This window comes from Spirosoma panaciterrae DSM 21099 (genome assembly GCF_000374025.1).
Lineage (GTDB): Bacteria > Bacteroidota > Bacteroidia > Cytophagales > Spirosomataceae > Spirosoma > Spirosoma panaciterrae.
Genome location: NZ_KB893243.1, coordinates 171420 through 229090, shown reverse-complemented (window position 1 = coordinate 229090; position 57671 = coordinate 171420). Strand labels below are relative to the sequence as shown.

The window sequence follows — 57671 nt, the reverse complement described above, 5'->3', positions numbered from 1 at the left end:
TGGTAAGGCTCCAAGGTTCGCCAGATTCCCTGAAATTTGATTTGAATGACGCGCTGATCCATGATCGCCGATTCAAGTGTAAAGAAGAGGCTTCTCTGAAGCGTAGCGTTGATCATCATAACGTTGTCGTTTGAAATCTGTAGCAAACCATGCCAGTTCTTACATATAACGTGCCAGTTTGGTCGCGAAACCAACGAATAGCCATAGATCACAGCTTTTTTTGGACTGACGAAAAAGTAGTTTTGTAAGCTTCTGATAATGAGGATTGGCTTATCTTGCTGGGCGAACAATTTACAACCTGCACTTCCTCATGAAATACGATCCTCCGGCACTCACCAGTCCGTGCTTATCCCGGTACTTTATCGTTTATTTTGTCTGTGCCGTATGGAGTACGTCTCCAGCCTTGGCGCAGGCAGATACGGATATTTTTCTGGTCGACATTACCTTATCGCCACTCAAAATTGGAACAGCCCAGAACATCACCCAGCGAAAAGGGTACGACAATCAACCATCTTTTTCGCCCGATGGGAAAAGCCTGTTCTATACCTCGATGCAGACCGATGGGCAAACCGACATTTACCAGTATACGCTCGATGCTAAAACGACTACCCAACTAACCCGAACCTCCGAAGGTGAATATTCTCCGACCATAACCCCGGACCGGGCTTATTTTTCTGTCATTCGGGTTGAGGCTGACAAAACGCAGCGGTTATGGAAATTTCCTTTGTCAGGTTCCGGCGAACCTACGCTGATACTTCCCCATGTGAAGCCCGTTGGTTATCATGGCTGGCTGGATTCAGACTGGCTGGCGCTGTTTGTTCTAGGCTCACCCAATTCGCTCCTACTGGCGAAGGTAAGTACCGGCGATACCATTCGGGTAGCTACCCGTATTGGCCGAACCCTATTGAAAATTCCGGGGAAGCAGGTTTTGAGTTACGTTCACAAACAGGATGCTACCCACTGGGAAATTCGGCAGCTTGACCTGAAAACACGAAAATCAACACCGATTACCCAAACCCTGGAAGGCAGTGAAGATTTTATCTGGACGCCCGATGGAACGATTTTAATGGCCCGTGGCGCAGTCTTATATCAGTTCAATCCCAGAACAACTGCTGGCTGGCAATCAGTTGCTGACTTTAGTTCGGCGGGCATCACGCAACTTACTCGATTAGCCATCGATCCAGCGGGCAGGAAACTGGCTTTGGTAGGGCAATAAGCTGCTCTGAATACAATGCACCGTGCGGGTTCTTTTCAGACGAACATTGATCGATCCATAGAACAAACAGGCCAATCGGTAGTTATGGAAGAAGGCAAACACACTGGCTCTAAAAGAACCAGCGTGTTGCACTTTCCAACGGTGTTATCTCAAACACCGTTGGAAGTGATTGCAATTTTTGAGCCGAATGTATTTATTGCTGGGATTGTGGAAATAAAAACGCAGGTGCCTACCTTCGTACTATGAATCCCGATAGCGAATACCAGGACCTGGTCGATTTTTTTTCGGGCCGTGATCTGCCCACTGGCCCTCAACACATTAACGAATTCAGCGTTTTTTTCAACCTATCCAATGCGGTGAGTAACCGACTTACCCAGCTTAATAGCGAGGTAGCCGCCACACGAAAATCAGCGGCTCTCATGCTTGCTGAAGTGAAACAATGGCTGCAGAACCAAGCGTAGCCAGCTTGTTAGCTATGTTCGCTTTTAGGTAGAGCCCGTTCGCCAGGAGGGATCGACAATGGAACACCTACCCGAAATTTCGCTTCATCCTGATAGACCGTTACTGATGGCTGATCGAGTAACTTGTAGGTCGCTATACGATCCTGCAAACCAGTCTGATTCGAAGCCGTAGCATTTTTCCGGGCCTGACGATTATTCTCTACGTATAAATTGGCCTGTTCGGCATAGACGCGAATAGTGAGGGGTTGGTCAATCGAAATAATATTGTGTCTGATTGCGTTTTCGAATAGGATTTGAAGGGTAAGTGGGGCTATCAGATAAGCCATTAATCGCTCATCTACCTCAATTTTCATGAAAATGCCGTCGCCAAAGCGGGTTTTGAGCAGATAAAAATACGATTGAATAAACTGGATTTCTTCAGACAAAGGGCACAGAGACCGCTCATCCTGCCGAAGCAGGTACCGATATACAGACGATAATTCGTCCAGAAATTGCTCGGCCTGCTGTGCATCGCTGGTAATAAGTGATGAGAGCGAATTTAGGTTGTTGAACAGAAAATGCGGGTTAATCTGGGTTTTAAGCGAATCAAGCTGGCTTTGTAGGTTCACCTTTTTTAGCTCTTCGGCTTCTTCATAGGTTATCCGCCACCGCTGGTACAAATAAATACCTTCGTAGACAGCCGCAATCTGAACAGTACCCACAACCGACACCAGCGTATTAAAAAAATATGGCTTGAACTCAAACAGTTCGGTTGAATGCCAAAGACCGATCTGCTGATAAAACCAGGTCTGCGTAATCCGAATAAGACTGGCAAAAACAATGAACCAACTGAGCTGATACAGTACCCGCTGCCAGGTCTGCGTTTGTTCGGGATACCGTCGGCGGGAAAAAATGATGCCCCACCGATTCGTTTCCCAAACAAGTACACTACCCAGCACGAAAAAAAAGGGAATGCGCCAGTCGTCGGGATACGGTACGTTGGTATACCCATACATAGCCCATTGACCCACCAATGCCAGCAGTGGAACCCCCAGTATACGCATCCATTTATCGGTCAGCGGCTGCATTGAGTTTAGCATTCAACCCGTAAAAAAAGGACAGAGTGATGGGTAATTACCATTCCTCTGCCCTCGTTCATTACCCGTCTGGTAGTATATCGCGCTTAAAAAGCGAGTATCGTCTTCTCAATAATATCACAGGCTTCGTGCAACTGCTCTTCGCTGATCACGAGCGGTGGTGCAAATCGAATTTTATCGCCATGGGTTGGCTTGGTCAATAAGCCGTTATCTTTCAGTTTCAAACAGATTTCCCAGGCGGTTTCATCCCCTAACTCCGGGCGCTCGGCAATCACAATGGCGTTGAGTAAGCCTCTCCCCCGAACGGCCTTCACGAGGTCGGTTTTCTGGCTTAGGGCTGTCATACGGGCCCGGAACACCTCCCCCATCGCGGTTGCATTTTCGGCCAGTTTTTCATCCTCCACAACCCGCAATGCCTCCATAGTAACGGCGCAGGCCAATGGGTTTCCACCGTATGTACTCCCGTGTTCGCCCGGTTTAATCGTCAGCATCACCTCATCCGACGTCAAAACGGCCGATACAGGCATTGTTCCGCCCGACAGGGCCTTGCCCAGTACCAGCAAATCAGGTTTTACCCCTTCGTGATCGCAGGCAATCCGCTTACCCGTCCGACCGATGCCCGTCTGCACTTCGTCGGCAATAAACAGCACATTGTACCTGGTACACAGATCGCGTACACCACGCAGGTAACCCTTGTCGGGTACCACCACCCCCGCTTCGCCCTGAATCGGCTCTACCATAAACCCGGCAATATTCGGGTCACTTTTGAAGGTGTCCTCCAGAGCGTTAAGGTCGTTATAGGGAATGACGATATAGCCCGGCAGCAGCGGTCCGAAATCGTTGGTACTACTCGGATCAGTCGACGATGATATAGCCGCCAGGGTTCGCCCCCAGAAGTTTCCGGCAGCATATACGGTTTTGGCCTGGTTCTGCGGAATCCCTTTCACTTTATAGGCCCATTTGCGGGTCAGTTTCAGCGCCGTTTCTCCACCTTCGGCCCCGGAATTCATCATCAGGGCTTTATCGTACCCAAAATAATCACAGAGGAATTTTTCGCAGATACCCGTCTGATCGTTGTAAAAGGCCCGTGAGGTCAGGGTGAGCCGTTGCGCCTGTTTGATCAATGCATTGATAATACGCGGATGGCAGTGGCCCTGACTGACGGCACTGTAGGCCGACAAAAAATCGAAATAACGCTTGTCCTCTACATCCCACACGAAGACTCCTTCGCCCCGCGTCAGTACCGCTGGGATAGGATGATAGTTGTGCGCCCCATAGTGCCATTCGAGTTCCATGGCCTTATCGGCGGGCGATGTCGGGGTGATTGGTTCAATCGTCATAGCTACAAACGGTTAAAATGAAAACGTTGATGAAGGGTTTTTGGGCAGGTTGCAACTAAGCGGCTCTGTTGGCCGTTTCTTTTCAAAAATACGCGGATTTAGGCAGACCCACAACCCCATGCCTCTACAACCTACTAAGAAGAAAGTACCTGACCTGGCCCCCGACGATTATTATTATACGCCAGAGGGCTATCTGGTGTTTACAGCGGTTTACCACCTCAAACGGGGCTATTGTTGCCAGAACGGCTGTCGCCATTGCCCCTATGGTTTCAAAAAAAAGTAGCAATGACTTGCAGATTATGAATTATTTAGCGAATTTTGCGCCCTCATACGGAAAACGAGTACGGTAATGGCCAGAGTTTGTCAAATCACAGGAAAGCGCACCCGCGTCGGAAACAACGTTTCGCACGCTAACAATAAAACCAAGCGTAAATTTTATCCGAACCTGCAAAAGAAGCGGTTCTTTGTTGAATCGACGGGTGAGTGGATCACGCTGAAAGTGGCTACGTCCGCCATCAAGACCATCAATAAAAACGGTCTGGAAGCCACCATTCGCAAAGCAGCTCAGCGCGGTACGCTGACCGCTTAATCTGCAACGATCTTATCTATAAGCCTCTTCCGGTCAGGAGGAGGCTTTTTGTGTTTGGTATTAGTGGCATTCAACAGCCATTGCCGGTCATTTGTTGCCCTTGTTTTTTGTCAGCAACAAGGTCCATAAATGGCCATAAAATGACTAATAATTGACCCGAAAATGAAGCTCAATTTTGAAGACCTCATTGTATTTGAAAATGAGGACTATATACTGATTAATAAACCTCCGCATGTAGCCTCGCTCGATGAACGGACAACCGACCGGACGGGCGTGAGCATTCTGCGGATGGCGAAGGAGTACCATGCTGATGCTCAACTAGGGCACCGTCTGGATAAAGAGACATCGGGGATTCTGGCGATTGCTAAAAATCCGGAAGCCTACCGTCACCTGGCCATGCAATTTGAGCATCGGGAGGTGACCAAGCGCTACCACGCGGTCACGAATGGGGTACACAATTTTGATAATGTATCCGTCTACTTACCCATTTCGCCCATCAAAGACGGTACAGCCGTGCGGATTGACCGGGAGAAGGGGAAGATTGCCGAAACGATTTTCAATACGTTACAGGCATTTCGGACCACAACCCTGGTCGAATGTATGCCCATAACGGGCCGGATGCACCAGATTCGGGTTCACCTGATGTGCCTCAAAGCTCCTATTGTGTATGATGCAACGTATGGCGGAGAACCCGTTTATCTGTCTGATCTAAAACGCAAATTCAATCTGAAACAGGGCACTGAAGAGCTTCCGTTGATTCAACGTGTTGCCCTACACGCTCATTCACTGACCTTCGCCCTATTGAATGGTGACGAGCAAACGTTTGTGGCGCCTTACCCCAAAGATTTCAATGTGCTGGTGAAGCAGTTGGAAAAGTTTGGGTGATCATTACGCACAATTCGTCGTATCAGCCTTACAAGTAAGCCCCGATGCGGTTTACTTGTAAGGCTGATACGCTACCAGCAATATGCCTATAGTTCCGTTCCTTCTTCGATAGGTTCTGGAATAGGATGGCCCGAAGAATCAAGTGAGGTAGGTCGGGGCCGCTTCCGGTTGACGATGTAAAACAGGGGGGGAATAATCAGCGGGGCAAAGAGCAAGGTAGTCGTTAGTCCACCAATAATTACCGTAGCCAGTGGGCGCTGCACATCAGACCCAATGCCGCTCGAAATAGCGGCTGGCACCAGGCCAATAATCGCTACAACCATTATGGCCATAATAGCCCGAAACTGTTCCTGAGCGGTATCAATGGTAATTTCCATCAATGTCTTTGGGTTATTCATCAGATTACGATTCAGTGCCGACACCAGCAGTACCCCAGCCATTACCGAAATTCCAAAAATCGAAACGAAGCCCACACCCGCCGAAACGTTAAAGTTATAGCCACGTAGCAGTAAGGCCCCAATCCCCCCCGCCAGGGCAAACAACAGACAGGTAAGCGTCAGAAGTGTATCCCGAACATTACCGTAAAGCATAAACAAAAACAGGAAAACGACTACAATTGTCAACGGAATCGATATGGCCAGTTGACCACCTGCCCGTTCAAGGTTTTCGTATTGGCCTCCATAAATGACACTGTAGCCTTCCGGAATTTTGACGTGCTCGCGAACCTTCTGACTGATCTCCTTTACAAAACCGCCCTGGTCGCGGCCCCGGATGTTGGTCCGAACCGTCACCATACGTTTCCCATTGATGCGGTAAATGTTGGTCTGTCCCTGAACATAGCGAATATCGGCCAGTTCGTTCATGGGAATTAAGGCTCCCGAAGCGGATGGCACCTGGAGCAGCCGAATGGCATCCATACTACCACGACTTTCGGGCGTAAAGCGAACGACAATATCGTATCGTTTGGCTTCGTCATAAATTGACCCAATGGCTTTGCCGCCGATAGCCGCTTCGATCATGCTCTCAATTTCAGCCACGTTGATACCGTAGCGGGCAGCGGCTGGGCGGTTGATCCGAATGGCTAGCTGGTCCTGTGGCCCCTCCTGCTCAATATTCACAGCGACAGCCCCATTCATTCCCCGTACCAATGCGGCAATACTATCGGCTTTGCTCCGCATAAGCGACAAATCGCTACCGACAACCGAAATGGCCAGATCCGCGGCACTACCCGTCACAATCTCCATAACCTGGTCGATGATGGGCTGACCCGAGGAAAAAAATGCCCCTGGAAAGGCTTCCTGCAACTGGCTCTGCATGGAGCGGACAATCTCTTTTTTCGAAATCGTATCCGACCAGGTGCTGTAATCTTTCAGGCCAATCAGGATTTCGGTACGGTCGGTTGGGAAAGGGTCCGTACCGTCATCGTTACGGCCCGCCTGCGTAATCACAAAACTGACTGGCTTATAGGTGCTGATAATGTCCCGGATTTTGGGTGAGATCTTGGCATTTTCCTGAATTGTGATCCCTGAGGGCATAAATGCTCGCATAAAAATGGAGCCTTCGTCCAGTTCGGGCAGGAATTCGGTACCTAGTTTCAGGCCAAACCCAATCATGACTAGGACAACGGCCATCCCTACGCCCACAACCAGACGCGGCACACGAAACAGGACCGATTTCAACAACCACTGATAGCCGTGTTCCAAGGGCGAAAGCAACAGGTTTTTATGCTCTTTCAACGGTTTGCCACCTGGGGCCAGTGCCTTACGGAACGCAAATGAGATTAAGACCGGGATCAGGGTCAACGCACAGATCAGCGAGCCAATCACGGCAAACGAAAGCGTTAAAGCCATGGGACTGAACAGCTTCCCTTCAACCCGCTGCATGAGCAGAATGGGCATATAAGCCAGAATAATGATCGTAACTGAAAAGAAAATTTCCCGCGCTACTTCGCCTGCCGACCGTGCCGTAACATTTACGATGCCCTGATTTCGCTCCGCCGGACCCGACGATCGGTATTTTCGGATCAGGTGTTCGGCCATGACACTGGCTCCATCCACAATAATCCCAAAGTCGATGGCTCCCAGCGAGAGCAGATTAGCCGGAATCCCAACCAGTTTCATCAGGATAAAGGCAAACAGCAACGAAAACGGAATCGTGACCGTAACGACCAAAGCCGCCCGCAGACTCCCTAAAAACAGGACCAGTAAAATGGCAACAATCGAAATTCCTTCTATCAGCGTATGAGCCACCGTTTCGAGCGAATGGTCGATCAAAAAGCCCCGGTCGTATAATACCCGCAAATGAACCCCGCGCGGAAGTTCGCGGGCTTCCAGATCGGCTATTTTCGCCTTTAGTAGTTCGAGTACTTCACTCGGGTTTTCGCCCCGACGGAGCAACACAATCCCTTCGGTAGCGCCGATCACATCCAGGTTTTCGTCGGGTATCCGATAGCCTAGTATCCCGGAAGGCGATGGTGGATTGATTTCGACACTGGCCACATCGCGCAACAGAACCGGCACCCCTTCGTTCGCTTTCAGCACAATATGCTGAATATCTTCGGGTGTTTTCAGGGCACCAAGTCCCCGAACGGCAAAGCCCTGCCCACCCCGAGCAATGATATTTCCACCCGTATTCTGGTTATTTTTCTGAACGGCATCGATCACATCCTGCAAAGTGAGGCTGTACTTACGGAGTTTTGCCGGATCAGGAATCACCTGAAACTGTTTAATAGGCCCGCCGAAAGTCGTTACATCGGCCAGGCCCGGTACCTGGAGCAACTGAGGAATAATGACCCAATCCTGCAAATCGCGCAGTTGCATGGGGGTCATGCTCGGTGGTGCTTCGATCACGTACCGATAGATTTCACCTACAGCTGTAGTCAGTGGAGCCAGTTCGGGCGATACACCATCCGGCAGTTCGGCCCCCGACAGTCGTTCAATAACCTGCTGACGAGCAAAATAGTCGGTAACGGTTTCATCGAAGTTCAACTGTACGACCGATAAACCAAAGATAGTCCGTGAGCGTCGGTCGGTTACGTGCGGAACGCTATTGAGCACTCGCTCAATGGGGATGGTTACCTGCTGCTCAACCTCCTCGGCGGCCCGTCCGTCATATTTGGCAATAACGATGACGTTGGTATCGGCAATATCCGGGTAGGCTTCAATCTTAAGCAGTTTGAAGCACCATAATCCCAGACCCATCAACGCTACGGCGCATCCGACAATGACCCAGCGGTTCCTGAGCGAAAATGTTATTAAATTCTGAATCATGTTGAAAGGGAGGAAAGAAGGAAGGGAAGTCGAGGGAGGAAAGAATGGTTACCCAGACATTTTCCTTTCTCCCGTTCGTCCCTTTCCGCCCCCTCCTTCTTGTTTATTTAATACCCAAAACTTAAGCCTTTCAACTGCAACACATTGGCCGATACAACAGCCTCTCCTTCTTTGAGGCCGCTCTGCACCACAACGCGATCGGCCCGTTGCTGGCCTAGCTGTACGGCTCGTCGTTCAATTGCCTGTGGCCCGGTTTTTACAAACACATAATCGCGGCCCTGTACCGTCACGACGGCATCGCGCGAAACGGTCATAAAATTGCCATCGACAACCCCAAACTGAACCGTGGCAAACATACCCGCTTTTAATCGACCATCGGGGTTGGCCACCGAAATACGAAGTTTGATCTGGCGGGTGGTGTTGTCGACGTAATCATTGACATTGTCGATCACCCCCTGAAACCGCTCGTTGGGGAAGGCCGTAAAATTGAGCGTGCATTTCAGTCCACTCCGAATACTACCAAATTGGTTTTCAGGGATTTCACAAACTACCAGAATGGTATTCGGGCGAGCCTGACGCAGGGCTTTCGGGTCGAAACCGGCCAGTTTGAGCGTGGCTTCGTCCGAAATAATGGCCGCTTCTTCATTGGCCAATTGGGTTTGTGCTTCAATCACCTCTTTGCCCGATGCAGCCCCATGCGCCTGCAAATCCTTAATGCGTTCGAGATTACCTTTCTGCGTCTGGATATTGATCCGGTGTTGTAGAATAGCCGTGTAATTATCCGCTAGCCCAGGATCATCGAACAACACCAGATGTTCGGATGGATTTTCGACCGAACGAACAACCATAGCCGCGATATGGCCAGGAGCCGAAAAATCGGTGCGAACGGCTGAGGAATGAGCAGTCTGGGTTTCGAAGGCCCGCATCATCACCGCATCCGGGAACGTGATCTGGCTCCCGTCGGTGCTAATGGTTGGGCGAGGGATGGATTTGACCACCGCCTTGGGTTTTTCTTTACAGGCCGTTGTCAAAAGTAGGAAAGCAACAAGTATATGGCGGAAGGTCATGGCTAGTATAAGTTGATTTGCCCAGTAACGTACAACAACCGGACGTAATTCTGACGGTAGGTATAAAGGCTTTGATAATAAGCCGTTTGGGTATCGAACCACGAACTTTCGGCCTGAAGCAGATCGATCAGGGTTGTCGCACCCCGCAGATACGCATACCGGACCGAAGCCAGTACCCGATCGGCATCGAGCCGGATACCGACATACCGATCAATGTTCTGCCGGCTAGTCATAAACGACTGATAAGCCGTTTGCACTTCCGACCGAATGCGCGCCTGCACCAGCGTAGCGGCCTGGCTTGCCTGCTCCTGCAATACTCTCGATTTCTGAATTTCCCCCTGATTGCGGCTATAAACAGGCAGCTCAATAGTCAGAAATACGCCCGCGTAGGGAATGGCATTCTGCGGGTTCCAGATAAAACCGGCTTCGTTGCGTGGTTTGGCCAATACCTGCTGCAAGTCGACATTCCGTTTGGCCGATTCGATAGTTGCTTGGGCCGCCAGTACGTCCGTCCGATTGGTGGCAGCCAGGCGTAGTAAACTATCGGCCGTCGCATTGATGGTCGGGTAAAGTCGGAGTGGGTTCGTAAAGGCCGGATGGATAATCGAGTCATTCATCGCTACATTCACGCTGTCGGGAATCCCCAGCACAAGTTGCAGTTCGTTCAGGCGATTTCGCAGCTCCTGCTGGGCGGTACGGGTTTGCAGATCATACTGGTCCGAGATAAGCTGTGTCCGGGTCAGATCGGTGGTGGTAATGACCAGATTTTTCAGCCGTACTTTATTCAACTGAACCAGCGTATCTACATTGGCTTTGGCGCGTTGCAATAAGGCCAGTTGAATGCGTGCGTACCAGGCATCGAGATACCGATTGGCCGCATCGAACAATAAGTTTCGCTCGGTTTCGGCTACACTCCGAATAGCCAGATTCGTATTGGCTTCGGCCGCCCGGTTCCGATAGGTTCGTTTATTGTAAATATCAAACTCCTTGGTAGCCTGAATCCAGAACTGCCGCCGTTGCCGACTCAATAATCCAACGGCTTCAGCACCCGGTGTAGGGGTTAGCTGAAAGAGTGTCTGGTTATTCAGGACCGGATTTGGCCGAAGATTTGCAGTCACCTGATCGGCCTGGGCCACATTGATATTGAGCCGTTCGACTCGGAGCGCCGGGCTATTGGTACGTACTTGCTGAAGCGTCTGTCGTAAGTTTAGTGTAATCTGAGCCTGAGCGGACCAGCAGAACAAGCCAACAAACAACAAAGAATAGAATGCGATATTTACCCTCATCCACTTAGAAATGCCTAACAAAATAACGCTTCATCAATTCGATTACCGAAGAATCAGAATTAAAAGGTAGTTAAATGTACTTATGGCTATTTTTACAAACGATTAATACCCGAACAAATAGCCCAGGTTTTTAGAAAGGAATTTACTTAGAAAAAATACCTATTCCCCTGTTAGGCATCAACTTTGTAGCAGATAGCTGATGTTTACACACAACACATTACCTACTTATTCGCAGTCCCACCGCTTTCCTGAAAAATGAAATCTCTGATTTTTCTCTGTATCAGTCTAGTCTTCTTCACCTCCTGTACAAAACGATCTCTACAAATCATTGACAAACCCATTGTCTTTGATGAAGAGCGTCGGCAACTGTCGCTCGACTATCTGGCCAAACGGCACGGTCTCGAACAGACAGAACCGTATATCAAGCCCAAAATGATTGTGCTGCACTGGACGGCTGTTCCCACACTGGAGGCTACCTTCAATGTCTTTAATCCATCGGTATTATCAGGGCGTCCTGACCTTCAGGCTAGCAGTCGTTTAAATACGTCGGTCCCCTTCCTGGTCGACCGGGACGGCACGATCTTTCGCTTACTCCCCGACACAACCTTCGCCCGCCACTGCATTGGCCTGAACTACTGCGCTATTGGGATTGAAAATGTTGGCAACAACGACCTGACCCGAGCGCAGATGAAAGCCAATGTGCAACTGGTAAGGTACTTGAAACGTCGTTACCAGGGAATCGACTACCTGATAGGCCATTATGAGTATACAGACTTTATTGGCACCTCGCTCTGGCGGGAAACGGACCCCAATTACCTGACGGGCAAAACGGATCCGGGCAAGTCGTTTATGCGCAAAGTCAGACACCGGGTCAGGGATTTACAGTTGAAAGGCAGTCCACACGGAACCCAACCCATTCATTTACAGGCATTGGTGCACTAACAAGCCGGAACGAATTACTTTACAACCTCTCTTTTCCCAAACTTCGTACCGAAGAAATCCCCTTTGTTCCAGGTTGGGCGCTGATCGTCCTGGGCGGTCAGGTAGCCCACTAAAAATTGTAGCTGAGCGTGTTTGGCAGCCGATTTAAAATCGAACGGCTGGTTCATATCGTCCTGGGGCGAATGATAGATAGAGGCCCGCCAGTCGAGGTTGAGTTTGGTACCGTCGAGGGCCGGATTTCCGGTTTGCGAGCCACTCTTGATAAACAAAGCCGGAATTCCCTGCCGGACAAAGCTAAAGTGGTCGCTCCGCATAAATACCGTTTGTTCGGGGATCGGGTCCGGGCTAATTTCTACGCCTAAAAAGCTGGCGGCCTGCTTTACTTCTTTGTTCAAGCTCGAATGTTCAGCTCCATAGGGTACAATATCGAGCAACGGATGAAAAAAGAAAGGCATATCGAGTGTCAGGTTGGCCACGATTTTGTCTTTCGGAACGGTCGGGTTTGAGGCAAAATAATCCGACCCAAGCAATCCCATTTCTTCGCCCGTTACACACACGAAAAGCACCGACCGCCGGGGCGCTTTGGGTAAAGCCGTAAACAACCGGGCCGTTTCGAGATTGATCGCTACGCCCGATGCATTGTCGTGAGCACCGTTATAAATGGAATCACCCTTTACCGAACGGCCTATTCCGAGGTGGTCGAGGTGAGCCACGTACACAACGTATTCATTTTTCAGCACTGGGTCGGTGCCGGGTAATAACGATACCAGATTAAACCCAGCTACATCTTCTACCAGATCGGTTTGGGTTTGCATCCGTACCGACACATTGAGCGGGAATGCCTGTGGCCGGTTTCTGTTGGCCTGTTTTATAGCATCGCTGAACGATGTAGGCGCATTGGCAAAAAGCAGCCGGGCCGTTGAATCACCCAGCGAAGCAGATCCTTTGATGGCCGGGTAGGTGCGCTGGGGTTTCCCCTGCTTATCGACCCAGCGATAGATCCCCTGCCGATTACGCGGGGCAGCCGTTTCGATGCGATTACGGAGGTCGGTAGGCATACTAAAAGCAATGGTTCCCACAGCCCCATGCGCTACGGCATTTTCGGCTTTCGATGAGGAGTAATACGCACGCTGATTAGACGGAAAACTGGCCGGAGCGCCGTTCAGGTAAGCAACGATCTTCCCTTTTACATCAATCCCTGTATAATCGTCGTAATCAAGTTCGGGAGCCGATACCCCATAACCCACAAAAACAACAGGAGCCGATACATCGCTGGTTGCGTGATCGGGATTCGGATTCAGGATAAACTGTTTGCCATAGTGCAACGACTGTTCACGGCCATTGGCTACCAGTGTCATCGCGCTACCTAACTCATTCGTCTGCCAGCGACGCAGCGGTACAGCCTGCCGGAACGATTTATTTTCGCCCGCTGGCTGTAGTCCAAGCGCTTTAAATTGTGAAACAACGTAATCAGCCGCCATTGCGAATCCGCGCGTACCCGGTTTTCGACCTTTCAGTGAGTCGTTGGCCAGAATACGCATATGATTTTCAATGGCTTCGGGTCGAGCGGTTTTCACCACCTGTTGCGCATCAGTAGGGATAGTGCCGGATTGTCCGAATGAAACATGAAGCCCGCAGAGTGTCAGGCAGATGCTGAGAAGTGTTGGCGTAATTGAGTGCATTGGCAAATGAGTGAACCAAACCAGTAGCGAAGATAAGCCACCATTTTAGTAGAATCAATCGGAATTATACCGCGAACGAACGTTCCCCGGTCGGGTATCTGCAAAGGGTGATATATTTGAGGCCCTGATTTTGGGAAAGCCTAAGATGAATGGCTGACAAACACAACGCAAACGACAAACCATGAAGAAACGTCCGATAATCATAGATTGCGATCCCGGCCACGACGATGCCGTGATGCTCATGCTGGCCATTGGCAGCGACTTATTCGATATTAAAGCCATCACTACCTCGGCAGGTAACCAGACTCAGGCCAAGACCCTCAAGAATGCGCTGAAAATTATGGCACTAGTAGGCGCTGATATTCCGGTATATAAAGGTGCCGATAAACCTTTGTTCCGCGAGTTGATCATCGCCGATTATGTGCATGGCGAAATGGGTATGGATGGGCCTAGCTTGCCCGAACCTACGCTTCAGCCTGAGCCCCTGTCGGCCGTTGAAGCCATCGCAGCGATTCTGACCGAAAGCGAGGAAACCATAACACTTGTCCCAACGGGCCCATTGACCAACATCGCTACCTTTCTGCTCGCTTACCCACACCTGAAAGATAAGATTGAGCGTATTTCGATAATGGGCGGGGGAGCGTTCCGAGGCAACATGACCCCCACGGCCGAATTTAACATCTATGTCGACCCGGAAGCCGCAGCGATTGTGTTTGGTTCAGGTGTACCGATCACCATGTGTGGCCTCGATGTAACCCATAAGGCACTGGTGTTTCAGGAAGACATTGAGCGATTCCGGTCTATTGGCAATCAATCGGGAAAAGTGGTGGCCGAGTTGATGGACTTCTTTTCGATCTTTTACCGACAGGAGCGGCCGGAACTAGGCGGTGGAGCCGCCTTACACGACCCCTGCGCCATTGCCTGGCTAATCGATCCGTCGCTGTTTGAGTCTAGGTCCTGCTTCGTGGATGTCGAAACTATCGGGAAACTTACCACGGGCACCACAGTCGTCGACTTTTTTAATGTCCTGAAAAAGGCACCCAATGTCGAATTCGTCTATGATGTTGACCGGGAAGGCTATCTGAACCTGATTTACGATGCGGTGAAGAAGTTACCTTAATTTTTTTGAACCGCAAGGACGCAAAGACGCGAGGAATATAAATTTGGGCTTCGCGTCTTTGCGTCCTTGCGGTTTCATTTATACTAAAACCAGGGTCGTTTTACTTTAAAGGAGCGTTTCAAACCGCTGATCATCAGGAAGGCGCCCAACAGTCCGAAAATAATAGCGAGGGTGGTAATCCCCAGAATAGCAAACACAACAGCCACCAGAATAACGATTACAGACGCTTTCAGCTTCCAGCTAATCCGTTGCCACCAGTTCAATTCTTTACGAAGTGGCATGCCCAGGCTTTGCCGAATCCGGTTGCCCAAGCGTAGTTGTTTTTTAGGTTTTGGCCCAGGCTGTTGGGGCGTCGTTTCGTTGGCCACTGGCATCATACGCTGAACGCGCTGCATCCGCTGTTCAATACGCTGACGATGAGTTGACTCATTTTTCAGACTTGCTACAGGTTCCGATACAAATACAGGCCAATGAGCGGCTGGTTGTTCTACAACGGAATCCATTTCCATAACCACACCCTCAGTCGGACTCGTGCGTTTTTCGGCCGATAATCGGGAGGCTTCAGGATGGGCCGTTCGCTGAAAGTAGGCAACGGGTCGATGGCAGGATGACAGGAAGAGACAAAAAGCGGCTACTAAAAAAAGACTATACTGTTTCATCAGGTCGCGGATTGTACGAATGACTGGCCAAAACCAAAGTCCACTTTACAACGAATCAAAGCGGTCAGTTAATATGGCTCTGGCGAAAAAGCCTACCTTTGCCCCCATGAAACCAGAGAACGATCCCCGGCCCTGGCAGGTCGAAAATTCCGAATATATTCACCAGTTGCCGTGGTTTACGGTTCGAAAAGACGCCATTCGGATGGAAAATGGTGGCTCCATTCCCAACTATTTTATTTTCGAATATCCCGACTGGATCAACGTCGTAGCCGTCACAACGGAAGGGCAACTGGTTCTGATCCGGCAGTATCGGCACGGTATTGGCGATGTTCACTATGAGCTATGCGCGGGTGTGGTCGATCCAGGTGAAGAACCTCTGGTAGCGGCTCAGCGTGAATTGCTGGAAGAAACGGGTTTTGGGGGCGGCACCTGGCAACATCTGATGACTTTATCGGCTAATCCGGGTACGCACGCCAACCTGACGCACTCTTTTCTGGCTACAGGTGTCGAACTGAAGCAGGCCCAACATCTGGAAAAAACGGAAGAAATAACCGTGCACATCGTATCGCGGGAGCGGGCGCATGACATCATCAATTCGGGCGAAATGATGCAGTCGCTGCACCTGGCCCCGTTGCTGAAGTACCTGTCTGAACCGGAACCGGGATTACACTGATTTAGGGATTTATATGATTTTGTTTCTTATTAGCACATTCCTTCAACAAGTATCTTTGCGGTCTTAAATGAATGGATGGATCGATTTTAACAAAATCTGTTTCATCCCAAAATCTGTTAAATCCTGGTTAGAAGTGATTATCCCTCTTGCTCACCGCGCCGATCAGACGCAGGAATACTATTTTTCGGTTAAACTGGCCGAAGTTCGCCGGCTTCAGGCAGCCGGTCACGACATTATCAATCTGGGTATCGGAAACCCCGATCTGATGCCTTCGGCCAATACCATCGATGCGCTGATTCAGTCGGCTCAGCAACCAACGGCGCATGGTTATCAACCCTATAAAGGCACCGTCGGACTTCGTCAGAGCATAGCCGATTTTTATAAGACTACCTACGGGGTTGACTTAAATCCTGAAACGGAACTACTGCCCCTGATTGGGTCGAAAGAAGGCATCACGCACATCTCGCTTACGTTCCTGAATGAGGGCGATGGGGTTCTGGTGCCCGAACTAGGCTATCCGGCTTATCGGGCCGTGAGCCAGATGGTTGGCGCGCGGGTGCGTGAATACCCGCTGCTTGAACATGGCGGCTGGCAACCCGACTGGGCAGCCATGGCCGACCTGGTGCAGTCATCGCCTGAAGGCTCCCGAACGAAGATTCTCTGGCTGAATTATCCCCATATGCCTACGGGTGCCCCGGCAACGTATGAGCTGTTTGAAAAAGCCGTTCGTTTCGCACATGATCATCAGCTATTGGTTTGCCACGACAATCCCTACAGCCTGATTCTCAACAAAAAGAAGCCCATTAGTTTGCTAGCGGTAGACGGTGCGAAAGAGGTAGGTATTGAGCTAAACTCCCTTAGTAAATCGCATAATATGGCGGGTTGGCGTATTGGCTGGCTGGCGAGTAGCAAACCGTATGTCGATGCGGTACTGACCATCAAGAGCAACGTCGATTCGGGACAGTTCAAACCCCTGATGGATGCAGCCGCCGAAGCCCTGACGAATTCGGAAGCCTGGCATCAGGAACGGAACGCCGTTTATCAGGGACGTCTGGACGCCGTTCATGCTTTCCTGGACGCGCTAGGCTGCACCTATACTACCGATCAGGAAGGACTCTTTATCTGGGCCAAGCTCCCCGACAGCGTGGAATCGGCCGAAGCGTTCGTGGATGATCTGTTGCTCAACAAACATATTTTCATCGCACCGGGCTTCATTTTTGGCCCAAAAGGAAATCGGTACGTACGCGTTTCGTTATGTATGCCGAAAGAACGAATCCGAACCGGGATTGAGCGGATTTTAGGATAAAACAGATTTTGCTTTACGACTGCCCTCTTTCTATTCTTCAATGAATCTTGTAATGGAACAGATTTTTTCACAATTGTATATCCACTGTATCGATGCATCAGGATTACAAATATGGGCAGTTAACTCACCGTATTATAGGCTGTTCGATGGAAGTTCATCGCGTATTAGGCAATGGGTTTCAGGAGGTGATTTACCAACGAGCCTTGGGGCACGAACTTGACATTTTTAACATAAGCTTTGCCCGGGAGGTCGATATGCCAATTTATTACAAGGGTGTATTGGTTGGTACGCGACGAGCCGATTTTCTTGTTGAAGACAAGCGATTAGTTGAATTAAAAGCGATTATTAAACTGGAAGAAGTCCATCTGGCTCAAGCTATTAATTATCTGGAAGCGTACAATTTAGAAATCGGACTCTTAATCAATTTTGGCGCATCCAGTTTAGAGTTTAAGCGCGTTTTAAACCCTCATTTCCGTCGTTTTCAAAAAGGCGCGTAGAAATAATCAGAATAGAAACAAAATCTGTTTTATCCAAAAATCTGTTAAATCCTGGTTCAGATGACAGTTTCCATAGTAGGTATTGGTTTATTGGGTGGATCTTTTGCCCTCGCAGTCCGTGAAAAATACCCCAAAATGCACTTTATCGGCGTCGATACGTCGGCAGTAAATGGGCAGTTGGCACTGGCAAAAGGCATTGTCGATGCTGTGTTGCCCCTGCCCGAAGCTATTGCGCAAAGCACACTGGTCGTTCTGGCTACCCCCGTCAACACCATTATCGATTTATTGCCAACCGTACTCGACCTGCTGCCTGCGGGTGCCACCGTTGTTGATCTGGGATCAACCAAAGAGACCATTTGCGCCATTGCCGATGCCCATCCCAAACGTACGCAGTTTGTAGCCGCTCACCCTATGGCAGGTACCGAAAATTCTGGCCCCGGTGCAGCCTTTCGGGAATTATTACCAGGAAAAAACCTCATCATCTGCGACCGCGAAAAAAGTAATCCCGACAGCCTGAACCTCTCCGAGAGCCTATTTCGCGACATCGGTATGAAGCTGTTTTACATGACGCCCCAGGAGCACGACCTGCACCTGGCCTACGTTTCGCATCTGAGCCATATCAGTGCGTTTGCCCTCGGCCTTACCGTGCTGGAAAAAGAAAAAGACGAAAAAGCGATCTTCAATATGGCCAGTACCGGCTTCAGTTCGACGGTACGTCTGGCCAAAAGCTCCCCGCAAATGTGGGCGCCTATTTTCGACCAGAATCGGATCAACGTATCGGATGCACTGGCTGCTTACATTGAATTTTTACAGCAATTCAAGCAGGTTATCGACGAACAGGATATCAACAGTTCCCTCGAATTTATGCAACGCGCCAACGTAATTCGACGCGTACTGGAGGGGATCGAGAAACGGTAAGAAAACAAAAACTTTACCCGGTTGCGGATACAAAATCGATTGTAGATGGTTTATCAGAATAACCTCCACGTCTGGAGTGTATACCCTGAATGATCAATAAAACCTATGCAATCAACTGAGTCTGCTGAATCACAACTGGCCGCACAGGCCGGAACAATTACCATTGGTGGCGATCTGACCGTCAACCGAATGGCATATGGCGCGATGCGCATTACTGGCGACGGGATCTGGGGCCCTCCTAAAGACCATGACGAAGCCATCCGGGTATTGAAACGGGCCCTGGAGCTGGGCATTAATTTTATCGATACCGCCGACAGCTACGGTCCTTATGTATCGGAGGAGTTGATTGCCGAAGCCCTTTATCCCTACCCTGATGGGCTGGTGATTGGCACAAAAGGCGGTTTACTCCGAACAGGCCCAAACCAGTGGCCTGTAGATGGGAGCCGCAAGCATCTGGAAGAAGCTCTACATGGTAGCCTGAAACGGTTGAAACTTGACCGGATCGATCTATATCAACTTCACCGTTTCGATAGCAAAGTGTCGTCCGACGAATACCTTGGTTTTCTGAAGGAAGCCCAACAACAGGGAAAAATCCGGCATATTGGGCTGTCGGAAGTGGGTATCGACCAGATCGAAGAAGCCCGCCAGTATTTCGATGTTGTATCGGTACAGAACAAGTACAATTTTGGCGATCAGACCTGGAACGACGTACTACAGTACTGCGAACAGAACGGCATCGCCTTTATACCCTGGTTTCCACTAAATGCCGGAAACGTGTCGGCCCAGCAAGCCATCCAGAAGGTAGCGGCCCGGCATCAGATCGATGGCAAACCCGCTACCGACTATCAGGTTGCTCTGGCGTGGTTGCTGGCCGCTTCGCCCGTCATGTTACCCATTGCCGGAACATCGTCGGTCAAACACCTGGAGGAGAATGTAAAAGCGGTTACGATCAAGCTGACCGACGAGGATTTGAATGATATGCCTTTGCCAAGATAGACTATAGAATCTGCTTTATTAGCCAAACAAAACAGCCCGATAGTTTGAAACTATCGGGCTGTTTTGTTGAAAGCCGGCTCGTTTTAAGCTGCTTTTTCGAGGGATTTGATCCGGTCCAGAGCACTCTGCAATTCGGTCAGTTGCTTCTGCAAATCCTCTTTGATGTAGGCCGGAATGTGATCTTTCTCGATCGCATCCTGATAGGCTTCAACAGCCGCATTTTCACCAAACTCTACCGAGCTTAAAATAGACTCCCGGTCTTTTCCCGTCAGTGCCGATTTGATGTCGATCCAGGCCCGGTGAATTTTGCTGGTTACATCGGTTGAGGTAGCATCCGACACCGCCAGTCCATCGATTCGAACAATATGATCGGCCAGTTGGCTACGGAAATTTTGGCTTTGTACGACATAGTGTCGGAACAGGTCATCCAGTCCGGCATCTTCGTTATCTTTAATGGCTTTTTCGTATCCCTGAATGCGGTCGTTATTGATCTTGACCAGTTCGTTCAGATCATCAACAATTTCGTCGTTCGTAATCATAACAGTTGATAGTCGATTGGTTATTATTCGAATTTACAACTTCGTGTACGGCCAATTGTTTATGAAATGTGTGTTAAGAGATGGGTTTAGGGCGTTGCCGTAATACTCCGTATCCGAACGGTCGATCCTTTCTCAAAATTGTACTGACTTTCGGGGCTGGTTAAGGATATCTGGTTAATAACACCGTCCCAACCTGCTAACTGGCTTGTATTGATTTCATAGGTTCTGAACTGCCCATCGCCAACAATTGGGAAATCGACATACCGACCGGGTATCTCGATAATCGCAATATCACCCGGTTTTCTCCATACAAACCGGGCCACGGTTCCTTTCGTCTGAAAAGCGGCCTGGATATAAATTTTGGGCACATCCGAAGCCTTCCAGTAAGCCATTGGGCTTATGATCCGGAACTCTCTTGCCGTTGGGTCGGCGCGATACCAGCGCACATTCAGTTCATTCTGAATGGGCCAGCCTTTATCGCGGGTGTTGCCATAATACCAACCCTGCCGATCGGTAACGAACTTGTAATTAGGCGCAGCAGGAGGACGAGGCTGATTATAGGCAAACTGCCGGATATCGGCCAGTGACCCTACCACTAAATCACATTCATATTCATACACCCCATTATAATCGACCAGTAAAGCGGGTTGGCTGCATACATACCCCGACGATACATCAAACTCACCCCCATCTTTGGTCACGCCAAAACCTGCCGAGCTGAAGCGAACCTCCCCTTTAGGTTTGTACAACCCAACGCCCCGCCCTGATGTATTGAGCAAAGCAATCCAGTTTTCTGTACCGTATCGATTGATGTTATCCTGTTCTGTATACTCAGAAACGGCATCGTTCGTAAACGGCTTCAGGCCATCATACGTTATAATTCGGTAGTACGGCCCATTCAGATACATACATGGAAATTCCTGCGTACGCGCTTCGTACTGTGTTGTATCTACCCGGCTGACCGTCATCCGACTGCGCATATGAACGGTATTTTCTTTTAGTTCAATCCAATGCTCGAAGAAGCAGTCGGCCGGTTCGTTGAAGAGTGGCCAGATAAGCGGAATCGTCTTGACATACAGGGTATTCTGCCCCTGCTGGTAGCTGACGACCTGAGCCGGATGGTTGAAATAGTCGCCCGTCTGAACGGGATTCCAACCCAGATTGCGCCACTGCTCAACGGGATTTTTACCATTTACGCTGTAAGGGTAAGGACCCGCATAGAGAGAAGTCTGAATTTGGCGGCCGAGGTCGTTGTTATTGACCATATTCACATTGCTACCCGCTTCGGACAGATAGGTAATGGCTCCCCCCGCATTCAGGTCAATGGCCATACGAATTTTATCATTAGCCAGGTAAAGCCGTTTCTGCGACGATTCCTGCGTTTGAGAAGGCAACCCTCCTCCGGCAGGATTCGTCACCACGGGTGCTTTATGCGGGTCAGTCGAAGGGTAATCCCGAACGCAGGTGACAGCCAGGCAACTAACCAGAACGCAAACAATAAGTAAATAGGGTCGTGTCATAACGTAGGAACGTTTCGAATCCAAATTAGTAAAAAGTGTCAGTATGGTATAGTGCTTCGCGTAGATCTTATCCTGCGTTTGGTTTTCCCTGTAGCATCTTACGCTTCTTGTTGATGCAGTCTTTATCCGGCTAAATCGGGTTTCACCCCAACCCACATCTACCCTAAGGTGATTCCGTCAGTTGCTCAACGGTTGTAATCAGGCCATATCTTCACGTAGTTGAACCGATACGCATGGCCAAAATAGATAAACATTCTTAACAAAAAGGCCGACATCTGATTTTATTCTGAAATTCTCCTTTTCCATTCCCTGCTAAACCCCTAATTTTGCAGGATTTTTGACCGCCCCCTCCAACCAGGGGTCGCCAGATACTGCGCTTAGCTTATTGTTCATTCGGGGCCGCCCGGCCAATCCACTCGTGTGGTGGACGTGCCTCATGCGGTTCATTGCCCTGCTGAAAAATGCCTAAAAATACCAACATTCGCTCAGTACTGATTATCGGCTCAGGCCCTATTGTGATCGGCCAGGCTTGTGAATTCGATTATGCCGGTTCGCAGGCAGCACGTTCCATCCGCGACGAAGGCATCGAAGTAGCCCTGATCAACTCCAATCCGGCTACGATCATGACTGATCCGATCAACGCCGATTATGTTTATCTGTTGCCGCTGGAGAAGAAGTCCATCGTCGAGATCCTGAAAAAACATCAGGAAATGGGTAAACCCATCGATGCCGTTCTGCCAACTATGGGTGGACAGACTGCCCTGAACCTGGCTATCGACTGCGACAAAGCCGGTATCTGGCAGAAATACAATGTTCAGATCATCGGTGTTGACATTAAAGCCATCGAAACTACCGAAGACCGCGAGAAATTCCGGTTGCTGATGCTTCAGCTAGGTGCGGGAGTATGTAAAGGGCGCACAGCCCGCTCGTTTCTGGAAGGGAAAGAAATTGCCCAGGAAATTGGCTTCCCGCTCGTTATTCGGCCTTCGTTTACACTGGGTGGCACAGGTGGCGGCTTTGTGAATACCCCCGACGAATTCGATAAAGCGTTGACGCACGGCTTACATGCATCGCCGGTTCACGAAGTACTGGTGGAGCAAAGCGTTATGGGCTGGAAGGAGTACGAGCTTGAATTATTGCGCGACAATAAGGGCAACTTCATCATCATCTGCTCCATCGAAAATTTCGACCCGATGGGCATCCATACGGGCGACAGCATCACGGTAGCACCGGCTATGACCCTGCCCGATACGCTGTACCAGCAAATGCGCGACCTGTCGATCCGGGTTATGCAGGGCATTGGGCAATTTGCCGGAGGCTGTAATATTCAGTTCTCGGTGAATCCACAAACCGACGAGATTATTGTTATCGAGGTTAATCCGCGGGTGAGCCGCTCATCGGCACTGGCGTCGAAAGCAACGGGGTATCCGATTGCCAAGATTGCCGCTAAAATGGCCATTGGCTATAACCTCGACGAACTGATCAACCCCATTACGGGCACCACATCGGCTTTCTTCGAGCCAGCCATCGACTATGTGATTGTGAAGGTACCGCGCTGGAACTTCGATAAGTTTCCGGGTGCCGACCGCTCGCTGGGGCTGCAAATGAAGTCAGTGGGTGAAGCCATGGGCATTGGCCGGAACTTCCAGGAAGCCCTGCAGAAAGCCTGTCAGTCGCTCGAAATCCGACGCAATGGACTGGGTGCCGATGGCCACGAACTGACCGACCGGGCCGCCCTGACCGAAAGCCTGAAACACCCAAGCTGGAATCGGTTGTTCCACATCTACGATGCCTTCAAAGCGGGGATGTCGTTCCGAACCATTCAACAACTGACCCGTATCGATCCCTGGTTCCTGCACCAGATTGAAGAACTGATCGAACTCGAACGCGAAATTCAACAGTACGATCTGGAAGACCTACCGCCCGAACTGCTCCGCACGGCCAAGCAGAAAGGATACGCTGACCGACAACTGGCGCACCTGCTTCAGGTGAAAGAAAGCAAGGTATATCAGTATCGTCAGGCGCACAACATCCGTCGCGTGTACAAATGCGTAGATACTTGTGCGGCTGAGTTTGAGGCTAAAACGCCTTACTATTACTCAACCTTCAACAACCAGGTACCCATCACGACCGACCACGCCGAGCCGGTTTCAGACTTACCGGGCAATGAGTCGATTCGGAGCAATCGTAAAAAAGTGGTTGTTCTGGGTTCAGGCCCTAACCGGATTGGGCAGGGTATCGAGTTCGACTATTCGTGCGTACACGGGGTGCTGGCGGCTAAGGAAGCGGGTTATGAAACCATCATGATCAACTGCAACCCGGAAACCGTTTCGACCGACCCCGATATTGCCGATAAGCTTTATTTCGAACCTGTTTTCTGGGAGCACGTTCATGCCATTATCATGCACGAGCAGCCCGAAGGGGTTATTGTACAGTTGGGTGGCCAGACCGCGCTGAAAATGGCGGAAAAGCTGACCCGCTACGGCATCAAAATCATCGGTACGAGCTGGGAAGCCCTCGATCTGGCCGAAGACCGGGGCCATTTCTCAGAAATGCTCCGCAAGCTCGAAATTCCGTATCCGAAATTCGGGACGGTGCGTGAGTCCGAAGGGGCCATCGAACTGTCGCGCGAGTTAGGTTTCCCCTTGCTGGTGCGGCCTAGCTACGTATTGGGTGGCCAGAGTATGAAAATCGTGATCAACGAGAACGAACTGGAAGCGCACGTGATGAAGATTCTGGAAACGATTCCCGACAACAACATCCTGCTCGACCACTTCCTCGAAAATGCCATTGAAGCCGAAGCCGACGCCATTTGCGACGGTGAAGATGTGTACATCATCGGCATCATGGAACACATCGAACCAGCGGGTATTCACTCGGGCGACTCCTACGCGCTGCTGCCCCCCTTCGATCTGAGCGAAAACGTAATCAATCAGATTGAAGAATACACGAAGAAAATCGCCGTAGCGCTGAAAACGGTAGGCTTGATCAACATCCAGTTTGCCATCAAAGATGAGCAGGTGTATGTAATCGAAGCCAACCCACGTGCGAGCCGAACGGTGCCTTTTATCTGCAAAGCGTATCAGGAACCGTACGTCAACTACGCAACCAAGGTGATGCTGGGCGACAAGAAAGTGAAAGACTTTACGTTCAAACCCGTCAAGAAAGGCTATGCGATCAAAATTCCGGTGTTCTCGTTCAGCAAATTCCCGAATGTGAACAAGGAGCTTGGCCCGGAAATGAAATCGACGGGTGAAGGCATCTATTTTATCGATGACCTCACCGACGATTACTTCCAGAAGGTCTACTCCGAGCGGAACCTGTACCTGAGCCGGTAGTATCGCTTACTCCATAAAATGCCCCAATTGTCTAACGATTGGGGCATTTTCGTTTCCTTATCGGATAAATAAATGACTGTATCCGTCCGTTATCTCGATGTCATACAATGTCAGTTTGCCCGTTTGAAAAATCATCTGCTGATTCCCATACAGGGTCGGAACATAGTTTTTTATTGGGCCCGGATACAGTTTTTTATTACTGATTGTCAGTACATACTCGTCGTCCTTGGCGGCTTTCTGGACACTGTAGTTACTCGAAAAGAAGACGGTGTCAGCACGGGTAATCGTCAGTTTTCCGGCATCGTCGAGCCGTAGCAGAACCTGTTCGCCCGGCTTAGCCTTATAGGTTATACCAGCAAATCCCCCTACCGATTGCGACCATATCCAGTTACCGACATAGTCTGGTGAGGCCATTTCCTTGTGGCAGCCTACCAACAGAAAAGCCCCCAAAAGCACAACCACTAGTCGTTTCATAGTGCATTCTATCAACTTTCTGATAAGATACGCCCTAAACCCGAAACGTTGGAATGTAACGCTTAAAAATCTGTTTATCAGCCAATTCTCTTAAAAAGAAATTGACCCACCTTACATGCTGTAAAATGGGCCAATCTATAAGATGTACCCGATAGGCTAAAACCCTAAGCCAAGCGTAAAACCCCGCACAGTGGGGTTACCCGCAAGGGTTGCTCCTGCCGTAGCCGCTCCCGTCATCAGATTGATGGTGTACACGCGCGTCGTGCCACCAGCGCGTAACAAAGCATACGCTGTACCACTGGTCCCGCCAATGTCGAATCCGTTAGCACTCTCAACCTCCACGCCCAAAGCCCCTACGCTCACCAGCGTACCGTTGTTCGGTGGATTCTGCTGGAACAGAATAGCCCCACCCGACCGGACATCAATATCGTATAGTACCGTTGAGGTAGCTCCAGCAAAATTATTGGTGTAAGCTGCCGCCGATACAGTTGGCGTACTGCCTGGTGGCGAAAAAGCCAATGCGCCATCGGTAGCCGATAAGGCACCATTTGTAGGATCCAGACGTAGGTTTTGCCCTGTATTGCTTACCACCCGAATGCGATCAACGGTGGGGTTGAAATCGAACCCAAAGTCGGTTCCCGACAGCGTAAACAAACCAGGATTACCAACCGCTGCAACACTCCAGGTCGCTGAAGCCGCTACCGTGATGGTATACAGCCGATTCGAACTGCCTAATGCATACAGTTGACCATTGACCGGGCGCGTATCAAGTCCAAGCAATGTTTCACCCGGTTGTAGCCCGGAGAGGGTTTTCGAGTTAATCGTAGTTGCACTTTGTGGATTGAAGATGAGCAGGTTATTCGAACCATCCAGCGCATAGGCCACGGGCTCGGTCGGGATAGCCAGCCCGATTACATTGTTCTGCAAATCGCCTAATTTCTGCAGCCGCCCCGTCGATAGATTGATTTGCTGTAGCTCAGACTTACCATTGAACGTCACCGCCACCAAGCCCTCGCCCGTAGGGGCAATATCAAATCCGGCGGCCCCGGTTATGTCCAACCCCAACGGCCCCACATCCACCAGCGTCCCGTTATTGGGCGGGTTCTGGATGTACAGACGATCCGTGGCCGGATCAATATCATACAGGGTTGTTGTTGTAGCTCCCGCCCGGTTGTTGGTATAGGCGACTTCTGAAATGGCGGCTCCCGGTACGCCATTGATCGGTGTATCCGTCGCAGCAATCATTCCCGTTTCCGGGTTTAGCCGCAGATCAATACCCGTGTTGGTTACCAGCCGAATCCGGTCGACGGTAGGGTTGAAATCCAGCCCCATAATGGTCCCGATATCGTTCGAGGTAAACGGCATATCGGTCAACGGGCGGGCTACACCCGATGTCGGGTTAATGACAAACAGGCGCTTCATATTGCTCACGCCATAGAGTTGGCCGGTAGCCGGACGAAAATCGATCGATAGGATTCGCTCACCCTGCGGGCCGCCCATTGGAAAGGTGATCGGTACAAAATTCGAAGGAGCCGACGGGGTTCTGACACTGACCCGCCAAAGCTGATTGGCATCGGTCAATACGTAGATATTCACATCGGGCAATAGATTCAGATCGGGCACCATGCGGTGATCCTGACAGGCGTTGAGTGTTACCAGACTGATCACCGCCAGGAAACCTGCGAAACGTCTGAGTAATTTTTTCTGATTCATAATCGTATGGTTAAAATGGCATTAAAACAATCAATGCCTATACGACCAGAGATCGAAAACGGATTTATCGAAATTAAAATTTAATTAAAATTTTTCATACAGATAAACATCCACACCCTGACTCTACCAGAACTTTTTGAGGCTTATGTAACTCGCGAATGAGTCGGGCAACAGCTCTCCCCGGTCTAGTGCCAGCAAGGTGGTCAACACCGTTCGGGATCGTTTTCCCAGAGGCCACTGTGCACCCAGGCTCGTTGAAAACTGGTGTAGCACATCTAAAAAAGGCTGCTTGTAGGAACCGAAATTCCGGCTGTACGACACCCTTGCCGTTAGCAAAGGGCCCTGCCGAAAAGTGCCCATTGCGCCCATGTACCACATCACTACCCGGTTGTTCGGGTAATACCCGTTTCCTGTGTAGGCATTATTGACTTCGGGTTTAAAATCGGTACGGGGGAGGATGAATGGGGTTCCGAGCGTACGTCCTTTATACGACCAGCCCTGAATGTACTGGCTGTGATTGAAGTAGTTATCGGCCCCCTGCCATCGCGCATATGGATCAAAAACAGGGCCGCTCTGATCTGTCGTTGTGAGCCATTCGAGCACAAGCCGCTGGAATCGAAACGTCGGTTTTGTGGGCGAATGGTTCAAAAAGCGTAGTCCGGTCAATCCATCAGGCAGATTTTTTAGGGCTAATCCCGATGCATCGTCGTACATGTGCTGGTGATACAACAGCCAATTATATGTTTTTCCTTTCCATTCTATCGCCACATCGTAGCTACCGACGTGATTACCAAGCCGATTGGTACCGTCGAACTCCGTAAAGCGATCATTTTGCAGAGCATCTGGATACCTTCCGGTCACGAGCGATAGATAATCCTGAAACGAAGTTGATAAACTTCCGTTGACCGCCAACGGCGTACCAATGAGGTAGTCGGCATGGCCACCCCACTGCACCTGGTGATTGAGCCCTGCGTAGAATTGAAAGCGCCAGTGGGGTTTCCCAAGACGTCCATACAGATACTTCTGATGTAGATAACTACCTTGTATATAGGTATTTACCAGCCAGCCGTGCGCATACCCGACCCGAAATGCCAGCAGTTTTTTGGTAAAGCCGATCGGAACGAAATTCGGCGTGTGCAACTGAATTTTTGGAAATGGCTGCGCATTGCCCGACCAGGCCACAAAACCTGACGTCAGGAGCGTATCGCCAAGGCCCGCTACTTCCCGCCGATTGCCGCCAAACAACTCGAATTGACCGAATCGCAATTTTACAAAGGCATCAGGTAACAGAATAGCCGGGTTTTCGGACGTCGGTTGCGGCCCGGCATTCCCTACGGCATACAATCCAAATCCCCAGTCGAAGCGCCGTTTTCGTCTGGCTGTTGAATCGGTCTGCCGTTTGTAATCACGCTGCGCACCGAACCGAAGGGTACCGAATGAGCCCCGAATGGGTATACTATTGTACTGATTCGAACGTAACCAGAACGGATTCTGGGGAGCCGATGTGATGCCTCCTCCCACTTCTACTGAATACCGAATCGTAGTACTATCCTGAGCCGACTGCGCCCAGGTCGACGGTATAGACAATCCCAACAAAACCGCAAGGAAGTAGCCCGTTTGCATAGGTAGTTAAAGTACGCTTAGCGATGGTTGGCAAACATACATTTATCCGTGCTAAATCCTTTATCAATCATCTAATTAAACATAGGGCTGAAACATATTGGTCGGTTTTTAGATTATATAGGGATAACCTGTCAGAGAACATATGAATGAAACCGTTACGTTAAACAATGGTGTTGAAATGCCTCTGCTCGGACTCGGTGTGTATGCGCCAAGTCAGACCAATGAAGTACAGCAGGCTGTTGAGTGGGCTCTTGAAGCCGGTTGTCGCCTGATCGATACGGCAGCCGCCTACGGAAACGAACGCGAAGTAGCGGATGCGATCCGGGCTAGTGGCATTCCGCGAAGCGACATTTTTATCACCACCAAAGTATGGAACGACGATCAGGGTTATAACCGCACCCTACGCGCTTTCAACCGGAGCCTGGAGCGCCTTCGCATCGACTCGGTTGATTTATACCTTATTCACTGGCCCGTCAAAGCTTATCGGCATGATACCTGGCGCGCGCTCGAAAAGATTTACAGTGAAGGTCGCGCCCGCGCCATCGGGATTTCCAATCATTACCCGGCCCACATCGACGAACTGCTGACCGAATCCGTTATTACACCTGCTCTCAATCAAATTGAATTCAGCCCCTACTGCTACGTACCCGAAGTACTGGACTATTGCCAACAGAAGCAGATTCAGGTAGAAGGGTATGCGCCGTTGGTTCGGGGGCAGAAAAAAGACGACTCCCGGCTCGTGGCTTTAGCCGAAAAATATGAAAAAAGCACCTTTCAACTACTGATTCGCTGGTCGTTGCAGCATGGCGCGGTCACCATTCCGAAATCTGTGAAGCGAGAACGCATTCAGGAGAATTTCGATGTCTGGGATTTTACCATTTCCGACGACGATATGGCCCTGATGGACACGTTTTATGACAATACCCGGATTGCCGATGACCCCAGAACAATGCCTTAGGCAACCCGTCTAGCGAATCGGTAATGGTTCTCGAATAATACACTCGATTGGGAAGTGGCTGCTCAAAAGATCGGCTAGTGCCCGTAATCCCCATTCTTCACTGCGACGGTGTCCTACGGCGATTACGGCCATACCCGTTTCGTCGATGGCTTGCTGGCCCGGTTTGCGGTAAGCACCCGTTACGTAAAGGTGAGCCCCTCGTTCGGCCGCTTCCCGAATCAGTGTGCCCGTCATGGCGCCCACTACGGCAACTCGCGAACTCACAGGTTGCCATGTGGCCGCACTGTGTCCGGCTTCGGCCCGGTCGTAGCCGCCAAACAGCTTATGAATGGTAGCGAGCCACTCGTCAAATTCCCGCTCAGCTACATCCATAAGCATACCTAGCGGGCGTTGAGGTAAGCCCTTCCCCGTTTTGGCCGATTCCTGCTTGTAGCCGATTGGCTCCAGATCGCTCGTTGCCCCCAACTGCACTGCCAACTGCTGATTATACCCCATAGAAAGCGATTCATCGAATGGCAGGTGATGCGTCAGAACACCAAAATCGGTAGGAAGAGCCGCCAGATCAAGTTGCCAGGGACGGTGCAGCCAAAGAGCATCCAATTGATTTTCCGCAATCCAGTCGGGCAGCTTCGAAAAGGGCTCCAGGGCCAATCCAATCCGCCGGATAGGCCGCCGGGACGGATAATAAATCCCACCCCGTTCCGTTTCGGGGTATCGGTCAACAGCAAAGCTGGCTTGTAGAAAATGGTCTATATCAGCCAGATAAATGGGCGAACTACTCATTCTTGCTTAACCAATAACGGGATTGAATTGTTGAATCGACGAGCACTTGAATACAGCTACCTGCGACAACCATTCAACCATTCAAGCCGTCGACCATTCAATCATTCCTTCCCCGGATTTGGATTTACCGAAAATAAAGTAGTAGTTTTGCAACCTCAACTGGCGACCTCAATGCCAGTCCATAAAAGCCGATGAAGTTCCTCGCTTAAAAACCCACGTGGTTTTTCTCTCTTCTTCCAAGTACCGCTACTCGCACGAGTAGTCAATTTCATTTCCATTTCACTCATATAGTGCTTGTAGCTCTTCAGCTACGGTATAGTCTTTTTTTCAATGACCAAATACATTCGGTTATTACTGGACGCATTGCGCGGTTCAGAAACCAATTTTACGTCGGGTAGTATCAACCGGGCAATTTTTCTTTTATCGGTTCCGATGATTCTGGAAATGGTGATGGAGTCATTGTTTGCGGTTGTCGATGTGTTTTTTGTGGCAAAGATTGGCACCCAGGCGGTTGCTACGGTGGGCCTGACCGAGTCGGTACTCACTATCGTATATTCGATCGCTATCGGCTTAAGTACAGCGGCTACGGCCATGGTATCCCGTCGGGTCGGCGAAGAGAACCGACAGGGAGCCGCTCAAACTGTAGGCCAGGTCATTCTGGTTTCGCTGGTGATGGCCGTTCTGATGGGTGTGCCGGGCTTCATTTTTGCCGAGGATATTCTGCGGCTGATGGGTGGCGACGAGCAGCTCATTGCCAATGGGGCAGGCTTTACCCGGATGATTTTTGCCAGTTCGCCCGCCATCATGCTCTTGTACACCCTAAGTGGCTGCCTCCGAGGTGCGGGCGATGCCTCCATGGCTATGCGGTCGTTATGGATTGCCAACGGCTTCAACATCATCCTGTGTCCAGTGCTTATTTTCGGTTGGGGGCCCTTCCCGGAGTTGGGCGTTATGGGTTCGGCAGTGGCTACCACAACCGGCCGCACGTTAGGAGTAGTGTATCAGCTATATGCGCTGACACGGCAGAAAGGCGGTATTCAGGTGCTTCGTTCCCATATGACACCCGATCTGGAGGTTATTCGGAACATCATCAGTCTGGCAGTTGGGGGTACAAGTCAGTTTCTGGTTGGTTCGGCTAGCTGGATATTTCTGACCCGCATTTTATCGACGCATGGCAGCGATGTAGTGGCCGGGTATACCATTGCCATACGGATCATCATCTTTACCATTCTGCCATCGTGGGGCATGGCCAACGCTGCCGCTACGCTGGTCGGGCAGAACCTCGGAGCCGGGCAACCCGAGCGAGCCGAAACGTCGGCCTGGCGAGCCGCTTTCTGCAATATGGTGTTCCTGGCAACGGTTGGTATCGGTTTTTTCCTGGCCGCTGCCGATGTGGTGAGTTTGTTTGATAACAAGCCAAAAGTGGTCGATATTGCCGTGCAATGCCTGCGCGTATTTTGTCTGGGCTACCTGTTTATGGCGTATGGGATGGTACTGAGTCAGTCGCTCAACGGCGCTGGCGACACCCGCACACCAACGATTATGAACATTGTGTGCTTCTGGCTGATTGAAATACCGCTGGCCTATACGCTCGACAACGTTTTGGGCTGGGGACCGCCCGGTGTATTCTGGTCAGTAGCGATCAGCGAAACCCTGCTAGCCGTTATTGCCATTCTGGTGTTCCGCCGGGGGCGCTGGAAAACCGTTCAGGTGTAATGAAAATCAAGTCGTTATGCCTGTTTTTACCGAAACTTTTACCCCTAAGGGGTCGTTCTCAATGAAGTGGTCAGGAAGTAGTCAAGGATAGTCAGGTATTGCGAATATGTACTTTCTCAATCACTGACCCTACTTGACCACTTCCTGACAATTTTTGACCATTTTTTTATGATTGAAACACATAAACAACCCGAAACCGCTGTATTGGTCGCGCTGATTACACAAAAACAAACAGCCGATCAAACCAAGGAATATCTGGATGAATTAGCATTTCTGGCCGAAACATCGGGGGTTGAAACGATAAAAGCATTCACCCAGAAGCTCGACCGGCCCGATACCCGTACCTTTGTCGGCAAGGGAAAGCTGGAAGAGATTCAGACGTTTATCATCGATAACCCCGTCGATTCCATCATTTTCGATGACGACCTTACTCCGGCTCAAGTCCGTAACCTGGAAGCTGAGTTTAAGGACATCAAAGTGCTGGACCGGAGTCTGCTGATTCTGAATATCTTCTCGATGCGGGCGCAAACAGCTCAGGCCCGGGTTCAGGTCGAACTGGCTCAATACCAATATCTTTACCCACGTCTGACCCGCATGTGGACCCACTTAAGCCGCCAGAAAGGCGGTACGGGTATGCGTGGTCCGGGGGAAAAAGAGCTGGAAACTGACCGCCGGATCGTTAAAGACCGGATTGCTTTTCTGAAAGACAAACTGGCCAAAATTGATAAGCAAAGCGTAACACGTCGGAAAGAGCGGGACCGCCTGGTGCGGGTTGCCCTGGTCGGCTACACCAACGTAGGCAAATCGACCCTGATGCGGACCATGGCGAAAACCGATGTGTTTGCCGAAAACAAACTATTCGCAACGGTCGATTCGACGGTGCGGAAAGTAACGCTGGGCAACATTCCGTTTTTGCTGACCGATACGGTTGGGTTTATCCGCAAACTACCAACCACGCTGATCGAGTCGTTTAAATCGACGCTTGATGAAGTCCGGGAAGCTGATATTCTCCTGCATGTGGTCGATGTATCGCATCCTAATTTCGAGGAACAGATCGAGGTAGTCAATTCGACATTGGCCGACATCAAAGCCGCCGATAAACCAATGGTACTGGTATTCAATAAAATGGACCAGTTTGTTCCGAAAGATGAGTGGACGGGCCAGTTCGATCAGGACGAAGACGATTCGCACGAAGAAGTAGCGATTCCGGTAGCAGTACGCCGGAAAACAGCCTTGGAATATCTGAAGAAAACCTATCTGACTCAGAAAGCCGATTATGTTGCCTTTATCTCGGCGCAAACGGGTGAGAATGTGGGGGAGTTACGGGAGTTGTTATACAATCTGGTGAAAGAGAAGCACTACCAGATTTATCCAAACTGGCTGCACGTCCCGCTCTCAGAATCAGCCGAATACGGCGACGGTTTGGCAGGTTGATGGTTTTTCGACAACTTTGCGTGATTACACCTCATCCATCCCCTCTTCTACCCGGAGAGGGGCTACTTTTGGCCTTGTAGTTCAACGGATAGAATAAGCGTTTCCTAAACGTTTGATACGGGTTCGATTCCCGTCGAGGCTACGAAAAGCCCGTTTCTGACCTGGAAACGGGCTTTTTTGCGAAAGCAGGGTTAAAAACAGAGTCAAACAGACATTCGCCTGAATCTTTACGTATACACATCCCCTGACTCAGAGTCTATGCCTGATGAGTCAATCACCTACAAAAGCCCGCCGTTTCGTAAAGAAACCCATATTCCAGGGCGAACGAAGGTATTTCAATCGGGAGGTTCTTAAGTAATCTTCCCTAAAATTCTTCTTGATAAAACCTGCGTATGCCATCCCTTGTCGAAACAGAAACAGCCAGTCCATTGATCAATCCCTGGCGATCGATTTATTTATATAGAAAAAAATCCATTAATAATCAGAAACTTAACAAATGAACAGATAAAAATTTAACCGTTTGCTCAATATCTACACACTGGCTAAAACCTTTTAAAAATGGGCGAGTTAACAAATTGTTCAGCCTGTAAAATTAGTCAGTTGTACTAACCTCCGCACGTCACATCGTAGTTCTCACTAGTCTATATTCTATCGTTAACCGATGAATCGTTTTATGAATGCCAACAGCCAGGCAACCCTTACCTGGGAGCGGGCTTTACCCTCAATCCATGATCGACAGAGAGGCTCTGTAACCTGGATTTGCTCCGGCCGATCCCTTTCTGCATTCTCCCTGATTACCTCCAGAGCCCAACGCTCTTTTACATCTCCCCAGCGTTCGAAACATCGCACGCTCTCCAGGCCAACGGCCAATTTTACCACTGCCTATCTCGCGCTCGTACCGTACGACCCCTTGATTCTATAGGCAACTTTTCTAGACTTTTTTTTTCAAAAATCCCCATCTGTTGAGATGATAAGGGGCTTATTACGGCATTTGCGGTAAGAGCTTCTGTCCAATTCAACAGGTCAGGTTCACTTATGTCCATTGAATCAATTCGTTGGATCAGGAATCATTTCGCACAGAAATGGTCCGTCAAGATTTACTACTAACTACTCACGCTATGATCACTGCAGCTAAGCCGATTGCCCATTCGATTAAAGTACCCGGTTATTCAGATCCTTTTTTGCTAAACACAATTGTTCGTTTACAGGGCGAGAGCAATTACACCTGGCTTCACCTACAGGCCTCCAGCAGGCCCATGCTGATTGCTAAAAATCTCAAATGGTTTGAGGAGATGCTACCCGATTTTGTGCGGGTTCATAAGTCTGACCTGATCAATCCCAGCTTCGTCCAAACCTATAATTACGCCAACTCAACCACGCTGGAAGTGAACCTGCCGAACCAGCAGACGGTAAGAGTATCCCGTCGTCGCATTGATCCGGTTCTGCTAAAGCTCAAGCATCACCGATCTAAACTGGCCTAGTGAATAACGCATAATCATAAATCAACCTTATCATGAGAAAGTCCTTTTTGATGATGAGTAGTATGCTGGCTGGACTACTCGGTTTTATGGGCTATTGCTGGCTACTGATCGACTGGTACCAGGATATGAAATATGGGCGATATGAACGCGAACCTTTGGAAACAATCGTGGAATCGGGGGTTATCATCGCCTATTGTTACGTAGCTTTCCGGTTTATCCACCCTAAATTAAAAGACCTACAAACGCCTGTCTATCCAGCAAGAAATGTCGCCCCGGTAAGGGGGAAACGTTCATCGACAGGCTGGTTCGGAAAACTACTGACGCGCCCCAGATTTGAGCGCGAAGCAGGCCTGAGCAGTCGGCCTTACCGATCTAAGTAGCTCGTCCGCACTAAGCGGTTCACGCACTTTGCTTTCCACTTTCACCATTCACATTTCACCATTCACAATCCAGTTGGCGCTGAAGAGTCTTCAGCGCCAACGTTTACCCTATTGACACTCCCGTTATGACTAAACCTTTTACGTGTGTTCTGTTTTTGGTATTTTTTCTTACCTGCTGTGCTACCAGTTGGGGCCAGGGTCGACGAGAAGTCCGTTATCAAACCGAAGTCGGTTCCTATGCGGCCTCTTCCTCCATTACCCCTTTCTGGCTGCGTACTAACCAATACGGTATTGTACCGGACGAAAGTCCGTTTTTGACCATTCGGCAATCCGTACAACAGGATTACCGTGTAAGTAAGTCACATACCGACAGTCTGAAATCCATTAAACGCAAAATAGCTATCGGCTGGGGGATGCAGGCCGTTTTTAATGCAGGCCATACGTATCAACTCCTTATTCCTGAAGCTTATCTGAAACTCCGACTAGGACAAAACGTAGAAGTATGGGCAGGACGAAGACGGGAAATTGTAGGTCTGGTCGACTCAACGCTAAGCTCTGGATCGTATGCGTGGTCGGGCAATGCCTTACCCTTGACCAAAGTACAGTTTGCAGTACCCGACTACCTACCCCGAAACGGGCTCATTGGCTTCAAGGGGTTTTATGCACATGGCTGGTTTGAATCGGGTCGATTTGTCGATAATGCCATGCTCCATCAGAAAGCCCTGTACGCACGATTGGGTAAGCCCAATTGGCGGGTAAAATTCTACGCGGGAATCAACCACCAGGTGATGTGGGGCGGGCGGACGAACCGTTTGACGAATAACTCGACAATCAAAAATAATCAGCTTCCCAACCAATTTAGCGACTACATCAATATGGTACTGGCGCTCCCCCTAGGCAATCGAACGAATATCGATACCAACCGGGTAAGTCATTTTGATCACGAGAATCGAATTGGAAATCATCTGGGTACAGTAGATATTGGGTTTGAATACATTGGTAGCTCTTTCTCCTTATTCGCTTATCGACAGAACATCTACGAAGATGGCTCTCTGTTCTATTTAACCAATATTCAGGATGGTCTCAATGGTCTGCGTATCCGCAATCGGCGTCCCCGCAATCCGTCAGGGTTCCACATTCAGGACGTACTGCTTGAATATCTCTACACACAAAGCCAGGGTGGTTCCTTGTTTTTAGAAAGCTCCGCCCAACGAGGCCGTGATAATTATTTCAACCACTCACAATATCAGGATGGCTGGTCGCGCTATGGAAAAACGATTGGCACGCCCTTCATCAGCCCCTCTCCGGCTAGCCGAAGCGAATTGCCCCAATATGGATTCACCAACAATAATCGGGTGGCGGTGATGCATATGGGCATTTCGGGGCAAGTGCTTGACTTCCTCTCCTTCCAGTTTAAAGCATCGTACAGCGAAAATCTGGGGACCTATGAGCAACCGTTCCCCAATCCAGTTCACCAATTTTCTTCGCTGCTGACCCTGGCCTCCCCAGTGGTTATTTTGAAAGGTGTGACCGCCCGAGCTTCTGTTGCGAGCGATATAGGCGATTTATACGCCAATTCGATGGGATTTTATTTGGGCATTCGAAAAGATGGCTAGGGCCAAACCCAACAATAATGAGTAGTTCTAGTTAAGTAAAATTAATCAATAAGAGTACCTTTCACTAAAACAAAAAACGTTATGAACAAGATCATCTTAGGGGCGTCGGTGGTAGCTATGCTCACCCTAACCCAAACCAGTTTCGGCCAGGCCGTTCAGGAAGCTAAGGCAGAAAAAAAAGAACAGAAAGCTGAAAAGAAAGCGGCTAAAGCCAACGAGCTTCGTTCCAATGCCGCTACAGGCAAAGGGCTGGAAATAGCCGGGGTTTCTGACGCACATACCCGTAAAGCCAAAGCCGATCGAAAAATGAAACATGCTCATAAGAAAGAACTGAAAAGCGAGGCAAAAGAACTAAAAGCAGCCGCTAAAGATCGGACGAAAAAAGCCGATGGCGTTGATTAGCGCAGGTTAGCTCATAAAGTTGTTCTGTTCTTCTGTACGTAACTGCTACCTGGCAGTACGCGTCAAAACGCAGCTACGCGAATGTAGCTGCGTTTTTTATTTGCACTACCTAATCAGGTTCTCAGCCCGTAATCCGATAGGCTGGTTTTATGAATAGTAAAAAAATCCTCAAAAATACATCGTAATATTGCGATGAATGTATTTACGATTACCTTTGTGCCATGGGCGTCACGAAAACCGAAATATTTACCGAACAGCAAAATAGGCTGGCCGATTTAGCCAAAGCTTTTGCTCATCCAGCACGGGTAGCTATTCTGCAATTGCTGGCGCAGAAAAAAGCCTGCGTCTGTGGCGATTTAGTTGATGAATTGCCGTTGGCACAGGCAACTGTTTCCCAGCATTTGAAGGAGTTGAAACGCATTGGCATCATTCAGGGCGACATCAATCCGCCCCGCGTTTGCTACTGCATCAATGAAACCGTATGGGAAGAAGCCCGGCAAGCCTTTGGGTCGCTGTTGGATACGTTTGCAGTAACTACTACGGGTTGCTGCTAAGCCAATGGCTATTTTTTTGAATATACCAATCGTAATATTACATTAAACCGATCAAATACTATGGAAACTGCCGAACAAATTAAAGAAGTAGTACGTCAGAAATACGGCGCTATTGCTGAACAACCTGCATCGGATGGCTGTGGTTGTGGCCCCACCTCCTGCTGTGAGCCATCCAGACCGGAACTTGACGGAGGAGCCAACGTACCGATTGCCATGGCTCAGGACTATAGGGAACTGAATGGCTATGTGGCCGATGCTGACCTGGGTTTAGGCTGTGGTTTACCGACTCAGCTTGCCCGCATCAAACCCGGCGACACGGTAGTTGATCTCGGATCAGGTGCAGGTAATGATTGTTTTGTGGCGCGTGCTGAAACGGGCGAAGCAGGCCGGGTAATTGGTCTGGATATGACTCCGGCCATGATTGACCGGGCTCGTAAAAATGCCAAAGCGCTGGGCTACACCAATGTTGAGTTCGTTTACGGGGATATTGAAGACATGCCTTTGCCCGAAAATCTGGCCGATGTAGTCGTAAGTAATTGCGTTATGAATCTGGTACCCGATAAACAAAAGGCCTTTTCGGAAACCTTCCGTATTTTAAAACCCGGTGGCCATTTCAGCATTTCCGACATTGTCCTGAAAGGCGATCTGCCACAAGGCTTACAGCAGGATGCCGAACTGTATGTGGGCTGCGTATCGGGGGCTATCCAGAAAGATGCCTATCTGCAACTCGTCAAAGACAGTGGCTTTACCAACATTCAGGTACAGAAAGAACGGGAAATCAATCTGCCCGATTCGGTGCTGCAAAACTACCTGACCAACGAGGAAATCACGGTCTATCGCCAGCAGGAAAAGGGCATTTATAGCGTTACCGTTTTTGCCCGCAAACCCGTTCGTATTGCCGATAGCAAACCAGCGGCTACCAATTGTTGTGGGCCAGATTGCTGTAATTAACCATAAACCCAAACCCATTCGTATTATGACACGCATCCTGGTACTCTGTACAGGCAATTCTGCCCGCTCGCAAATGGCAGAAGGGTATTTACAATTCTTTGCGGGTGATCGGGCCGACGTCTATAGTGCCGGTGTAGCCCCTCACGGTGTCAATCCCCTATCGATCCAGGTTATGGCCGAAGACGGTATCGACATTTCGCACCATACCTCCAACCATGTTGATGAATACACGGCCATTCCATTCGAGTATGTGATTACGGTTTGTGACAATGCCCGTGAGCAATGCCCGTTTTTCCCCTCGAGTGCGGAGATGATCCATCATAGTTTCCCTGACCCCGGCCATCAGCCTGGTGTCGATGCACTGACTTCATTCCGTCAGGTACGCGATCAGATCAAACTTTTCTCCAAAGAATTCATTGACGCCAGATTGTCTGACAACTAATCCATTCCTTATGGCACTCTCTATCGAAAGCGCTCAGCCCCACGACAAAGCCGCCGTCGTGAGTCTTTTAGAGCAAGTTGATTTGCTCACGCAGGATTTACCGGACGACCTACCCAATTTTGTGATTGCCAAAGAAGACGCTACTCCGGTTGGCGTTGCGGGCCTGGAAACTTTTGGTTCGGTTGGCTTATTGCGTTCGGTAGCGGTTGCCCCCAATCAGCAGGGTAAAGGCATCGCGGCCCAGCTGATCGGCCGCTTATTAGAAGCCGCTCAGGCCATTCATTTGCGCGATCTTTACCTGATTACTACCACCGCCGATGGCTATTTTACCCGTTTCGGCTTTGCACCCGTGAGTCGTGAACAAGTACCCGACCCGATTCAGCAGACTCAGCAATTCAGTGGCCTTTGTCCGTCGTCGGCGATTGTAATGAAATGCTCGTTAAACACCCAATCGGCATGAGTGCGTCACGGCTTTCATTTCTGGACCGTTTTCTAACGCTATGGATTTTCATGGCGATGCTGACAGGTGTAGGCATTGGCTATTTTTTTCCGCAATCGCCGGTATTTATCAATCAGTTCAATGCGGGCACTACCAATGTGCCCCTGGCCATTGGCCTGATCCTGATGATGTATCCACCGCTAGCGAAAGTAAAGTTTGAAGAATTACCTGCCGTGTTTGCCAATACGAAACTAGTAGCGCTTTCCCTGCTGCAAAACTGGATTATTGGCCCGTTGCTGATGTTTGGTTTAGCCGTCATTTTTTTACCCGATAAGCCCGAGTACATGACCGGCCTCATCATGATCGGTATTGCCCGTTGCATTGCAATGGTGATTGTCTGGAACGATTTGGCAGGTGGCGATCGGTTGTATGCTGCCGGACTGGTGGCCTTCAATAGTATTTTTCAGGTATTCTTCTATCCGGTCTATGCCTGGTTTTTTATTACGATTTTACCGCCTTTGTTTGGCCTGCAAGGTTACGAGGTTCACATCGCCATCCGTGATGTTGCGAGCAGTGTATTCATCTATTTAGGGATTCCGTTTCTGGTAGGGCTACTCTCAAGAATCATCCTCACACGGGTAGTTGGCCGAAGCTGGTACGAACAGACGTTTTTACCGGCCATCAGTCCCATTACCCTCGTCGCACTCTTATTCACGATTGTGGTCATGTTCAGTCTGAAAGGACAACTCATCGTATCGATTCCACTGGATGTATTGCGTATTGCTCTTCCGCTTACGGTTTACTTTGTTGTCATGTTCTTTTCGGCTTTTTATCTCTCGAAACGAGCCGGGGCCGATTATGCCAAAGCCACTTCGCTGGCCTTCACAGCAGCAGGCAACAATTTCGAACTGGGCATTGCGGTAGCCATCGCCGTATTCGGGATCGAGTCGGGGGCGGCCTTTGCGGCAGTTATCGGCCCCCTCATCGAAGTGCCGGTGCTGATTCTATTGGTCAATTTTGCCTTAAAACAGCCCCATCGATTCAGCACTCAGATTTGATAAAGAGAGATGTTGTTTGACCTGTATTGTCACGCCCAAGGATTTAAAAAAGCAGGTACGCAATGAGCAGCGTTATACCAATGTTGAAGGTTTGAGCGATCAGAAAAGTGCGTTTTCAGACCAATACGGGGTAAAAACAGCAAAGAAGTACGCAACTGGAATGCCACGCTTGTCGCCGATTCGAAGCGTCTACGTCAGATGAATCGGTACTGGTTTTCCAAAGCCTTCACGCAGGGCCACGCGGGCAGCATGGTAGCCACACATACCATGTACACCTCCACCGGGCGGTGTGGACGATGAACAGATAAAAATGCCGGGAGTTGAGGTTTTATAGGGCGATAAGGTTATGACCGGACGGGTATATAACTGGCCGATGTCGATAATGCCGCCGTTGATATCGCCACCGATGTAGTTGGGATTGTAGCCTTCCATCTGCACCGTATTCATGGTATGGCGCGCCAGAATCCGGTCGCGAAAGCCGGGAGCAAACCGTTCAATCTGTTTCTCAATGGCCTCCGTCCGGTCAACGGTCGAGCCGTTCGGCACATGACAATATGCCCAGGCCGTGTGTTTACCAGCGGGTGCCCGACTGGCATCAAATTGACTTTGTTGGGCCAGCAGAATAAACGGTCGATCCGGATGTTTCCCATCCGACGTTTCCTGCTCAGCCTGGGCAATCTGTTCATACGTGCCGCCTATGTGTATCGTACCTGCCTGCCGACATTCGGGAGCCGTAAAAGGAATGGGACCATCCAACGCCCAGTCGATCTTAAAAACGCCCATGCCATAGCGGTAATGTTCCAACTGCCGACGATACAGGGATGACAGACGATCGCCAGCAATGGCTAGTAACTGTTTCGGTGTCAGATCGAACAGGACAACCCGTGTCGGTGGAATATCCTTCATCGAGCGTACCAGCCGTCCCGTTTCAATCCGTCCGCCCAGCGATTGAAAATAGGAAGCCAGTGCGTTGGCAATGGCCTGTGAGCCTCCTTTCGGAATAGGCCAGTTATACAAATGTCCAGCCGCTGTCAGCACCAGGGCAATGGCCGCCGTTGTCAGATTACTGAGGGGCTGAATGGAATGGGCGGCCATACCGGCCAGCAATCCACGGGCCTCTTTGGTTTTGAACCGCTTTACCAGTTGAGTAGCAGGCAACAGGGCATCCAGACCAAAGCTAGCCAGATCGATAGGATGTTTCGGAAAGCGTAAGGGGCCCAATACATCCGGCGCCAGTCCCGGCCAGTGTCGAACGATTGGCTCCATCAATTTTAGGTACGCTTCCCGATCTTCACCAAGTGATTGTGCCGTTTCGGTCAGCGAATACCGAAGGGCTGCAGCCGTGCCATCGTCAAATGGATGAGCAGCCGCCACAGGTGGATTAATAAACTCCAGTCCATGTTCGGCCAGCGGCAACTGCTGAAACAAGGGAGAGCCTACAGCCATTGGGTGAATCGCCGAGCAAATGTCATGCACAAAACCGGGCAGGGTCAATTCGGCCGAGCGTGTGCCTCCCCCAATGGTTTCTTTGGCTTCCAGTACAAGTACCGACAGCCCAGCCCGCTGCAACGTAATAGCGGCACTAAGTCCATTGGGCCCTGAGCCTACCACCACTGCATCCACCTCGGTTTTCGCCATTTACTTATTAGTTTTTAGATTTTTTGTCATTCCTCTCTCCGGTCGGAATCTCAAAAAACTGCATTTCTATCGGTTACCTTTCTGGTCGATTCAGTACGCGCCCGTCGGATTTGATCTGCCAGGCGGCAATGGGGTTAAAATGGTAGCCCCCATCGGGTCCCCGTGCTTCGATCAGTTGGGCAAAGGTTGGCTGAATATAACCTGTTTCGTCGGTAACGCGGCTCATAATCTCAGTTTCAGCACCGTTCCAGTTCCACAGATACCGGAAAGCCGTATGTGCTTTATCCAGAATTGGGTCTTGGAGCGTAGCGAGCTGCCAGCTTTTTCCGGCATCGGTGCTCACCTCTACCCGAGCCACTTTTCCCCGGCCACTCCAGGCAAGGCCCCGAATTTCGATCCAGCCCCTTTCAACCGTTTTTGGATAGGCCGGAAAGGTAATGATCGAACGAGCGTCGATATCGAAACTGAACTGCCGGATTTTGCCACCTTTGATACTTTCGGTGTATTTGGAGGTTTCTTCCCGCGTGTGCCAGGGCGCATCGCCCAGTTCGATACGCCGGAGCCATTTCACACTGGTATTCCCCTCCCAACCCGGTAAGAATAACCGAACCGGATAGCCCTGCTCGGGTCGTAAGGCTTCACCGTTCTGCGCATAGGCGATGATGGCATCGTCCCAGCCTTTTTTGACGGGTATGCTCCGGGTCATTACGGCGGCATCGCCCCCTTCGGCCAGAAACCAGCTTGCACTCGGCTTCACCCCCACCTCCCGAAACAAGGTAGAGAGTTTCACACCCGTCCATTCGCTTTGGCTGGTCAGGCCACAAATATCCTGTGGACTCATAGTCTCTTTACCCGTCCGAAAATTTCCCGAACATTCCAGAAACGCGATTCGCGACACCGAAGGGAACCGTTTTAAATCAGCAACGGTAAACACCAATGGCTTATCGACCAATCCATGAATCAGCAGTTCATGTTTGGTCGGATCAATGACCGGTACACCCGCATGGTGGCGCTCGAAATGCAGATCGGATGGGGTAATGATGCCGTAAAAATCTTGCAAAGGCGACCGTGACGAAATATCCGATGGTTTCTTGACGACCTTTTCAAACGACGACCGCGTACCGACTTCCCCCGCCAAGGTGCCTACTTTTTTGGTCGGATCATCGGGCAACAGTTCGGTGATGGAAACGCTTTCCTGAACGGTTTTCCCTTGTGCGGTCTGGACTATAGCTACAGCCGCTGTGGCCGCTCCGCCCAGCATGGCCCGACGGGAAAGTTTAGTGGTCAGTTGATCGAGTCGAAGGATTTTCTTCATAGTACATACTTTAAACTAAACCGCAAAGGCGCGAAGGCACAAAGAATAGCTTGTTGTAACGCAGGAGGAAACTCACGCTACAACAAGTCTAATAGTAACTGGTTTATAATACTTTACGTCCTTGCGGCTTAATTCAATAACATCACTTTATCTCCGGTCCACCTTTCCGGTCGTCGGGCACGAATAGCGTTTGGGCAGGCATCGTTACTTTCGGCAGTGTTTGGGCATTGATCACGGCTTTTTCATCAATAATACCGTTGGCGTGTAATAAATAGGCCGTCAGATTATACACTTCCTCATTGGTGAGTGAACCGGGTTCGCTGAACGGCATAGCCCGCCGGATGTAATCGAAAACGGTAGTGGCATACGGCCAGTAATTGCCAATGGTTTTGTCCGGCCGCTTTTTAGCTGGATCATTCGTCGTCACCAGCGATCCGTTCGGTCCACCCACACCACCAACGCCATGACAAGCTGCGCATTTCTGAGCGAAAATGACCTTGCCGATTGCCGGCTTCCCCTCCCCTGCCGGTAAACCCTTTCCATCAGGGCGCACATCTATATCCAGGCGAGCTATTTCGGCCTGAGTCGCTGTTCGTCCAAAACCAAAGGCAGCTGGAAGCGTATCGCCAACGACGACTGGCTTTTGGGTATATAGCCCGTCGTCCTTTCGTGCCTCATCAGGTGAATCAGGCAAAAAATTCACCCAAAACGTCATAACGGCCAATAACCAGACAAGACGAATCATCCGTTAGTAACTTCCAGCTTTAAGCGTACTTTCGGACAGCGCGTAGGGCCGCTGCACCCGATCAAGCACGACATAAATAGAATCTTTTTTCTCATTAATACCCTGCAAAATAACCCGCTGGCCACCATTTTGAGCGGTATAGCTTAGGATCATCCGGTTACGTTTGGCAGGTTTGTTTTCGGCTTCGATCCCTTTGGTGCGACGGGCTGAACGAGCTAGTGGGTTGATCTTGGGATCTTCCGGACCAATGATCGCCAGCGCTTCTTTCGGAATCCAATTATCGACTTCTTTCCTGTCTCCTTTCCGACGCTCCCCTCTGGACCGGGCTTTGGCCCCCTCTGCATTTCCGCCCAGATCACGGTTATTGCCCAGGAACTCCCGGTTTTCCTGATTACGCGCTCCCCGGTTTTTATCCTGCAAATACAGTACATGATGGACAGTATCGGCTTCGTAATAGAACACACGCTGACCACCCGCCACGCCCGTTAGCTCAAACGTCCGGTTGATGTCGCGCATAGGGGCACCGCCACCGTTCGACAGGTCCAGTTCAACGGGTTTGGCTACTTTAAAGGTCAGGGTTGTCCAGTTTTCGAAGGTAGCCTGCTGCCAGCGAAGTGAATCCAGCGGGGAATAGGGCAACTCCGTTCCGTTGAGTTTGAACTGGGTCACGTTGTAATTGCCCCGTAGTTCTTTCAGTCCTTTCTGAGCCGGTTGTTTGTAGGGGTCGTAGCGAAAATTGACATACTGAAGCCAGAACAACAAGATTAAAAACAGCCCAATGGTCAGGCTTTTCAGGCCAATACGTGCGTACTGTTGCCAACCCGTAAAGACGGGGGCAAAATAATGCGGAATGGTCAGCCGCTCGCGAATCAGCAGGTTGTACAGGTCTTTGAGGTAATACACCAGCAAAAAGCCCGACAGCAATACGAAGTACGAGCTATATCCATGCACCCCGCCATCGTAGGCAAAATTGACGTAAACAATATCGGCCAGGGCACCAAACAGGAGTACGCTACCCCAGAAGGTGGTGGCCCGGAAGAACAATAGTGCACCCGCCAGCACCTCGACCACACCCGTAAACACTTCGTACCAGGGCACGATACCGATGGATAGCCAGTAGATTTTCTGGGCCGTCAGATCACCGAAATTGGTATTCAGCACCCCCAAAGATGGATAAGGCAATTGTGTGGGCATCAGTTTGGTAAAGCCAAAGCCAATGATTCCGATACCTGCCCGATACCGAACCACTACCCGCAACCAGTAATAGAGCAGGTTATAGTTGATAATCTGCCGATGCCGAACAAGGGCCGTCCAGATCAGCCCCACTAAGGTAGCGAAGATGAGGGTGATAATCCAGGGGGCATAGCCGTTCAGCGTACTGCCAAACAGCTTGTTACCAAAGATGGTCAACCCCGAGCCGAAGCGGGCAATGTCGTACAAGTCCCGGTAATGCAGATGCAGCCAGTCGAACGATACGAGTTCCTTATACCAGTCGAGGCTGTTGGGCAGCGACATGCTAATAAAGAACACAAACGCAATGCGGAACAGAATCTTCTGGCTTTCAGTCCAGGCCGTACGGTTTTCGGCCTGGTCAGGCTGTTCATCAGATGGCTTGCCCGTAGTCGCAGAAGACCACGGATTACCAACCAGCTCTTCAGGGGCAATCAAGCCTAAATCGGTGCGTTCGGGGGTTATATTGGGAGTTGCCATGATTCAGAAGGAGGTTAGAGTTTGAGTGATCCCCGCCGACCCGCTTTGGCAGCCTCGTCGATCAGGTATTTTTTATCCAGTTTATCCAGCACGGCATACACCGAATCCTGCTTTTCATCGCCCCCCGACAGAACAACCCGGCCATCGCCCAACTTACTATAGGTCAGTTGAAGCGTTTCGTTGAGATAATGAGGATTGGCATTTTTCAGCGTCAGTAACCGCCCGGTTGGGTCAACGGTGTAGCGGTAATACTGCCGTCCCTGCGAGCCCGCATACTCGTAATCGCGCTCGGCATCCGCAGCGGCCAATTGTTCGGTGTTGTCATTGACCAGCTCAATGGGTCGGTTCGATTTGATGCTGATGGTGTTCCATGTTTCGAAGACGACATCCTGCCAGCGAACGGGGTCAGTCTTCGAATACGGCAGCGTTTTACCAGCCAGCTTAAATTCACTGACGTTGTAGATTCCCGCCGTTCCGGCTAATCCGGGCGTTTTGGGGAAGCGAGGGGAGCCATGTCGGTAGGTACTATAGGTTGTAAAACCGTAGAGCAACACGGTTAGTAGAACAAACGCACCTTTCAAGGCCAGTCGCCCGTAGCGCTGCCACTGTTCGCGCAAAACCGGACGAAAGCGATTGGGTGCAGCCGCCACTTCGAGCGAAACCAGCTGAAACAGCCGAACCGCATCGAAAGCAAACAGCACCAGTCCAAAGGAGACGAGTAAACCACTATAGACATACTCTCCACCTTCGTAAGCCAGGTTAGAGAAAAACACGTTACCCAGAAATGGCAGCAGAATCAGTGTACCAATCGTGGCTGTTTTCCGATGCAGGAGCAGCAATCCGCCCAGCAATTCAACCTGCCCCAGAAACGACTCGTAGGAGGGCACAATCCCCAGCGACAGCGAGAAAAGTTTCCAGGCCGTATGATCGCCATAAGCTGTATTGAGGTTACTGATCGACGGAAGAGGGGCCTGCAACGGGAAGAGTTTGATAAATCCATATGCGATCACGCCCAGCGCCAGCCGATAGCGTAATGCCACCCGCAACCAATAATACAAGGCATCGTAATTCGTATGCCGGTCGTCCCGTCGTGACCAGACAACCGCTCCGATCAGGGCGACAATCGCTACGATACCCCAGTTGGCGAAACTATCTTCTGGCCCTACAAAACGGGGGGCATAGTGCGACAGATTGAACAGATAGCGCGTGTACCCGCCATCGAACGAAACCAGATTTCGGAAAAACTGCGGATCGAGCGGCAGAATCTGAATCAGAAAATAGAGGAACACGAACCGGAAGATTCCCTTCTCGGCCGATGTCCAGCCGCCGTCGGTCTGTAGCTCGGAACGTTGATGCGCTTGTGGTTGGGCAAACGCGGTTTCGGAGTAACTCATAGCCATGGGATTTAGGAATATTCAGTAGCCTGGATTTTGGATAAGCACTTTATCGGTCTGTAATTGCTGAACCGGAATGGGCAATATGTACCGATTGACATCCGTCAGGTTGAAAACGGCACCAGCCCGGCCTGTACGGACCACATCGAACCAGCGGTGAGGCTCCAGCGCAAACTCTACCCGCCGTTCGTTTTCAATTGCCAGCAATACTGCATCTTTCGTCGAGGTTGTTGTGGCGGTGAGTGCCGTTAGCCCCGCCCGGTCGCGAACGGCGTTCAGGTCGGTCAGCGCATCGGCCAGTTTGTCCTGTTGTGCGCGAGCTTCGGCCCGAATCAGGTAGGCTTCGGCAATACGGAATATGTATGACGGATCGGAGCCGGGGTTGCGGTAATAAAGGTTGCCATACCAGCGGTTCTGGTTGTCCTTCGCCACCAGTACCGAACGATTTCCGCCAATGGCCGGATCGTTCAGCAGCGCAACCAGAGCATCGTTGGGCGCCCATTGTCGGGTACCGCCGTTGGTTTGCGGTTGCCATTGTCCCCGGTGGCTGTTCACTTCGGTGGTACCGTTGTAAAAAATCTCGAATACGGATTCGGCCGTTCCCCGCGCATCATTCTGGAAGAAAGCGCCGTAAGGTTTCAGTAGTTTGTAGTTAGTGGCATCACTAATGAGTCGGCTGGCATAGTCTTCGGCTTTGGCGTAGTCTTTCTGGTATAGATAGAAGCGGGATTTCAGCGCAAAAACGGTTTTCTGGGTGACCCGATAACGGTCGACCGTGGTTGGCAACAGCGGCTCGGCCGTTTCCAAATCCTTCAGCACTTGTGCGTAGGTTTCAGCCTGGGTGCTCCGCTGAATGCCCGAGTTATCGGTCGGTTTGCTGGTTGGGCTGGTAATGATCGGCACCCCGCCAAATGTACGGGCCAGATCGAAGTAGGCCAGCGCCCGGAGGGTATAGGCTTCGCCCAGGTACTGGTTTTTCAGAGCCGTAGTCAGGGCCGGGTCGGTCACGGTTGGGACTTTGGCAATGATGTTATTGGCCCGATTGATGGTCCGGAAAATAGCGATCCAGACGCCCGAAATGGTTGAGTTGTCAGCGTTTACTTTCTTATTGATAAACTCCTGCACCTGCGATTGCGAGCCCGTCCACTGGATGTTATCGCCCGACAGATAGCCAATCGACTGAAAACTGGTACCGTAATAGTCGCCACTCGCCAGGGCACTATACACCCCACGAAGGGCCGTTAGTGCTGAATTCTGGTCCGTAATCGTTTCCGTATCGGAGATCGACTCCAGCGGTTTTACGTCTAGAAAATCCTTGCAACTACTGACCGTAAACAGCAGAAGCAGAAAAAAGAGAGCGTTGATTGATTTCATCGGTTTATGTATGTTTGGTCGTACCACCTCACCCCCGGCCCCTCTCCTGAAATCAGGAGAGGGGAGACTTTTGGAAGAGGCTAGATTCTTTTCAGGAAAGTGGTCAGTCGCAGAGACTATTTCCTCTCTTTTAAGGGGGTTGGAGATGGTCGCTGCCGTTAAGAGAATGTTACAACGTCAAACTAATACCCCCCTGAATACCAACGGGCTGGGGAGGAGTGCCGAGGTCGATACCCTGTGCATTCTGGTCGCTGCTGGAGCTGGATTCGGGGTCAAGGCCGGTGTACTTGGTGAGCAGCCACAGATTGGTTCCAACGGCATACAAGCGAACGTTCTGGATACCCAATCGGCGGGTCAGTTCTTTCGGAACGGTATAGCCTACTGTCAATGACTTCAGTCGCAGAAACGAGCCATCTTCCAGCCAGCGGCTTCCACCATCACGATAGTTATTGACATTGATGCCATCGGGACGGGGCACGTCGGTCACATCGCCCGGTTTCTGCCAGCGAGCCAGATTCGATTTGAAAATGATGCGGGCATCATCACGGGCTCCACCACCTTCACCGAAGAATCGGTTATGGTTATAAATCTTGTTGCCGTACTGGTACGAGAAGAACAGGTTTACATCGAAGCCCTTATACGAGAAGCTGTTGGTCAGGCCCCCGAAGAATTTCGGCCAGATGCTGCCCACCAGTTGACGGTCATCGACGGTGATTTTGCCGTCTTTGTTTACGTCGTCATACACGACGTTGCCCGTTTGCGGATCGACGTAAAGCTGTTTGTACACCCAGAACGAATACAGCGGAAAGCCCTGTTGCTGGAGAATTAAGTCGCGGCTTCCGTATTTGAGCGGGGTTGCCAGTTTTTCGATCCGGTTTACGTTCTGCGCTACGTTGAAACTGGTGGTCCAGGTCAGCCCACTCCGCCGGAGATTAACCGTGTTGATTCCCAATTCAAAGCCTTTGTTGCTGATTTCGGCGGCATTGCTCCAGTAGTTACTGAACCCAGTGGTACCCGCCAGTGCGATCTGAAACAGGCCGTTTGTGGTGTATTTATCGTACACGTTCAATTCCAAACCAATCCGGTCAGCAAACAACGATACATCTAGTCCGGCGCTGATTTGGCGGGTTCGCTCCCATTGCAGATCGGGGTTACCCAGTTGCTGGGGCGAAATACCCGGACTACCCTGATAGCCCGTACCGCCCGTCCAGAGGCCCTGGGCGGCAAAATTGCCGATGCCGTTCTGGTTACCCGTTACCCCCCAACTGGCCCGTAGTTTTAAATCGCTGATGGCTGTAACGTTCTGTAAGAAGGCTTCCTGCTTCGCTCGCCAGGCCACGCCCACCGACGGGAAATAGCCCCACTTACGCGATGAGCCGAAACGCGACGACCCATCGGCCCGCAGGCTGGCATCGATCAGATAACGCCCGGCGAAGTTGTAATCGGCTTTGGCAAAGAACGAAGCCAGCGTACTCTTGCTCCAGTTTTGCGAACTAGCTGTAGTCGCTGCCGATGAAATCTGAGTGAAGTTATCATTTGGGAAACCGCGCCCTTCAGCATACGTCCGGGTCAGGTTATCGCTCTGTAACGTATTCCCGATCAACACACCGAATGAATGGTTTGAACCAAGCTTTTTGCGGTACGTGAGCGTTTGCTCGTTGAGCCAGGTGGTGTACTGGCTGATGCTTGAGGTGGCATAGCCATTGGGGCTACCCGAAATCAGCTTGGAATTCCAGTATTCCGACTCGTTGTAGTTGTTGTAATCGATACCGAAACTGGTCCGAAATTTCAGGCCGGGCAGCAGTTGAGCATCGGCATACAGATTACCGATATACCGCAGGCTGGTTGTATGGACATTGTAATTATTGATCAGCAAGGTTAGGTTGTCGAAGCCAGCCCGGCCTACCAGTACGCCCTGATCATTGGTGGGCGACAGGTACGTCGGTGTGTGTAAAGCTGCCTGTAACAAGCCCCCCGCAGGGCCATCACCCGCCCGGCCCTGATTCCGATAGGTACGGGTGAATGTATTGCTTACCCCCACCTGTATTTTGTCGTTTACCTGCTGATCGAGATTGACCTTCAAACTGGCCCGGTTGAAATTGATGGGTCGAATGATGGCTTCCTGCGTGTTGTAGCCACCTGCAATGTAGTATTTGGTCGTTTGCGTACCGCCCGATAGCGAGATGTCGTAATTACGAAGTTGCGCCGTTCGGAACAGTTCACCCAGCCGATCGTAAGTTTTTTGGTCTTCGGGTAAGCCACGGCCCCCTTCCGAAACCGGACGGAACGGGCGGTTCGCAACCGTTCGATTGAGCGACGGCGTATCTTTACCCGTATTCACCCACCATTCATTTACTAAGGTAGCATGCTCAGGGCCAGTCGTCAATTCCCAGAGTTTGGCAGCTTTTGCGGCACCTGCCGACGCATCGATTTTCAACGTCGACCGCTGGCCGAAAGCACCCCGCTTGGTTGAGATCAGCACTACGCCATTGGCACCGCGTGAGCCGTACAAAGCAGTCGCTTCGGCATCTTTCAGCACCTCAATACTTTCAATATCGGAGGGGTTTATATCGGCAATAGGCGACGTCGCTTTCCCACCCGTACCAATCGTTTGCAGGCTATTGCTGTTGATAAATACCCCATCGACCACATAGAGCGGATCGTTACTGGCGTTGATTGAGGTGGCTCCACGCACCCGGATGTTAACCCGTTCGCCCGGCACACCCGTAGCGCTTGAAATCTGCACGCCCGGTACTTTGCCCTGCAACTGGGCGTCTACACTACCCACGGGAATGACTTTGGTATCGGTCGGGTCAATCTTGGCAATGGAACCAATCAGATTTTTCCGTTCCGACGTGCCATATCCGACTACAATAACTTCGCTAAGCTGGCGCGAATCGGCTGATAACTCAACCTTTAAAGAGCCGGTTCCACTGACTTTAATTTCGATGGTTTTGTACCCAATGGCCGACAGAATGAGCTGATCGCCAGGTTTAGCCGATAAACTGAACTGACCGTTCGCATCGGAAACCGTTCCCTTCGACTGACCTTTCAGCACAATATTGACACCAGGAAGCAATTCGCCGTTGTCGGCCCGGACCGTGCCGGAAACTGTCGCTGTTGAGGAGTTAGCGGATCTGTCGGTAGATTGAGCAGTCAGATCCAGCGAAACGAGTAAAAAAATTACCCATACTGCATAGAGTTTTTGCATTACTTTGTAATGGTTACGTGAGAAACAGGGTAGACCACCCGGCGTCGCAAGCGCCTGATGGACTAAAAACTATCTTGTTGTGACCTGCCGAAACGGTTGCCGCCGTTTCGGTTTTTTATGACCTACCAGTACCAGTTGCCGCCAATAGAGGAAGGTGAATAAATAGCCTTTACAGTGAACCCATCGGGGTCAAAGTAAAGGCCGAACTCTACATTGTTTTAGTCATTTATCTTAGAGAACAGCCGTATGTAATACGTGTACACGTAACAGCCAGCGCAAAAGCCAACGATCGATTCCAGCGCGGCAAAAACGATCAGCACACCGACAGGAATCAGAGCTGAGATGCCCGCCAGATGTAATACGGAAATAAGAATGGCAAAGCCAAATCCAATGCGAGCCGCAAACTGCTTGGGAGCCTGATCGGTACCTTTATAAGGCAAATGCAGGGCATTCACCACGCCGTTGGCTATAGCTCCTAATGGGCTATATTTTCCCAAATCGGTGCTCCGAAGGCCAAAATCGGCAAACAGCAAAAGGGGTAAAACCGACCAATTGGTGAGCCAATATCCAATAGCAATAAGCAGGACAAGGCCTGCTACCAGACGAACTTTCGTCTCATTGACCTGAACCCCACTTGTAGGGCATATAATCTGGTTACTCATGGTTTTAGTTGTTTTCGGTACGCTTCGTCAATCAGCCTGTTGTATACTGACTAATCCCTGAATAGCAGATAACTGACGGTAAATGCTAGCTAATCGATTATCATCCTGTACCCAGACCGTAAGCTGACCATCGACCCGGACGCCATTGACCACAAACGATAGCCCTGTAATCCGACACTGGTCATCCTGCGGAACGGCATTGGCTACGTCGTCTACGAAATTCAGTCGGTCGAACCCGGTAATCTGGTAGACCAGTTGGCGGTTTCCTATTGTTGTAGCTGAAATCATAACGAAAGCGAATTAGTCGTTGAATATGGTTGCTTGTTGATGAAGTGGATTCTTAAAAATATTTAATCTATGTATTTAATATAGATTTAAAGTAAATCCTTACTTTTGTCTGTAGATGAGGGTATCAAACGTATGTGGAGATCAGTTATTCAGTAAACGCAGGGATCTTTACCACGAAACGACTAGGCAAATTACCCGCCTTGCGCATCCCATCAGCGGGCATTTTAGTCGATCTTGTAGCAACATCGGGGCTGGTAGACGTCCATTGTAAATTGAATTTTTGGTCAATAACGGCGTAAAGGTAAGTGGGAGATTTTTTATTTTCCAAATTACTATACAAAATTTATCGGATAAATATATTATCCTAAAACCCTATCGGAATCACACACTAAACAAAATGCTATATGATCTCTAAAAGAGCAAAATACGCCATCAAAGCCATGAAGGTGTTGACCCAGGCGTATGGCAGCGGCCCAGTATTGATCGCCCGTATTGCCGAGCAGGAACACATTCCCCAGAAGTTTCTGGAAGGTATCCTGCTGGAATTACGGAATCACGGCTTGCTGCAAAGCCAGAAAGGTAAAGGTGGTGGTTACATGCTGCGGGTAGAGCCGGATCGCATTACCCTGGCCCAACTCGTCCGCATCATTGACGGTCCGATTGCCCCAACGCCTTGTGTGTCGCTTCACTTTTATACTCGCTGTGATGACTGCGACAGTGAAGAAACGTGTAAAATCCGGCCCATCATGCTGCGTGTCCGCGACGCCAATCTGGCCGTATACGAAAAAACAACCCTGCAGATGCTGGTGGATGGCATTAAGGAGCCGGGGACACTAGTTACGGCTTAGCTATGAGGGCCAGGTTTTCGCTACATTTGTAGTAACCAGCTTTCCTCTAGCAAACGCTTAATTAGTATGGCCCCGCTTACCCGTCGACAACACCTCTACCTCCGCCTGGCACTGGTACCGATAGCTGCGCTGGTGGCTTCGCATGTGGTGTTTAGCCAGCTATTTCCGGGGCAACCGGGGTATCAGTTTCCCTGGCCTTATTTCCTGACAGTAGCCACCGTAATGGCCTCCTGCTGGGAGGTGAATCTGGCAGTTTATGACTGGCTCGATGCCCGCCTATCGTTTGGCCAGCAACCAACCCGGCGTTTGGCGGCTCAGTTCGTTCTGGGCGGAGTCGCTACGTTATTGACCTTTGCCGTTGTATTCCCGCTCGCCCAACGGCTCTACACAAACCACTGGCCAGCGCTGCCAACGGTATTGAAAGGAATAACGGTCTGCATTACCCTGGCGTCGCTGCTGAATGGCGGATATGTGGGGGTATATATTCTGCGGGCTTTCCTGGTTGAGCGGGAAGCGAAAGTGCTATCGGTTCCAGAAAGCAACTCAGAAAATAACCTGCTGGCTGCGGCAATCCCCCAACTGATCACCGTAGCTATACATACGGGTAAACTGAGGTTGCCCATTGATCAGATCGCTTATTTTTATTCGACAGGTGGCCTGATTTTACTGGTTAAAACGGACGGGCAGCAGGTGTCTACATCCTATTCTTCCTTTACCCAATTAGCCCCGCTGCTCGATTCCCATTGCTTTTTCCAGCTTAATCGCCAGTTTGTAGTAACCCAAAACGCGGTTCGGGCCGTTCAGGACGATACCAACCGCAAGCTGGCGGTGCACCTTAGCCCTGCCCTGCACAAACAGCAAACGCATGAACAGGTGGTAGTTAGCCGGTATCGAAGTCCTGACTTTAAAAAATGGCTTGAGGCTATTCCTGTCCAGTGACCATTCATCTCCTGTTTGGGTACCATTCATCATCAGAGCGATTTTTCGGTAGCTTTTCTGACTGACGGCTGCATTTTCTTTGTCGTCGCAAGTGCTGTTACTTGCTCCAATCGGTCATAAATTATGCAACCTAATCTGTCTCATCTGTACGACAGCACACCCATCTGGCTAGACGCTTTTTTCGGCGCAACCACCCTATTGACTGTCTACTTTCTCTACAACGTCGTTCGGCCGGTTTCTACACGAGTAGCCAATCGACTAGGAATCACCCTATTGATCTGGCTGGTTGTTTTAGCCGTATTGGCCCACAATCAGATTTTCCTGCACCTCGACGCCCGACCTCCCGGTTTAGTACTGGTTGTTGCCCCACCACTCGTTTTTATAGGAAGCCTTTTCATTACGTCCCGAGGGCGGCTCTGGATCGAAAAATTACCCTTGTCGACCCTGACCTGGCTCCACGTTGTACGGGTTCCCGTTGAGTTAAGTTTATACGGACTCTACCTGTACCACCAGGTGCCGCAGTTGATGACATTTGAAGGAGGTAATTTGGATATTCTGTCTGGTCTGACGGCCCCTGTTGTGGCTTACTTTGCGTTTCAACGCCACCAGTTGGCAAGCCGATGGCTATTCGTCTGGAATGTATTGACGTTGGGCCTCGTGCTGAATATTGTAATTCATGCTATTCTGTCGGCGCCCTTGCCCTTTCAGCAGTTCGGTTTCGACCAGCCTAATGTTGGCGTTCTGAAAGCGCCCTACGTCTGGCTTCCGGGCTTCATCGTTCCCGTCGTCCTGTTCTCACATCTGGTAGCTCTGTATCGGCTGGCAGCGAAAACGGTTCACAAGAGCTGAGGCTGAACAATACGCGCCTACCTGATCGATCATACGTCGACCTCTACGGTAGTCCCCTCGTCGGCAAAAACCCGGAAGGTACCGCCCAACTCCTGAGCGCGGGTCTGCATATTCTGAAGGCCATAGTGCTGGCTCGATATAACGGCATTGTTCCAGGTGAAGCCACAGCCATTATCGTGAATCCGGAGGTTGATGCGCCCTCCCGAACTTACCTGCAACTGGACATTGGCGACCGTTGCCTGAGCATGTTTGACCACATTGTTGAGCGCTTCCTGCACAATTCTGAACAGATTCAGTACCTGCGTCGATGAGAGCCGCTGCGACTGGGCACCCTTCACCTGGACATCTACGTGCAGGCCATCCGGTTCGTGAAAGTAGCGGTTTATGTACTGGTTCAATCGTTCGTCAAACTCCTCGACCGTAAAGCTTTCCTGATGAATGGCCCAGATGGTTTCGCGGAGAAGCTTAACGGCCTCACGCGTGTGCATCACGATGGTGCGTAAGCGCGAAGCCCACTGTTTGCCTTCTTTTGTCGATTGCTTTTCGGCCTGATCGCTGATGTGCGTCAGGTTGGTCACGATAAACGCCAGATGCGCCCCTACGTTATCGTGTAAATCGCGGGCAATTCGTTCTTTTTCGACCAGCAGGCTATTCTTCATCGCCAGTGCCTGCACTTCGGCTTCGTAGGCCCGTTGCTGTTGAGCCGTACTTTCTTTGATAAGCCGTTCGGTATGATCGCGCTCCATTTTGTATCGATAGGCCAGACCAATGGTCAATACCAGCACTTCAAACAAAGCCGCCACAGCATAATACGTAAAATTAGCGACAGGTTCGAAGGTAGGAATCAGGCCAAAGTTGGCGAAGACCTGCCCCAGGTTTAGGGCGTAAAACGGCGAAACGGCAATCAGATACAACCAGGCTTCGCCAACGTGATACCGCCGGATAATCCCCACGACAATATAAGCCCCAATCACAGGCATCGGGAACCAATAAAAAATAGAGAAAATTCGCACCATGATCAGCTCGACGGTGGGCGAAAAGGGTGTGATCAGTTCAAATGTTAAACCAAGCAAGCAGAAAAGGCCACACCACAGCACCACGGTTCCGATGGTATGCCAGCGCCGGGAAGGCGTATTTTTTACGGACAGAAACGTTCGGACGAAGGTTAGCTGCGAATAGAACAGAATGAGCGGGAAGAGAAAATAAATATTCTGCCGGGGCAACCAGAACTGAAGATCGAAGCCAAACTGATTCAGAAAACCGTCGTTGATAACAAAAAAGCCGACCAGCCCAAG

Annotated in this window: 54 protein-coding genes and 1 tRNA gene (2 of these 55 cut by a window edge); 31 read left to right on the top strand and 24 right to left on the bottom strand. The window is 50.4% G+C overall.

Annotated features, from left to right (window positions below; all coding sequences use genetic code 11):
* On the bottom strand, positions 1–119 hold the beginning of the coding sequence (locus B153_RS0133215) for a WYL domain-containing protein (RefSeq protein WP_020601079.1). Its footprint begins 232 nt before the window's first position; the window shows 119 of its 351 coding nt (coding positions 1–119); the start codon lies at positions 117–119; its stop codon lies off the left edge, out of view.
* A gap of 191 nt (positions 120–310) precedes the next feature.
* On the opposite strand from B153_RS0133215, the gene B153_RS0133210 reads away from it, so the two are divergent.
* From B153_RS0133210 to B153_RS0133200, 3 genes are read left to right on the top strand one after another with little or no spacing between them, the layout of a single operon-like run.
* On the top strand, positions 311–1216 hold the full coding sequence (locus B153_RS0133210; protein ID WP_020601078.1) for a TolB family protein: 906 nt from the start codon (positions 311–313) through the stop codon (positions 1214–1216).
* A 15-nt stretch (positions 1217–1231) separates the two neighbouring features.
* Positions 1232–1462 (top strand): hypothetical protein, encoded by a 231-nt coding sequence (locus B153_RS0133205; RefSeq protein ID WP_020601077.1) that lies wholly within the window; start codon positions 1232–1234, stop codon positions 1460–1462.
* Positions 1459–1677 carry a DUF6965 family protein gene (locus B153_RS0133200; RefSeq protein ID WP_020601076.1) on the top strand — a complete coding sequence of 73 codons (219 nt, stop codon included), beginning with the start codon at positions 1459–1461 and terminating at the stop codon, positions 1675–1677. The genes B153_RS0133205 and B153_RS0133200 overlap by 4 nt, the downstream gene beginning before the upstream one ends.
* An 8-nt stretch (positions 1678–1685) precedes the next feature.
* Here the strand turns inward: B153_RS0133200 and B153_RS0133195 are convergent, their stop codons facing one another.
* Both B153_RS0133195 and rocD read right to left on the bottom strand, forming a co-directional pair.
* Entirely contained in the window at positions 1686–2744 is a 1059-nt protein-coding gene (locus B153_RS0133195; RefSeq protein ID WP_020601075.1) for a sensor histidine kinase, read from the bottom strand.
* A 95-nt stretch (positions 2745–2839) separates the two neighbouring features.
* Positions 2840–4093 (bottom strand): ornithine--oxo-acid transaminase, encoded by a 1254-nt coding sequence (gene rocD / locus B153_RS0133190; protein ID WP_020601074.1) that lies wholly within the window; start codon positions 4091–4093, stop codon positions 2840–2842.
* Between the two features lie 118 nt (positions 4094–4211).
* Between rocD and B153_RS38145 the strand changes: the two genes are divergently transcribed.
* The 3 genes from B153_RS38145 (at position 4212) to B153_RS0133180 (ending at position 5567) form a co-directional block, all read left to right on the top strand.
* Complete coding sequence (locus B153_RS38145) at positions 4212–4376, top strand: C1orf53 family protein (protein WP_020601073.1); 165 nt, start codon at positions 4212–4214, stop codon at positions 4374–4376.
* Between the two features lie 66 nt (positions 4377–4442).
* Positions 4443–4682: a 50S ribosomal protein L28 gene (rpmB, locus tag B153_RS0133185; RefSeq protein WP_020601072.1), complete on the top strand. Its 240-nt coding sequence runs from the start codon at positions 4443–4445 to the stop codon at positions 4680–4682.
* Positions 4683–4844: 162 nt separating this feature from the next.
* Positions 4845–5567 carry an RluA family pseudouridine synthase gene (locus B153_RS0133180; protein ID WP_020601071.1) on the top strand — a complete coding sequence of 241 codons (723 nt, stop codon included), beginning with the start codon at positions 4845–4847 and terminating at the stop codon, positions 5565–5567.
* A gap of 86 nt (positions 5568–5653) precedes the next feature.
* Here B153_RS0133180 and B153_RS0133175 read toward each other — a convergent pair whose 3' ends face one another.
* From B153_RS0133175 to B153_RS0133165, 3 genes are all read right to left on the bottom strand, one after another.
* Positions 5654–8836 carry an efflux RND transporter permease subunit gene (locus tag B153_RS0133175; protein ID WP_026262641.1) on the bottom strand — a complete coding sequence of 1061 codons (3183 nt, stop codon included), beginning with the start codon at positions 8834–8836 and terminating at the stop codon, positions 5654–5656.
* 107 nt (positions 8837–8943) lie between these two features.
* Positions 8944–9903: an efflux RND transporter periplasmic adaptor subunit gene (locus B153_RS0133170; protein ID WP_020601069.1), complete on the bottom strand. Its 960-nt coding sequence runs from the start codon at positions 9901–9903 to the stop codon at positions 8944–8946.
* A 2-nt stretch (positions 9904–9905) separates the two neighbouring features.
* Positions 9906–11147, bottom strand: a complete 1242-nt coding sequence (locus tag B153_RS0133165) for a TolC family protein (protein WP_245564986.1) — start codon at positions 11145–11147, stop codon at positions 9906–9908.
* A gap of 297 nt (positions 11148–11444) precedes the next feature.
* Between B153_RS0133165 and B153_RS0133160 the strand changes: the two genes are divergently transcribed.
* The gene (locus B153_RS0133160) at positions 11445–12131 is read left to right on the top strand and encodes a peptidoglycan recognition protein family protein (protein ID WP_020601067.1); all 687 of its coding nucleotides are present in this window, start codon (positions 11445–11447) and stop codon (positions 12129–12131) included.
* Positions 12132–12145: 14 nt separating this feature from the next.
* On the opposite strand, the gene B153_RS0133155 is transcribed toward B153_RS0133160, so the two are convergent.
* A complete protein-coding gene (locus B153_RS0133155; protein ID WP_083928274.1) occupies positions 12146–13813 on the bottom strand; it encodes a M28 family metallopeptidase in 1668 nt (555 codons plus the stop codon).
* Between the two features lie 181 nt (positions 13814–13994).
* Here B153_RS0133155 and rihA point away from each other — a divergent pair, with 181 nt between their 5' ends.
* The gene (gene rihA / locus B153_RS0133150; RefSeq protein WP_020601065.1) at positions 13995–14933 is read left to right on the top strand and encodes a pyrimidine-specific ribonucleoside hydrolase RihA; all 939 of its coding nucleotides are present in this window, start codon (positions 13995–13997) and stop codon (positions 14931–14933) included.
* An 83-nt stretch (positions 14934–15016) separates the two neighbouring features.
* Here the strand turns inward: rihA and B153_RS0133145 are convergent, their stop codons facing one another.
* Positions 15017–15592, bottom strand: a complete 576-nt coding sequence (locus B153_RS0133145; RefSeq protein WP_020601064.1) for a hypothetical protein — start codon at positions 15590–15592, stop codon at positions 15017–15019.
* Positions 15593–15698: 106 nt separating this feature from the next.
* On the opposite strand from B153_RS0133145, the gene B153_RS0133140 reads away from it, so the two are divergent.
* From B153_RS0133140 to B153_RS0133120, 5 genes are all read left to right on the top strand, one after another.
* Positions 15699–16265, top strand: a complete 567-nt coding sequence (locus B153_RS0133140; RefSeq protein ID WP_026262639.1) for an NUDIX hydrolase — start codon at positions 15699–15701, stop codon at positions 16263–16265.
* A 133-nt stretch (positions 16266–16398) separates the two neighbouring features.
* Complete coding sequence (locus tag B153_RS0133135; RefSeq protein ID WP_026262638.1) at positions 16399–17571, top strand: pyridoxal phosphate-dependent aminotransferase; 1173 nt, start codon at positions 16399–16401, stop codon at positions 17569–17571.
* Between the two features lie 92 nt (positions 17572–17663).
* A complete protein-coding gene (locus tag B153_RS0133130; protein ID WP_020601061.1) occupies positions 17664–18068 on the top strand; it encodes a GxxExxY protein in 405 nt (134 codons plus the stop codon).
* A 60-nt stretch (positions 18069–18128) separates the two neighbouring features.
* Positions 18129–18986: a prephenate dehydrogenase gene (locus B153_RS0133125; protein ID WP_020601060.1), complete on the top strand. Its 858-nt coding sequence runs from the start codon at positions 18129–18131 to the stop codon at positions 18984–18986.
* Positions 18987–19091: 105 nt separating this feature from the next.
* Positions 19092–19982 (top strand): aldo/keto reductase, encoded by an 891-nt coding sequence (locus B153_RS0133120; RefSeq protein WP_020601059.1) that lies wholly within the window; start codon positions 19092–19094, stop codon positions 19980–19982.
* An 83-nt stretch (positions 19983–20065) separates the two neighbouring features.
* Here B153_RS0133120 and B153_RS0133115 read toward each other — a convergent pair whose 3' ends face one another.
* Positions 20066–20521: a ferritin-like domain-containing protein gene (locus B153_RS0133115; protein ID WP_020601058.1), complete on the bottom strand. Its 456-nt coding sequence runs from the start codon at positions 20519–20521 to the stop codon at positions 20066–20068.
* An 86-nt stretch (positions 20522–20607) separates the two neighbouring features.
* Positions 20608–22041, bottom strand: coding sequence for a hypothetical protein (locus tag B153_RS0133110; RefSeq protein WP_020601057.1), 1434 nt, complete (start codon positions 22039–22041; stop codon positions 20608–20610).
* A gap of 461 nt (positions 22042–22502) precedes the next feature.
* On the opposite strand from B153_RS0133110, the gene carB reads away from it, so the two are divergent.
* The gene (gene carB / locus B153_RS0133105; protein ID WP_020601056.1) at positions 22503–25379 is read left to right on the top strand and encodes a carbamoyl-phosphate synthase large subunit; all 2877 of its coding nucleotides are present in this window, start codon (positions 22503–22505) and stop codon (positions 25377–25379) included.
* 57 nt (positions 25380–25436) lie between these two features.
* Here carB and B153_RS0133100 read toward each other — a convergent pair whose 3' ends face one another.
* The 3 genes from B153_RS0133100 to B153_RS0133090 all read right to left on the bottom strand — a co-directional run bounded on the left by B153_RS0133100 (position 25437) and on the right by B153_RS0133090 (position 29189).
* Positions 25437–25853, bottom strand: a complete 417-nt coding sequence (locus tag B153_RS0133100) for a hypothetical protein (RefSeq protein WP_020601055.1) — start codon at positions 25851–25853, stop codon at positions 25437–25439.
* A 156-nt stretch (positions 25854–26009) separates the two neighbouring features.
* Entirely contained in the window at positions 26010–27566 is a 1557-nt protein-coding gene (locus B153_RS0133095; RefSeq protein WP_020601054.1) for a DUF4394 domain-containing protein, read from the bottom strand.
* A gap of 123 nt (positions 27567–27689) precedes the next feature.
* Positions 27690–29189 (bottom strand): capsule assembly Wzi family protein, encoded by a 1500-nt coding sequence (locus tag B153_RS0133090; RefSeq protein WP_020601053.1) that lies wholly within the window; start codon positions 29187–29189, stop codon positions 27690–27692.
* Between the two features lie 142 nt (positions 29190–29331).
* Here B153_RS0133090 and B153_RS0133085 point away from each other — a divergent pair, with 142 nt between their 5' ends.
* Positions 29332–30147, top strand: a complete 816-nt coding sequence (locus B153_RS0133085; RefSeq protein WP_020601052.1) for an aldo/keto reductase — start codon at positions 29332–29334, stop codon at positions 30145–30147.
* A gap of 9 nt (positions 30148–30156) precedes the next feature.
* On the opposite strand, the gene B153_RS0133080 is transcribed toward B153_RS0133085, so the two are convergent.
* Positions 30157–30930, bottom strand: coding sequence for a Nif3-like dinuclear metal center hexameric protein (locus B153_RS0133080; RefSeq protein ID WP_020601051.1), 774 nt, complete (start codon positions 30928–30930; stop codon positions 30157–30159).
* A 330-nt stretch (positions 30931–31260) separates the two neighbouring features.
* On the opposite strand from B153_RS0133080, the gene B153_RS0133075 reads away from it, so the two are divergent.
* The 13 genes from B153_RS0133075 (at position 31261) to arsB (ending at position 41403) form a co-directional block, all read left to right on the top strand.
* Entirely contained in the window at positions 31261–32646 is a 1386-nt protein-coding gene (locus B153_RS0133075) for an MATE family efflux transporter (protein ID WP_020601050.1), read from the top strand.
* A gap of 168 nt (positions 32647–32814) precedes the next feature.
* Positions 32815–34080, top strand: coding sequence for a GTPase HflX (gene hflX / locus B153_RS0133070; RefSeq protein WP_020601049.1), 1266 nt, complete (start codon positions 32815–32817; stop codon positions 34078–34080).
* 70 nt (positions 34081–34150) lie between these two features.
* Positions 34151–34222: transfer RNA gene (locus B153_RS0133065), tRNA-Arg, on the top strand.
* Positions 34223–34741: 519 nt separating this feature from the next.
* Complete coding sequence (locus B153_RS38450; RefSeq protein WP_211221727.1) at positions 34742–35002, top strand: hypothetical protein; 261 nt, start codon at positions 34742–34744, stop codon at positions 35000–35002.
* Positions 35003–35198: 196 nt separating this feature from the next.
* A complete protein-coding gene (locus tag B153_RS0133050; RefSeq protein ID WP_020601046.1) occupies positions 35199–35561 on the top strand; it encodes a LytTR family DNA-binding domain-containing protein in 363 nt (120 codons plus the stop codon).
* A 32-nt stretch (positions 35562–35593) separates the two neighbouring features.
* Positions 35594–35941, top strand: coding sequence for a hypothetical protein (locus B153_RS0133045; protein ID WP_157635013.1), 348 nt, complete (start codon positions 35594–35596; stop codon positions 35939–35941).
* A 125-nt stretch (positions 35942–36066) separates the two neighbouring features.
* Positions 36067–37557: a capsule assembly Wzi family protein gene (locus tag B153_RS36310; protein ID WP_020601044.1), complete on the top strand. Its 1491-nt coding sequence runs from the start codon at positions 36067–36069 to the stop codon at positions 37555–37557.
* 81 nt (positions 37558–37638) lie between these two features.
* Positions 37639–37959 carry a hypothetical protein gene (locus tag B153_RS0133035; RefSeq protein ID WP_020601043.1) on the top strand — a complete coding sequence of 107 codons (321 nt, stop codon included), beginning with the start codon at positions 37639–37641 and terminating at the stop codon, positions 37957–37959.
* A gap of 221 nt (positions 37960–38180) precedes the next feature.
* Positions 38181–38513, top strand: a complete 333-nt coding sequence (locus B153_RS0133030) for an ArsR/SmtB family transcription factor (RefSeq protein WP_020601042.1) — start codon at positions 38181–38183, stop codon at positions 38511–38513.
* A gap of 60 nt (positions 38514–38573) precedes the next feature.
* The gene (locus B153_RS0133025) at positions 38574–39464 is read left to right on the top strand and encodes an arsenite methyltransferase (RefSeq protein WP_020601041.1); all 891 of its coding nucleotides are present in this window, start codon (positions 38574–38576) and stop codon (positions 39462–39464) included.
* A gap of 25 nt (positions 39465–39489) precedes the next feature.
* The gene (locus B153_RS0133020) at positions 39490–39906 is read left to right on the top strand and encodes an arsenate reductase ArsC (RefSeq protein WP_026262637.1); all 417 of its coding nucleotides are present in this window, start codon (positions 39490–39492) and stop codon (positions 39904–39906) included.
* Positions 39907–39916: 10 nt separating this feature from the next.
* Entirely contained in the window at positions 39917–40366 is a 450-nt protein-coding gene (arsN2, locus tag B153_RS0133015; protein WP_020601039.1) for an arsenic resistance N-acetyltransferase ArsN2, read from the top strand.
* Positions 40363–41403, top strand: coding sequence for an ACR3 family arsenite efflux transporter (gene arsB, locus B153_RS0133010; protein ID WP_020601038.1), 1041 nt, complete (start codon positions 40363–40365; stop codon positions 41401–41403). Before arsN2 ends, arsB begins: the two co-directional genes overlap by 4 nt.
* Before the next feature lie 189 nt (positions 41404–41592).
* Here the strand turns inward: arsB and B153_RS0133005 are convergent, their stop codons facing one another.
* The 9 genes from B153_RS0133005 to B153_RS0132965 all read right to left on the bottom strand — a co-directional run bounded on the left by B153_RS0133005 (position 41593) and on the right by B153_RS0132965 (position 53740).
* Positions 41593–43041 (bottom strand): phytoene desaturase family protein, encoded by a 1449-nt coding sequence (locus tag B153_RS0133005; RefSeq protein WP_020601037.1) that lies wholly within the window; start codon positions 43039–43041, stop codon positions 41593–41595.
* A 73-nt stretch (positions 43042–43114) separates the two neighbouring features.
* Positions 43115–44356: a sulfite dehydrogenase gene (gene soxC / locus B153_RS0133000; RefSeq protein ID WP_020601036.1), complete on the bottom strand. Its 1242-nt coding sequence runs from the start codon at positions 44354–44356 to the stop codon at positions 43115–43117.
* A 142-nt stretch (positions 44357–44498) separates the two neighbouring features.
* Positions 44499–45101 (bottom strand): c-type cytochrome, encoded by a 603-nt coding sequence (locus B153_RS0132995; RefSeq protein WP_020601035.1) that lies wholly within the window; start codon positions 45099–45101, stop codon positions 44499–44501.
* A gap of 3 nt (positions 45102–45104) precedes the next feature.
* Positions 45105–46811 carry a hypothetical protein gene (locus tag B153_RS0132990; protein WP_020601034.1) on the bottom strand — a complete coding sequence of 569 codons (1707 nt, stop codon included), beginning with the start codon at positions 46809–46811 and terminating at the stop codon, positions 45105–45107.
* 14 nt (positions 46812–46825) lie between these two features.
* Positions 46826–48205 (bottom strand): DoxX family protein, encoded by a 1380-nt coding sequence (locus B153_RS0132985; RefSeq protein WP_245564985.1) that lies wholly within the window; start codon positions 48203–48205, stop codon positions 46826–46828.
* A gap of 21 nt (positions 48206–48226) precedes the next feature.
* Entirely contained in the window at positions 48227–49579 is a 1353-nt protein-coding gene (locus B153_RS0132980) for a RagB/SusD family nutrient uptake outer membrane protein (RefSeq protein ID WP_020601032.1), read from the bottom strand.
* A 169-nt stretch (positions 49580–49748) separates the two neighbouring features.
* Positions 49749–52790, bottom strand: coding sequence for a SusC/RagA family TonB-linked outer membrane protein (locus B153_RS0132975; RefSeq protein WP_020601031.1), 3042 nt, complete (start codon positions 52788–52790; stop codon positions 49749–49751).
* A gap of 218 nt (positions 52791–53008) precedes the next feature.
* The gene (locus B153_RS0132970; protein WP_020601030.1) at positions 53009–53452 is read right to left on the bottom strand and encodes a DUF4395 domain-containing protein; all 444 of its coding nucleotides are present in this window, start codon (positions 53450–53452) and stop codon (positions 53009–53011) included.
* Between the two features lie 27 nt (positions 53453–53479).
* The gene (locus B153_RS0132965; protein WP_020601029.1) at positions 53480–53740 is read right to left on the bottom strand and encodes an ACT domain-containing protein; all 261 of its coding nucleotides are present in this window, start codon (positions 53738–53740) and stop codon (positions 53480–53482) included.
* 404 nt (positions 53741–54144) lie between these two features.
* On the opposite strand from B153_RS0132965, the gene B153_RS0132960 reads away from it, so the two are divergent.
* The 3 genes from B153_RS0132960 (at position 54145) to B153_RS0132950 (ending at position 56376) form a co-directional block, all read left to right on the top strand.
* A complete protein-coding gene (locus tag B153_RS0132960) occupies positions 54145–54588 on the top strand; it encodes an RrF2 family transcriptional regulator (protein WP_020601028.1) in 444 nt (147 codons plus the stop codon).
* A gap of 66 nt (positions 54589–54654) precedes the next feature.
* Positions 54655–55527: a LytTR family DNA-binding domain-containing protein gene (locus B153_RS0132955; protein WP_020601027.1), complete on the top strand. Its 873-nt coding sequence runs from the start codon at positions 54655–54657 to the stop codon at positions 55525–55527.
* Positions 55528–55650: 123 nt separating this feature from the next.
* On the top strand, positions 55651–56376 hold the full coding sequence (locus B153_RS0132950) for a hypothetical protein (RefSeq protein ID WP_020601026.1): 726 nt from the start codon (positions 55651–55653) through the stop codon (positions 56374–56376).
* Positions 56377–56405: 29 nt separating this feature from the next.
* Here B153_RS0132950 and B153_RS0132945 read toward each other — a convergent pair whose 3' ends face one another.
* Positions 56406–57671, bottom strand: partial view of a sensor histidine kinase gene (locus B153_RS0132945; RefSeq protein WP_020601025.1) — the 3' portion only. The gene runs 708 nt beyond the window's last position; 1266 of the gene's 1974 nt are visible here — the last part of the coding sequence; the start codon falls outside the window, past its right edge — the gene reads right to left on this strand; it ends in the stop codon at positions 56406–56408.

Bases quoted from the DNA above. Each gene is read 5' to 3' on its own strand.
- B153_RS0133210 (WP_020601078.1), top strand. From the start codon at position 311: ATGAAATACGATCCTCCGGCACTCACCAGTCCGTGCTTATCCCGGTAC.
- B153_RS0133205 (WP_020601077.1), top strand. From the start codon at position 1,232: ATGCACCGTGCGGGTTCTTTTCAGACGAACATTGATCGATCCATAGAA.
- B153_RS0133200 (WP_020601076.1), top strand. From the start codon at position 1,459: ATGAATCCCGATAGCGAATACCAGGACCTGGTCGATTTTTTTTCGGGC.
- B153_RS0133195 (WP_020601075.1), bottom strand. From the start codon at position 2,744: ATGCAGCCGCTGACCGATAAATGGATGCGTATACTGGGGGTTCCACTG.
- rocD (WP_020601074.1), bottom strand. From the start codon at position 4,093: ATGACGATTGAACCAATCACCCCGACATCGCCCGCCGATAAGGCCATG.
- B153_RS38145 (WP_020601073.1), top strand. From the start codon at position 4,212: ATGCCTCTACAACCTACTAAGAAGAAAGTACCTGACCTGGCCCCCGAC.
- rpmB (WP_020601072.1), top strand. From the start codon at position 4,443: ATGGCCAGAGTTTGTCAAATCACAGGAAAGCGCACCCGCGTCGGAAAC.
- B153_RS0133180 (WP_020601071.1), top strand. From the start codon at position 4,845: ATGAAGCTCAATTTTGAAGACCTCATTGTATTTGAAAATGAGGACTAT.
- B153_RS0133175 (WP_026262641.1), bottom strand. From the start codon at position 8,836: ATGATTCAGAATTTAATAACATTTTCGCTCAGGAACCGCTGGGTCATT.
- B153_RS0133170 (WP_020601069.1), bottom strand. From the start codon at position 9,903: ATGACCTTCCGCCATATACTTGTTGCTTTCCTACTTTTGACAACGGCC.
- B153_RS0133160 (WP_020601067.1), top strand. From the start codon at position 11,445: ATGAAATCTCTGATTTTTCTCTGTATCAGTCTAGTCTTCTTCACCTCC.
- B153_RS0133155 (WP_083928274.1), bottom strand. From the start codon at position 13,813: ATGCACTCAATTACGCCAACACTTCTCAGCATCTGCCTGACACTCTGC.
- rihA (WP_020601065.1), top strand. From the start codon at position 13,995: ATGAAGAAACGTCCGATAATCATAGATTGCGATCCCGGCCACGACGAT.
- B153_RS0133145 (WP_020601064.1), bottom strand. From the start codon at position 15,592: ATGAAACAGTATAGTCTTTTTTTAGTAGCCGCTTTTTGTCTCTTCCTG.
- B153_RS0133140 (WP_026262639.1), top strand. From the start codon at position 15,699: ATGAAACCAGAGAACGATCCCCGGCCCTGGCAGGTCGAAAATTCCGAA.
- B153_RS0133130 (WP_020601061.1), top strand. From the start codon at position 17,664: ATGCATCAGGATTACAAATATGGGCAGTTAACTCACCGTATTATAGGC.
- B153_RS0133125 (WP_020601060.1), top strand. From the start codon at position 18,129: ATGACAGTTTCCATAGTAGGTATTGGTTTATTGGGTGGATCTTTTGCC.
- B153_RS0133120 (WP_020601059.1), top strand. From the start codon at position 19,092: ATGCAATCAACTGAGTCTGCTGAATCACAACTGGCCGCACAGGCCGGA.
- B153_RS0133115 (WP_020601058.1), bottom strand. From the start codon at position 20,521: ATGATTACGAACGACGAAATTGTTGATGATCTGAACGAACTGGTCAAG.
- B153_RS0133110 (WP_020601057.1), bottom strand. From the start codon at position 22,041: ATGACACGACCCTATTTACTTATTGTTTGCGTTCTGGTTAGTTGCCTG.
- carB (WP_020601056.1), top strand. From the start codon at position 22,503: ATGCCTAAAAATACCAACATTCGCTCAGTACTGATTATCGGCTCAGGC.
- B153_RS0133100 (WP_020601055.1), bottom strand. From the start codon at position 25,853: ATGAAACGACTAGTGGTTGTGCTTTTGGGGGCTTTTCTGTTGGTAGGC.
- B153_RS0133095 (WP_020601054.1), bottom strand. From the start codon at position 27,566: ATGAATCAGAAAAAATTACTCAGACGTTTCGCAGGTTTCCTGGCGGTG.
- B153_RS0133090 (WP_020601053.1), bottom strand. From the start codon at position 29,189: ATGCAAACGGGCTACTTCCTTGCGGTTTTGTTGGGATTGTCTATACCG.
- B153_RS0133085 (WP_020601052.1), top strand. From the start codon at position 29,332: ATGAATGAAACCGTTACGTTAAACAATGGTGTTGAAATGCCTCTGCTC.
- B153_RS0133080 (WP_020601051.1), bottom strand. From the start codon at position 30,930: ATGAGTAGTTCGCCCATTTATCTGGCTGATATAGACCATTTTCTACAA.
- B153_RS0133075 (WP_020601050.1), top strand. From the start codon at position 31,261: ATGACCAAATACATTCGGTTATTACTGGACGCATTGCGCGGTTCAGAA.
- hflX (WP_020601049.1), top strand. From the start codon at position 32,815: ATGATTGAAACACATAAACAACCCGAAACCGCTGTATTGGTCGCGCTG.
- B153_RS38450 (WP_211221727.1), top strand. From the start codon at position 34,742: ATGAATCGTTTTATGAATGCCAACAGCCAGGCAACCCTTACCTGGGAG.
- B153_RS0133050 (WP_020601046.1), top strand. From the start codon at position 35,199: ATGATCACTGCAGCTAAGCCGATTGCCCATTCGATTAAAGTACCCGGT.
- B153_RS0133045 (WP_157635013.1), top strand. From the start codon at position 35,594: ATGAGAAAGTCCTTTTTGATGATGAGTAGTATGCTGGCTGGACTACTC.
- B153_RS36310 (WP_020601044.1), top strand. From the start codon at position 36,067: ATGACTAAACCTTTTACGTGTGTTCTGTTTTTGGTATTTTTTCTTACC.
- B153_RS0133035 (WP_020601043.1), top strand. From the start codon at position 37,639: ATGAACAAGATCATCTTAGGGGCGTCGGTGGTAGCTATGCTCACCCTA.
- B153_RS0133030 (WP_020601042.1), top strand. From the start codon at position 38,181: ATGGGCGTCACGAAAACCGAAATATTTACCGAACAGCAAAATAGGCTG.
- B153_RS0133025 (WP_020601041.1), top strand. From the start codon at position 38,574: ATGGAAACTGCCGAACAAATTAAAGAAGTAGTACGTCAGAAATACGGC.
- B153_RS0133020 (WP_026262637.1), top strand. From the start codon at position 39,490: ATGACACGCATCCTGGTACTCTGTACAGGCAATTCTGCCCGCTCGCAA.
- arsN2 (WP_020601039.1), top strand. From the start codon at position 39,917: ATGGCACTCTCTATCGAAAGCGCTCAGCCCCACGACAAAGCCGCCGTC.
- arsB (WP_020601038.1), top strand. From the start codon at position 40,363: ATGAGTGCGTCACGGCTTTCATTTCTGGACCGTTTTCTAACGCTATGG.
- B153_RS0133005 (WP_020601037.1), bottom strand. From the start codon at position 43,041: ATGGCGAAAACCGAGGTGGATGCAGTGGTGGTAGGCTCAGGGCCCAAT.
- soxC (WP_020601036.1), bottom strand. From the start codon at position 44,356: ATGAAGAAAATCCTTCGACTCGATCAACTGACCACTAAACTTTCCCGT.
- B153_RS0132995 (WP_020601035.1), bottom strand. From the start codon at position 45,101: ATGATTCGTCTTGTCTGGTTATTGGCCGTTATGACGTTTTGGGTGAAT.
- B153_RS0132990 (WP_020601034.1), bottom strand. From the start codon at position 46,811: ATGGCAACTCCCAATATAACCCCCGAACGCACCGATTTAGGCTTGATT.
- B153_RS0132985 (WP_245564985.1), bottom strand. From the start codon at position 48,205: ATGAGTTACTCCGAAACCGCGTTTGCCCAACCACAAGCGCATCAACGT.
- B153_RS0132980 (WP_020601032.1), bottom strand. From the start codon at position 49,579: ATGAAATCAATCAACGCTCTCTTTTTTCTGCTTCTGCTGTTTACGGTC.
- B153_RS0132975 (WP_020601031.1), bottom strand. From the start codon at position 52,790: ATGCAAAAACTCTATGCAGTATGGGTAATTTTTTTACTCGTTTCGCTG.
- B153_RS0132970 (WP_020601030.1), bottom strand. From the start codon at position 53,452: ATGAGTAACCAGATTATATGCCCTACAAGTGGGGTTCAGGTCAATGAG.
- B153_RS0132965 (WP_020601029.1), bottom strand. From the start codon at position 53,740: ATGATTTCAGCTACAACAATAGGAAACCGCCAACTGGTCTACCAGATT.
- B153_RS0132960 (WP_020601028.1), top strand. From the start codon at position 54,145: ATGATCTCTAAAAGAGCAAAATACGCCATCAAAGCCATGAAGGTGTTG.
- B153_RS0132955 (WP_020601027.1), top strand. From the start codon at position 54,655: ATGGCCCCGCTTACCCGTCGACAACACCTCTACCTCCGCCTGGCACTG.
- B153_RS0132950 (WP_020601026.1), top strand. From the start codon at position 55,651: ATGCAACCTAATCTGTCTCATCTGTACGACAGCACACCCATCTGGCTA.